Here is a 57,322-nt window from a genome sequence, read left to right as displayed (position 1 = left end):
AGACCGGGCCGGGGCGCCTATACGCCGCCGACGGACGACGACCTGCCGTTCCGCCGCAATTCCTACGACCCGCGCAGCGGCCGCAATGTCGGCTCGGGCGCTGGAAAGCCGCCGCCCGTCACCCTGATCGTCAGCGCGGTGGTGCTGCTCCTGCTGATCGTGGCGGTGATCTTCTTCTATCGTTCCGGCATGCGCGCCTCGACCGACGCGCCGCCCGCCGTGGGCCAGCCTGTGGGCGAGATGAAGTCCGCCCCGCCCATCGACGCCCAGCCGATCGACCCGGCCGAAGGCGTGCGCGTCTATCGCGACGAGGGCGAGACCACCGACGCGCCCGTAACGTTCACGCCGCCGCCTGAGGCGCCGCAGGCCCGCCCGGCCGCACCGGCGCCGATCGCTCCGACCGGACAGGGTCTGCCGCCCGCCCAGAGCGCACCTGCCGCGACGCCGGCTCCGGCTCCCGCCAGCCCGCGCCCGGCGCCGGCGGCCCCGACCGCCGCGCCTTCGACCAAGGCGACGACGCCCGCCGCCGCGACCGGATCGTCCGGCGTCCAGATCGGCGCCTTTTCCTCCACCGAGATCGCCGACCGCGAATACGCCGCCGTCGCCGGCCGCTTCGGCCAGTACGCCTCCGGCGCGCAGAAACGCGTGACCGAAGTGATCTCGGCCAACGGATCGACGCTGTATCGCACCACCTTCACGGGCCTGTCGCGGGAACGGGCCGTCGCCTTCTGCAACGCGCTGAAGGCCGCCGGCCGGGACTGCATCGTTCGGTGACATCGGCTGCGATCTACGGCTGCGCCGGCCATCGGCTGACGGAGGACGAACGGGCCTTCTTCGCCGAGGCGCGGCCGTGGGGTTTCATCCTGTTCCGGCGCAACATCGACACGCCCGAACAGGTGCGCGCCCTGACCGAAGAGATGCGCGCCGTCCTGGGCGACCCGGACGCGCCGATCCTGATCGACCAGGAGGGCGGGCGGGTCCAGCGCATGGGGCCGCCGCACTGGCCCAAATATCCGCCGGGCGCCGCCTATCTGAAGGCGACGAACGAGCTGGCGCAGGCGCGTGAGCTGACACGGCTGGGCGCACGTCTGATGGCGCACGATCTGCGCGAGGTCGGCGTGACCGTCGACCTGCTGCCGGTGCTGGACGTGCCGGTTCCCGGCGCCCACGACATCATCGGCGACCGCGCCTATGGCGTCGATCCCGAGACTGTCGCCGTGCTCGGCCGGGCGGCGGCGGAGGGGCTGCTGGCGGGCGGGGTTCTGCCCTGCATCAAACACATGCCGGGCCACGGCCGTGCCTTTGCGGATACGCACAAGGATCTGCCGACGGTTCATGCCGATCTGGACACGCTGGACGCCTGGGACTTTGCGCCGTTCAAGGCCCTGTCGGACATGCCGATCGGCATGACGGCGCACATCGTCTTTACCGCAATCGATCGCAAACATCCGGCGACGCAGTCGAAGAAGGCGATTCGCCTGATCCGCGAGCGGTTGGGATTCGGCGGCCTGCTGCTGTCCGACGATCTGGTGATGAACGCCCTTTCGGGCTCGTTGACCCAGCGCGCGCACAAGGCGCTGAAGGCGGGGTGCGATCTCGTCGTCCACTGGAACGGCGACATGGACGAAATGCGCCAGGTCGCCGAGGGCGTCGGGCCGCTGAAGGGCGGGGCGCGCCGCCGGGCGGAAGCCGCACTGGCCCGGATCGTGCGCACGCCCGAGCCGCTGGATTCCGTCGCGGGGCACGACCGCTTCTTCAAGGCCATGGGCGGTCGCATGGACGTCGCCAAGGGACCGGATGTGGGTGAGGCGCAGGCCTAAGGACCTATGACGGAGTCTTTCCAGCCCAATCTGGATTTCAACGCCGAGGAGGTGGAGGAGCGCGAGGCCTTCGTCGTCGATCTGGACGGCTATGAGGGACCGCTGCACGTCCTTTTGGCCCTGGCGCGAAACCAGAAGGTCGATCTCCTGAGGCTGTCGATCACCCAGCTGGCGGAACAGTATCTGGCCTTCGTGCATGAGGCGCGCAGGCGCAACTTCGCCCTGGCGGCGGACTATCTGGTGATGGCGTCGTGGCTGGCCTATCTGAAGTCGCGCCTGCTGCTGCCGCGCACCGAAAAGGGCAAGGCCGAAGAGCCGCCGGCCGAAGAGATGGCCGCCGCCCTGGCCTTCCGGCTGCAGAAGCTGGAGGCGATGAGAAAGGCCGTCGAACAGCTGATGGCCCGACCCCAGCTGAAACGCGACGTCTTCACGCGAGGTGATCCCGAAGCGACGGTGATCGTGCCGTCGGATCGTATCGACGCCAGCCTGTACGAACTGATGAGCGCCTATGTGGTGCAGCGTCGGCGCGAGGAGGCCCGTCGCTATGCCCCCGGCCAGCGGGTCGAGGCCTTTCCGTTGGAGGCCGCGCGCGACTGGCTGCGCGAGATCATGCCCAAGCTGGCCGACTGGACGCCGCTGGAACAGGTCGCGCCCCATCGTGAGGACAAAGAGGGGCCCAGCCAGGCCAGCTTTACGGCCTCGACCCTGTCGGCCAGTCTGGAACTGGTGAAGGAGGGGGCGATGGACATTCGGCAGAGCGAGGCGTTTGCGGACCTGTATCTGAAACGGCGCGGACCGGGCCTGCCGCTGGAGCTGACGCCGTGAGCGACCTGTCGTTCCAGCCCGACGAGGCCGAGATTGAGCGGCGAGTCGAGGCCCTGCTGTTCGCCGCCGCCGGGCCGCTGACCGCCGCCGAGATCGCCGCCCGCCTGCCCGAGAACTGCAATGTCGCGCGCGCCATCGCGGGGCTTCGCGCCCGCTACGAGGGGCGGGGGGTGGAGCTGGAATGCGTCGCCGACCGCTGGCGGTTCCGCACCGCGCCGGACCTGGCCTTCATGATGACGCAGGAGCGCGAGGAGCCGCGCCGTCTGTCCAAGGCCGCGCTGGAGACCCTGGCCATCATCGCCTATCACCAGCCCGTCACCCGCGCCGAGATCGAGAGCGTGCGGGGGGTGTCGATCTCCAAGGGCACGCTGGACCTGCTGCTGGAGATGGGGTTCGTGCGGCTGCGCGGGCGTCGGCGGACGCCGGGGCGGCCCGTCACCTATGCGACCACGGATCGGTTCCTGGAGCATTTCGGCCTGGCGACCCTGTACGACCTCCCCGGCGTTCAGGAGATGAAGGCGGCGGGTTTGCTGGACCTGTCGCTGCCGGTCGGCTTCGAGGTGCCGGACCCCACCAAGGCGTCCGAGGCCGACGACGAGGACGGCAGCCTGCCGCTGGAAGACGATGCGCCCGAGTTCGCCCAGGACTTCGTGGCCGAGGACCGCTGACGCCGTTCATTCCGTCTTAGCCGTCTTCGTCTATGCGAAACCCATGAGTAGCGTGGTGATTAAGTCGGATTGGCGGACGTGGAGCACTTTCAGGGTCGCCCTGATCCTGGCGCTGTCATCGATGATCGGCATGGCCGGCGTCCTGGCCATCGTCAGCCACGGCATCGACGCCCACCAGGCCCAAAAGGAACAGGCGCTGGTCGAGATGCATCTGAACCGGGCCCAGGAGGCGATGGGCGAGACCCTGATCGCGGGCTCTATCTGGGATGAAGCGGTCGGTCGCATGAACGCCCGTGATACGGGTTGGTACGACCGTTTCCTGGGCCAGATGTACGCCGCCCAGAACCGCCACGTCGCGACCCTGGGCTACGACGGACAGGGCAGCCTGTTCCGCCTCAGCCGCGACGGTCGCGCGACCTACGCCGGCGACGACGATCCATTCGCACGCGCCGCCCGGCCTGTGGTCGACCAGTTGCGCGCCGAGGCGGCCCAACGAGATCGGAGCGCCCACGCGGATGCGGCGGTCAGGCTGAAAGCCGCCTTCGCTCAGGTGGACGGCAATATCTATGTGATCGGCGCATCGACCGTCGTGCGCCACACGCCCCAAGGTCCGGTTCCGGCGTTCGACCCGGTCGTCGCCTCCTTCAAGCCGTTCCAGGCTGAACTGACGCCGCTGCGGACGCGGCTTGGACTCGGCAACGTGCGGTTCCAGCCCGGCGATGACGCACCGCCCCCCGGCATGGTCGGCGCGGATGTGCGCGATCTGGACGGACGGCTGCTGGGCCGCGTGGTATGGACCCCCGAACGGCCGGGCTATCAAATCCTGACACAGGCCGGGCCGCTTTTGCTTTTGTTGTTCGTCGTGCTGATCGTCGGCATGGCCGCCCTGTCCTGGAACACGGCGGCGGACGTGCGTCGGCTGCGTGCGTCGGAAGCGGCCTTGTCTGCGGCTCTGGAGCGCGCAGAGGCGGCCAATGTCGCCAAGACGCGGTTCCTGGCCAACGTCAGCCACGAGCTGCGCACTCCCCTGAACGGAGTCCTGGGCATGGCCGAGGTGATCGGCGCAGACCTGGTCACACCCCAACAGCGCGACCGGCTGGAGGTGTTGAAGGCGTCGGGCCGTCAGCAGCTGCGGTTGATCGAGGAGTTGCTGGACGTGGTGCGGCTGCGCGACGGCGCGGTGCAGCTGGAGACGCGGCCGTTCCGACCGGACAATCTGCTGCGCCGCATCGCCCTCGATTTCCGCGACGCCGCCAAGCCCAAGGCGTTGGGGCTTAAGGTCGAGGCGGCCAAGGGCGAATGGCTGGGCGATCCCGTCCACGTCGAGAAGGTGATGGCCGCCCTGACCGACAACGCCGTGCGCTTTACACGCAAGGGAGAGGTCGTGCTGCGGGCGCTGGGCGCCGAGCCCGGTCTGGTCCTGGAGGTGCAGGACACCGGTCCCGGCATGACACCCGCGGAGGCCGAGCGCCTGTTCGACGCCTTCGCCCAAGGCGACGATAGCAGCACCCGCGCGGCGGACGGGCTGGGTCTGGGCCTGACCTCGGCGCACGATCTGACCCGTCTGATGGGTGGCCGGATCGAGGTCGAGACTCGACCGGGCGTCGGCAGCCTGTTCCGCGTGATCCTGCCGCTGCAGCGCGTGACGTAGAGTCCGGATTGGGATGCGTCTGGCCCACGGCCGGACCGCTTGAATTCGCCTTGCATTTAGCAATGTTCCTAATTAGGAAAACTCCTATGAACACTCTGTTCAAAGCCCTGTCCCACCCCGTGCGCCGTCGCATCATCGCCATGCTGCGCTCCGGTCCCTTGGCCTCGGGCGATATCGCCGCCGCCTTCGACATGAGCTGGCCCACCATCACGGGGCACCTGAACGCCCTGAAGGACGCCGGCCTGGTCAGTCCCGAGCGCGAGGGTCAAACCATCCGCTACAGGCTGGAGATTTCGGCTGTGGAAGAGGCCATGGCCTTTCTGATGGACATCGCCGGAACCGGCCAGGGCGAAGCCGCCCTGCCCCACGCCGCCCAGCCCTGCGCTGCAAAGGCGCCGCGTAGATGAAGCCCCGCCTGTCGCTGCTTGATCATCTGACCATCGCCGCCTTCGTCGTGCAGGCGGGGTTCGCCGCCTATGTCGCGCTGATGGGGCCGACGACGCCGATCCCGCTGCACTGGAACGGCGACTGGCAGGTCGACCGCTGGGGAAGCCGCAATGAGTTCGCCGTCGCACTTGGCGGCATGACGGTCATCGGCTTCATCGCGAGCGCCGGCTTGGGATTGGCGGCTCTGCGCGCCGAAGCGACCGGCGACCACGCCCGTCGCCGTTCCATGCGGATCGGCCAAGGCATCGGTCTGTTCGTCTTCACCGCCATCGGCCTGTTGATGAGCTGGGCGGGGCTCGGGCGCGCCACGACCGAAACCGGCCCCCTCGTCATGATGGGCGCGGTGTCGCTGATCCTTCTGGTCACAGGCGCCTTCCTCGGTCGCGTCGCGCCCAATCCGCTGGTCGGTGTCCGCACGCCCTGGAGCTACAAGAGCCGCCTCGCCTGGGACCGCTCCAACCGTCTGGCCGGGCGTCTGTTCTGCTTGCTGGGCCTGGCCGGTCTGATGGCCGCGCCCTGGATCGGTCAGCCCCTCGGAATCAACGCCCTGGTCGGGGGCGTGCTGCTCAGCGCCGGTCTGTCGGTCGCCGAGAGCTGGCGCGTGTGGCGCGCCGATCCGAACCGCCAGCCCTTCTGATCCTCGCCAAGGAGTCTGCCCCATGCTCAGCCTCGCCGTCGCACTCGCCGCCCTGGCCGCCCCCGTCTCGACCGAGATCGTCCTGCCGTCCCAGCCGGCGCCGCTGCATGGAACCCTGCTGACGCCGCCGGGCGCCTCGGCCGTGGCGGTCATCCTACCCGGCTCGGGCCCCACGGATCGCGATGGGAACAGTCCGATGGGCGTCGCGGCGGGAACCTATCGGATGCTGGCCGAGGGGCTGGCGGATCAAGGGATCGCCACCCTGCGGATCGACAAGCGCGGCATCGCCGCCAGCGCCGCCGCCGGCCCGGCCGAGGCCGATCTGCGGTTCGACGCCTATGCCGCCGACGCCCGCGCCTGGGCCGCCGAGGCCGCCGCGCGCGCCGGCAAGCCCTGCGCCTGGCTGATCGGCCACAGCGAAGGCGCCCTGGTCGCCCTGGTCGCCCTCAAGGCGGTCGCGGGCGGTGACGACCCCGAATCCAGCAAGGTCTGCGGCCTGATCCTGCTGGCCGGCGCCGGCCGCCCGGCGGGGGTGATGCTGCGTGAACAGTTGACCGCCCTGCCCGATCCGCTGAAGACCCAGGCCTATGACGCCCTGACCGAACTGGAGGCCGGCCGCACGGTCGCCGAGCCGCCCGCCGCCCTGGCCGCGCTGTTTCGCCCGTCGGTCCAGCCCTATCTGATCTCGTGGCTGCCGCTGGACCCCGCCATGTTGCTCGCCGCCTATGACGGCCCGGTCTTCATCGGCCAGGGAACCACCGACATCCAGGTCGGGATTATCGACGCCCAGGCCCTGGCCGCCGCCGACCCGGACGCGACCCTGAAGCTGTGGGACGGCGTGAACCACGTTCTCAAGACCGCCCCCGCCGACCGCGCCGGCAATCTGGCGACCTACGCCGACCCTGACCTACCGCTGGCCCCGGGCGTGACGCAGGACGTGGCGGCCTTCATCAGGACGAACGCCGCCCGCTGATTTCGGGCGGGACACGAACGCGGAAACAATCCGCCTGATTCATTTCGATGATTAGCTAATCATCACATCATGAGTTCGGTATTCAAGGCCCTGTCCGATCCTACCCGTCGCCGGGTGCTTCAGCTCCTGCGTCGGGGACCGATGAGCGCGGGTGAGATCAGCGACCGGTTCGACGTCTCCAAGCCCGCCATGTCGGCGCACTTCGCGGTGCTGAAGGAGGCCGACCTGGTTCATGCGGAAAAGGCCGGAAAGTCCGTCCTCTATCACCTGAAGCTATCGGTGCTCGAAGAGGCGCTGCTGGGCTTCGTCCAATCATTTGAACCCGGCGCGGAAACGCCCCGGTCCGCGGAGGAGACCACACGATGAGAAAAGACCTGATCCCCAGCCTGATCTGGGCCGGCGGCCCGATCGCCGTGGCCCTGGCCGCCTCGACCGCGCGCAACATGGGCTATCTCGACGGCGACACGGTCAACCGCATCGTCCTGGGCGCGACCGGCCTGCTGATCGCCTGGTACGGCAACCGCCTGCCCAAGACCTTCGCCCCCAGCGCCCACGCCCGCCGCGTCAATCGCGTCGCCGGCTGGTCGATGGCGATCAGCGGCCTGACCTACGCCGCCCTGTGGGCCTTCGCCCCCTTCCCGGCCGCCCAGATCGGCGGCTGCGGCGCGGTGATCGCCGGCATGGCGGTGACGCTGGGCTACTGTCTGTCGCTGCGGGCCAGGCCACGGACGGTCTGAACCTACCCCTCGTCCAACTGCTCCCGCGCCATCTCGGCCAGGTCGAAGAAGCGCTCGCGCACTTCTGCGGCATAGGGGTTGTCGCGTTCGATGGCGTGGAAGACGGCGGGGCTGTCGTGGCGGACCATGTCGACGGCCTGCATCAACCGCTCGAAGCTGGCCGTTGTCATCCGCGTCGGCAGGGGCTCCATCTTCAGCAGCACCCGCGCGATCAGATGGGTCAGCCCCTGAACCGTCGCGGCCTCGCGGTCGTGCTCTTCCGGCGTGACCTCGAACACCCTGAGCTTCAGCGCGCGCCGGCAGAAGGCGGCGACGCGCCGAGCGTCATTCCCGCCCCGTACCTCGCACACGGCGATCCTCAGCCCCGCGATCCCGTCGCGCGCGCTCTGCGGACCGAACAGCGGGTGCGTGCCGACGATCCGCACCGTGTCCGGCAAGATGTCCGCCATCAGACGCGCCGGCTTCACCTTCACCGAGCCGACGTCGATCACCAGGGCGTCGGGCCGCAGGTGCGGCGTGATCGCGCGGAGTGTCTCCTCCAGCGTCCCGACCGGCACGGCCAGGATCACCACCGGACAGGCGGCCGCCGTCGCCAGGTCGGCCAGGGTCGCCACCCCCTCGCCATCCGTCGCCACCGGATCGTGGGCGATCACCTCGAACCAGGCCGACAGATGTCGCGCCGTCAGCCGGCCGAAGGCGCCGAAGCCGATCAGGCCGAGACGGGGTTTCGCCACACCCACCGCCGCCCTATCCACTACCGTCGTCATCCTCGGGCTTGACTCGAGGACCGGGCGCGGATCGAGCTGTGCGCCTGCCGCTGACGCAATGCGGCGGCCCCTCCGGTCCTCGGGTCAAGCCCGAGGATGACGGCGTGGGGGTGGAAGGCGGAGCGAAGCGAACTCACAGCGTCTCCATGAACCGCACCGGCCGGCCGTGCGCCGATCCGATCAGTTCGCCGTCCTGCATCACCACCCGGCCACGCACGATGGTCGCCATCGGCCAGCCGGTCGCCTCCACCCCGTCGAACGGGGTCCAGCCGCAGCGCGTGGCCTGCTGGTCATGGGTGATCGTGCGCTTCGCCTTCAGGTCCACGATGGTCAGGTCGGCGTCATAGCTGACGGCCATCCGCCCCTTGTTGGCGGTGCCGAACACCCGCTGCGCCCCCGCCGAGGTCAGGTCGATGAACCGCTCCAGCGACAGACGCCCATTGGCCACCTGCGTCAGCATCAGCGGCACCAAGGTCTGCACCCCCGGCATGCCGGACGGCGAGGCCGGATAGGGTTTGGCTTTCTCTTCCTTGGTGTGCGGCGCGTGGTCGGAGCCCAGCACATCGGCCACGCCCTGCTGCATCCCCCACAGCCACAGGGCGTCCACATGTTCCTGCGACCGGATCGGCGGGTTCATCTGGGCGTAGGAACCCAGCCGTTCATAGGCTTCCGGCCCGACCAGGGTCAGGTGCTGGGGCGTGATCTCGACGGTGGCGACATCCTTGTGGAAGCGCAGGAACTCCATCTCGTCCCGGGTCGTGACGTGCAGCACGTGGATGCGCGCGCCCGTCTCCTTGGCCAGACCGACCAGACGGCGGGTCGAGCGGATGGCGCTTTCGGCGTCGCGCACCTCGGGGTGGCTGGTCCAGTCGCCGGCGCGGGCCAGGCCCCGCCGCTCCACCAGCCGGTATTCGTCCTCGGAGTGGAAGGTGGCGCGGCGGCGCACGTTCGACAGAACCTTCCTCACCCCCTCGTCATCGGCGATCAGCAGGTCGCCGGTCGAGGCGCCCATGAAGATCTTGACCCCGCAACAGCCGGGCAGCCGCTCCAGTTCGTCCAGATAGTCCGCATTCTCATGCGTGCCGCCGATGTAGAAGGCGTGGTCCGTCCACATCCGGTCCTTAGCGCGAACCAGCTTGTCGGCCATGGTGTCGGGGTCGGTGGTGTTGGGATTGGTGTTCGGCATCTCGAACACGGCGACGACGCCGCCCAGGGCCGCCGCGCGGCTGCCCGTCTCCAGATCCTCCTTCCACTCCAGCCCCGGTTCGCGGAAATGGACCTGGGTGTCGATGACGCCGGGCAGGACCGTCAGCCCCGCAGCGTCGAACGTCTCGCCCGCCGAGGCCTGGCTCAGGTCGCCGATGAAGGCGATCTTGCCGTCGATCACGCCCACGTCGGCCATGCCGCGTCCGGCGTGGTTCGCCACCTCGCCGCCCCGGACGATCAGGTCATAGGTCTGGGTCATCGCCGCACGTCCTCAATCCATTCACCGCCATCCTCGGGCTTGACCCGAGGATCGGAACGTCCGCATCGCAGAAATCGACGCGTCAGCAAGCCGCTTGTACCGGAATCCAGTCTGCTTGCGGAACCCCCGATCCTCGGGTCAAGCCCGAGGATGACGCAGCAAAACAGTCAGTGAGCCCGCGCCGTCAGCACCTTCATCGCCGTCTTCAGCACCCGTTCCCACGGCAGGTCCATCATGTGCTGGATCGCCTGGTTCAGACGCGGGTCCAGGGTCTTGAACTCCTGATAGGTGCGCGGTCCGCGCACGGCATGGCCCTTCCACGGGCCGCGCGTCGTCTCGTCCGAGGGGCCGAAGACGGCGATGGTCGGAACCCCCGCCGCCACGGCCAAATGCGTCCAGATCGAATCCGCCCCGATGTAGAGCGCCGCCTGAGAGATCGCCGCCGCCGTCTGCAGCCGCGTCAACCTGCCCTGTAGCTCGATCACCCGCGCGCGCGGCACGGCGTAGCGGATGGTGTGGGCCGCCTCGCGGTCGACCTCCTCGCCCACGATCATCAGCCGACCGCCCGCCAGCGGCCCGTCGTCGGCCAGCAGCTTGGTCGCCACCTTGGCGTAGCGTTCGGCCGGCCAGCGCTTGCCCATCCATTCCACGCCCGGACCGACCGCCAGGATCGGCCCGTCGCCGCCCGAGGCGGGAAACAACCCCTTCGCCTCGTCCAGCGTCTCGTCGGAGAAGAACAGGCGCGGGGCCGGCGTCTCATCCGGCTCCAGCTTCAGCACCGCCGCCGCCGCCTCGACCGCGTGCAGGCCCTCCGGCGTCTTGCCGCGCACCGCCCGTCGTTCGCGCCGCAGCTTGCCCGACAGGTCCGAGCCGCGCATGTCCACGATCAGGCCCCATTTGGTCCCGCGCACCTGGTTCCACAGGGCGATCCATTCGAAATGGCCCTCGCGCTCCAGCACGATGGTCTTGGCCAGGCGCGGAGTGTCGGCGAACAGGGGCGCGGAGGCGGCCGATCCGACGATGGTGAAGACCGCCTGCGGCAGGCTGTCGACCAGATGCGCCAGCACGCCGGACGACAGGATCGCGTCCTCCGCGTCCGCCTCGGCGATGTACAGGATGGGAAACCGCCCGATCATGACGTGTGGAATACAGGGATTCTATCGCAGGTTCAGCGCCAAACGACTGTTTCCACAGGCGGACGTCCTGCGTTACAGCGACGCGGATGAGCCAGCCGCCCTCCACGCCCGATCCCGCCTCCCTCGCCGCCCTCGACCGCTTCAAGGCCCAGCGCGTCACGGCCATCTATCGGCTGGACCTGATCGCCAAGGGGGCCGTGATTTCCTACGAGGACGGCACGCCGGTCGACATGGCGTCCGAAAAGGCCCGGCTGGAACAGATGGTCGCCGACATGGATCGCCGCATCGCCCAGCTTGAACGAACCCTGGGGTGAGCCTTCCCCTCCTCCCCGACCGGACCTGCGGCGGCTGCGTCGAATGCTGCCGGGTCATTCCGCTGGCCTTGCCCGAACTGGCCAAGCCGACCGGCGAGCTTTGCGCCTATTGCGTCGACGGCGCCGGCTGTTCGGTTCACGAGATCCGGCCGAACACCTGCCGCATCTGGTTCTGCCTGTGGCGGGTGATCGAACTGGACGAGGCGTGGCGGCCGGATCGCAGCGGCGTCATCGTGCGCCCGGACGGCATCGAGGACGGGATCATCACCCTCTATGTCCTGCGCCGCTCGGACTTCCTGGCCTCGACCGACCTGTTCGTCACCGTCGCCGGCTGGATCGCCGAGGGGATCGAGGTCGCGCTCAGCATTCCCGGCCCGGTCGGCACCTATCCGGCCCGCGCCGTCGTCACCGACTGGCTGCGCCCCGCGATCGAGGACGGCGACACGCAGGATTTCGTGACCCGTGTGATCCGCTCGCTGGACACCCTGGCCGAACACGACTTCCAGCCCGACGGCGTCGTGGCGCGTTACGCGGTGGTTTGAGAAGCGCTCTCAACATCCTATCTAGCGCCCATGTCCATCGCCCGCCTTTCCAACCGCGCCCTGATCTCGATCACCGGCGATGACGCCAGACCCTTCCTGCACACTCTGCTGACCCAGGATGTGGAGACGCTGACCGACGGCGAAGTGCGTTTCGGCGCCCTTCTGTCCCCGCCCGGCCGGCTGCTGTTCGACCTGTTTCTTCTGGGACAGGCTGACGGCGTCTTGCTGGACGTCGCGACCGAGCGCCGCGACGCCCTGATCCAGCGCCTGTCGATGTACAAGCTGCGCGCCAGGGTCGAGGTCGCCGCCGACGACCGGCCCGTCTTCGCCGCCTGGCCGGATGCGCCCGCCGGCTTCATCCCCGACCCCCGCACGCCCCTGATGGGCGGCCGTCTCTATGGCGAGGCGATTCCGGACGCCTCCGAGGCCGACTACGACGCCCACCGCCTATCCGTCGGCGTGCCCGATCCCACGGCCGACGCCCCGCAGGACAAGACCTATCCGATCGAGGCCGATTTCGACCTGTTGAACGGCATCGATTTCCACAAGGGCTGTTTCGTCGGTCAGGAGACGACCTCGCGCATGAAGCGCCGGGGCGCGATCAAGAACCGGATGCTGCCGCTGGACTTCGACGGCCCGGCCCCCGCCTTCGGCGCCGAAGTGCTGAAGGGCGAACTGCGCGCGGGCGAGGTGCTGTCGGGCCGTGACGGTTCGGTCATGGCCCTGCTGCGGGTCGACCGGCTCGACGGCGACCTGACGGTCGACGGACGCCCCGTGCGCTTGCGCAAGCCCGCCTGGATGGGCGAGGACGTCATCCCTTCCCCCAATGCGTGAGACCAAACCCATGAAGCTCGCCGACCACATCGTCCTCGTCACCGGCGGGGCGCGCGGCGTCGGCGCCGCCAGCGTCCGCGCCTTCGCCCGTGAAGGCGCCCGCGTCGTCATCAACTGGAGGAACAGCGGAGAGGCGGCGAACGCTTTAGCCGCCGAGATCGGCGACCGCGCCCTCGCCTTTCAGGCCGACGTGACCGACCGCGCGGCCGTGGACGCCATGGTCGCCCAGGCTCAGGCCCATTTCGGCGCGCCGGTCTCCACAGTCGTCAACAACGCCCTGGACTACAGTTTCAACGGCGACGCCCGCTCCCGGATGACCGCCATCGACTGGGACGAGATGGACCGCCAGTTCTCGACCGTCATGCGCGGCGCCCTGAACCTGATTCAGGCGACGGCGCCCGGCATGGCCGCCGCCCGGTTCGGCCGCGTCGTCAACATCGGCACCAACCTGTTCCAGAATCCGGTCGTGCCCTACCACGACTACACCGCCGCCAAGGCCGCGCTTCTGTCCCTGACCCGCACCGCCGCCGGCGACCTGGGCCCCGACGGGATCACCGTCAACATGGTCTCGGGCGGCCTGCTTCGCACCACCGACGCCAGCGCCGCCACGCCCGAGGCCGTCTTCGACCTGATCGCCGGCATGACCCCGCTGCGCTCGGTGACGACGCCCGAAGAGTTCGCCGACGCCGTTCTGTTCTTCGCCTCGCCGTGGAGCCGCGCGGTGACGGGGCAGAACCTGGTGGTCGACGGCGGACTGGTCAGGGACTGATCGCGCCTTTCCTCGACCGGAACATACTGGCAACATCGGCGCATGATCGATTCGAACGCCCAGGGCCGCTGCGGCTGGTGCGGGACCACGGACCCGCTCTACATCGCCTATCACGACACCGAATGGGGCGTGCCCGAACGCGATCCGCGCGCCCTGTGGGAAAAGCTGACCCTGGACGGGTTTCAGGCGGGTCTGGCCTGGATCACCATTCTGAGGAAACGCGAGGGCATCCGCGACGCCTTCGACGGCTTCGATCCCGAGATCGTCGCCCGTTATGGCGAAGACGACATCCAGCGCCTGCTGAATGATCCCCGCATCATCCGCTCGCGCGCCAAGATCAAGGCCGCCATCCGGGGCGCCCAGATCTGGCTGGAGATGCGCGACAAGGGCGAAGACTTCTCCGAATGGCTGTGGTCCTTCGTCGGCGGCGAACCGATCCACGCGTCCTTCGCCGATTATCGCCAGGCGCCGACCCAGACGGCGGAATCGGTCGCCATGGCCAAGGCGCTGAAGAAGCGCGGCTTCAACTTCTGCGGCCCCGTCATCGTCTACGCCTTCATGCAGGCCGTCGGCATGGTCAACGATCACCAGACGACCTGCTTCCGTCACGCCCAGGTTCGTGCGATGGGCGGCCATGGCTAAGTCGCCCGCGCCTTCCCGCGCCTCCCCGACCCTGACGTTCGAGACCCTGCTGGCCCAGAGGGTCAACGGCCCTGTCTGCGGTGTGGACGAGGCGGGGCGCGGGCCGTGGGCGGGGCCGGTGTCGGCGGGGGCGGTGATCCTGAACCCGGACGACCTGCCGCCCGGCATCGACGATTCCAAGGCCCTGACCGAGAAACGCCGCGACGAACTGGCGATCCAGATCAAGGCGCGGGCCGTCGCCTGGGGCGTCGGTTTCGCGTCGGTCGAGGAAATCGACGAACTGAACATCCTGAAGGCCACGGGCCTGGCCATGTGTCGCGCCATCGAACAGCTGGCGGTCACGCCGGTCGCGGCGCTGGTGGACGGCAACTATCGCTTCGCCCTGCCGTGCGAGGTTCAGACGGTGGTCAAGGGCGACAGCCTGTCCCTATCCATCGCCGCCGCCTCCATCCTGGCCAAGACGGCGCGGGATCGGCTGATGATCGAACTGGACGACCGCCATCCCGGCTACGGCTTCGCCAGACACAAGGGCTATAATGCGCCCATCCATCAGGCGGCCTTGCACAGCCTTGGTCCCTGCCCGGCGCATCGCCGCACCTGGGCCCCGATCCGCGCCCTGCTGGCCCAGGACTGAAAGCCGACGTCAGACGTGCATGAAGGCGCCCAGCATCGCGCCCATAAGGGCCGCAATGGCGACGCCGGCCAGGATAATGAGCCAGCGCGGCGGTGGGCGCAGCTGGGGTTCGGCGTCGATCTCATCCACCGTTTCGCGCCGGCCGAAGGTCTGGACGCGGGCGGTATCGCGCGACCGCATCATGGCGGGGTTCGCCTCGCGGGCGGATGATCCGGTCGTGGGCGGCGGCGACATCATGCCCCGGAAACGGCGGGTTCGGCCCCCGGTTCCTAAGGCCAAGCCAGAAACCTGAAAAGAATCAGGCCGCGACAGCCAGGGTCACGGGCCGTTCCGTCGCCACGAACAGATACTCGACGTTCCTCAGCCGCCCCACCTGGCCGACCTTTTCGCCCTTAGGATTGTGGATGCCGATGCGCGCCCCGACGTAGCGGGGGTGGCCGATCGCCACCACCTGCACATGGCCGCGCGCCGCCAGCATGGCCTCCAGCTCGGCCCGGCTCAGATAGCCTTCGTCGTTGAAGCTGACGATCAGGTTCGGCGCCCGGACCCCTTCGATCACTGACTTCAGGGCCGGGCCGATGCCGGGGCGGCTGTTGAAGGGGCTCTTGCGCGTCTTCACGTCCACCCGCTTGTTCGCCACCCCATAGGTCTCGGGCTTGTCCCACAGCACCAGGCTTTCCCAGCAGTGGTAGTTGGCCAGATAGGAGTGCTGGTTGTAGGGCGGGTCCAGATAGACAAGGTCCGCCTCCACCTGATCGGCCATCTGAACGGCATCGGCGCAGGTGGCGCGGCATCCGCCCGGAACGCCAGGGACAAGGTCGGGCAGCCGCAGATCTAGGGATTTCAGGGCCCGCGGCGCCCACTGTTTCATATAGGCCATCTGCACCCCGGCGGTGGAATCCACCCGATCCGCCCCCTCCATCAGGCTGACCAGGACCACGGCCTTCAGTTCCGGCTCCAGCGCCAGGGTCTCGATCCGCTCGCGCATGGCGTCGATCCGCGCGCCGTTGTCGGGGTGGAAATAGCGCGCATCGTGGCAGAAGGTCTGGGTGAACCAGCCCGCTTCGGGTTTCACGCTCCGCAGTTCCGCCAGAACCGTTTCGGCCTTGTCGGCCCACCGCTCCCGATCCGCCTGGACATAGGCGGTGGCCAAGGCGTGAGCATAGGCGTTGTGGTCGTTCGACCAGACCGAGAAACCCTGTTTCTTCAACGCATGACCGACCCGCGCCGTGCCAGAGAACAGGTCGCATACCCGCCCGCCCTGCGGCAGCACGCCCGACACGGCGCCTGTCACCCGGCCCAGCAGGGCGCGCTTGGAGCCGATGTATTTGATCATGCCGCCCGCCGACTCATACCCCGAGACTAGGGCCTGACGTCCGCGATAGGAACCGTGTCCGCCTTCAGCGCCCCTTGCGGCCGCCCTTGACGCTGGGCGCATGGGCCAGACGCAGCAGGTTCGCCGCCCCAGGCGCGCCGAACGGCGTGCCCGCGAGGATCAGCACCCTCTGCCCCGGCTCGGTCAGACCATATTTGACCGCCCCGTTGACGGCGTCGTCCGTCACGGCCTCCAGCGAGTCCGGCTGGTCGCCCAGCCGCGTCTCCAACCCCCAAACCAGGGCCAGACGCCGCGCCGTGTTCGGATTGGGCGTCAAAACCAGGATCGGCTTCAGCGGCCGTTCGCGCGCCATGCGCCGCGCCGTGCCGCCCAGGGTGGTGAAGACCACCAGACAGCCGGTCGACGGGGCGCTGGCCGCCATCGCCGCCGCACCCACCAGGGCGTCCACGTCCTGTTCGTCCATGCCGGGCTGTTCGGCCCGCATCAGGCTGGGCCACATCGGATCGCGTTCGACCCGCTCGATGATCCGGCTCATGATGCCGACGGATTCCAGCGGATAGTCGCCCGAGGCCGTCTCGGCCGACAGCATCAGGGCGTCGGCGCCTTCGTACACGGCGTTGGCCACGTCCGTCGCCTCGGCGCGGGTCGGGGCCGGGGCGCTGGTCATGGATTCCAGCATCTGGGTGGCCACGATCACCGGCACGCCGCGATTGCGGGCGGCGCGGACGATCTGTTTCTGCGCCACGGGCACGTCCTCGGGGTCCAGTTCGACGCCCAGGTCGCCGCGCGCAACCATGACCCCGTCGCAATAGTCTAGAATGGCCTCCAGATCGGCCAGGGCCGCAGGCTTCTCGATCTTGGCCAGACAGGCGGCCTGGCCGTTCACGATCCGCTTCAGCTCGGCCATGTCCTCGGGCTTCTGAACGAAGCTGAGGGCCACCCAGTCGACGCCCAGACGCAGCGCAAAAGCCAGGTCTTCGCGGTCCTTGGGGGTCAGGGCGGACACGGGAATGACCGCCTCCGGCACCGCGACGCCCTTGCGGTCCGACAGTTTGGAGCCGCTTTCGACCGTCACATCGGCCCAGTCGTCGGTGCGCTCGCCCACGCGCAGGCGCACCCGCCCGTCGTCCAGCAGCAGCAGCATTCCGGTGCGCAGGGCCTTGAAGATTTCGGGGTGCGGCATCTGCACCCGCGTTTCGTCGCCCAGCTCGGGATTCAGGTCGAAACGCATCCGGTGGCCCGGCTTGACCGAAATCTCGACGTCCTTGAACCGACCCAGCCTCAGTTTCGGCCCCTGCAGGTCGGCCAGCACGCCCAGCGGCCGCTGCAAGGCCATCTCGGCGCCGCGCACCGCCTTCAGGGCGGCGGCGTGGTCTTCGTGCGAGCCGTGGCTGAAGTTCAGGCGGAACACGTCCACCCCGGCCTGAGCCAGGGCCTTGACCGTGCCGGGCGCACGGCTGGCGGGCCCCAGTGTCGCGACGATGCGGGCGCGGCGGGCTCTGTTCATGGACGTTTCCTGTCAGCTCTCAGATGTCACCCTTGCGGACGACACGGGCGATTTGCCCCCTTGTGCCTTTGAAACTTCCTTAGCGTAAGACCGCCGCGCCGCCGGGAAACACGAGTTTATGGCGCCGAAACAGGAGTTTATCGCGCAGGCGTCGATTCCGTCGCCGGACAGTCCGAAACCGCGAACCCGTTCAGGTCCATGCAGCGGCCCTCGACCTTCGGCGCGGGCACGCCCATCACGTGAGCCAGGGTCGGGGCGATGTCGACGGTGCGGATCGGCAGGAACCGCTCCTCGCCATGGGCGCCGGGCCACCAGAAGATGATGGGCACGCGGCGATCAAACTCCCACGGGGTGCCGTGTCCGGCCAGGGTTCCGCCGACGCGCCCGCCCAGATTGGCGGCCTGGGCGAAGGCGATCATGATGTCGGGCGAACGCTCCGGCACGGTCGACAGGCGCATCCGCTCGCGCACCGTCATCATCTCGGGCTGGCGCGTGTCGGGCAGCGGATCGGTCAGCAGTCGGTCGCGCGTCTCGACAAAGGCGACGTCGGGCACGGCGCGCAGCATCTCTACGGCGGCTTCCGCCACCTGGGTCCGCAACGGATCGGGCAGAGAGCGCAGTTCCTTGTCCGCCACCATCAGGCCGCTGCCGCCCATCTGCAAAGGATTGGCGTCCAGATTGAAGCGCTGGCGCAGCGTGGCGTTGATCGCCGCGATCGGCGCCAGGTCGACGCGGTGCGCGTTCGGATAGCCATGCTGATGCAGGCGTTCGACAAAGTCCGAACCGCCGTGGTCCGCCGTCAGAACCACCAGCGCGCCGCCCGGAACCTGAGCCAGCTTGTCCAGGAAGGCGCCCAGGGCCGCGTCCAGACGATACATCTGTTCGCACATCTCCGGCCCCTGGGTGCCGAAGGCGTGGCCGATGCGGTCGGTGGCGGACAGGCTGACGCCCAGCATGTCGGTCGTCGCGCCCTGCCCCAGCCGCTGGCTGTCCAGCAGATATTCGGCAGCCTTCAGCGTCTGTTCGTCCAGCAGGGGCGAGGTGTCGAACTTCAGCCCCGCAGGCGGCAGGACCGAATGGAAGGTCTGGCCGCGAATGGTCCAGTCGCCCGCCCGCGCTCGGCAATCGTCATGCTGATAGTCCCAGGTCACGGGATTGGCCGCCATCCAAGCCTTGAACCCGGTGTTGAAAGCCGTCACCGGCGCCAGCCTGGCCTCGGCCGTCTGGCCCGGCTCGACATAGGTGGTCAGGCCGAAGCCGTCGGTGAACCAGAAGGCTTGGCCCTGATGCCCCGCCAGATTGATGGCGCCGCGATCCTTGCCCGAGACGGCCATGACCCTGCTGTTTGGGCTGACAGCCTTCAGCCAGTCGCCGACGGTGGTGGCGCGCAGCTGGTCCGGGCCGACGGGGCCGTTGTCGGTGTCGTCACGGCCATGCGCCAGATGGTTCTGCGGCGCGGCCAGGCAATAGACTTCCTTGCCTGTCGCGGCATCGATCCAGTCGTTGGCGGGGATGCCGGTTTCTGCGGGATGCATTCCCGTGAGGACGGTGGAGTGACCGGGGCAGGTCTCGGTCAGGCCGTGGGTCTGATAGCCGTTGGTCGACACCAGCCCCTGATCGGCTATGCGGCGCAGGCCGCCCGTGTACCGGCTGCGGTACTGGTTGAACAGATTGGCGCTGAACTGATCGACCACGATGGTCACGATCAGCTTCGGCGGCGCGACGGCGGCGACGGTCTGAGGCGGCGCTTTCCGGGCGACGGCAGGCGCCGCCGTCAGGCCAAGCGTGACGGCGACGGCGGCGAGGACAGCGACACGCGACAGAGACATCTCTTCACTCCAGAACAATCCTGGGGACCTTAACCGAGCCGCGTTGCAGACGCATGACGACGGCTTGATTCAGTGTGCGGGCGCACCGCGCATCCGTCCGATCTGCTGCACGATCAGGACGATGATCCCGCCCACGACCAGGCCGATCAGGGCAGAGCCCAACGCCGTCACAAGCCAGGCGACCAAGCCGCCCAGCGGCCCGAACACATGGCCGACGCCGTGGGCCAGATGCTCGAGCGGCTGGGCCGGCCAGGCCAGGCCCAACCGGTGCGTTCCGTGCACCAGGATGCCGCCGCCGACCCACAGCATGGCGGCCGTGCCGATGGCGCCCAGGGCGTTCATAACCACCGGCATCCCCTTGACCAGGCCGCGCCCCACGGTTCGCACGCCGCTGTTCGGACGCTGCGCCAGATGCAGGCCGATGTCGTCCATCTTCACGATCAGCCCGACCACTCCATAGACGGCGACGGTCATCGCCACCCCGACCACCAGCAGAACGACGGCCTGGGTCAGGACCGGCTGCGCCGCCACGTCGGCCAGGGCGATGGCCATGATCTCCGCCGACAGGATCAGATCGGTGCGGATGGCGCCGGACACGGTGGCTTTCTCCAGCAGTTTGGGATCGGTCTCGCTCGGCGCCGCCTCTTCATGGCCGCCGTGACCGAAGGCCTCCAGCAACTTTTCGGCCCCTTCGAAACACAGATAGGTCCCGCCGCACATCAGGAGCGGCGTGATCGCCCAGGGCGCGAAGGCCGTCAGCACCAGGGCCACCGGCAGGATCAGCAGCAGCTTGTTGCGCAAGGATCCGACCGCGATCTTGCCGATGATGGGCAGTTCGCGGCTGGGCGACAGGCCGGTCACATAACGGGGCGTCACCGCAGCATCATCGACCACCACCCCCGCCGCCTTGGCCGAGGCCTTGCCTGCCGCCGCCCCGACATCGTCGATGGAGGCCGCGGCCAGACGCGCGATCCCGGCCACGTCGTCGAGCAGGGCGATCAATCCGGAGGGCATCGGGCGGCGTCTTTCTCAATCAACGAACCGCACCTGCCTATGCGGCCCGGCGGCGATTGTCGATCACCCATCGCCGCAGGTTCCGCCGCTCAGACCACCCGTGTGTGGCGCCCTTCCCCGACCGTGTGGGGATCGAAGGCGGCGCAGACGGCGCGAACGAAGGGCCGGCCGCGCGGCGATACGCTCACGCGTCCCGCTTCCACCGTGATCAACCCGTCGTCGTGGAACCGCGCCAGACGCGGCCAGGCCGGGGCCGTGTCGGCCGGTCCCCGTCCATGAGCTTGGGCCAGGGCGGGCACATCGACCTGAAAGTCGCACATAAGCCGTTCGATGATCGCGCCGATGAAGGCGTCACGCGGGTTCAGGGCCACGCCTCGCGCCACGGGCAGGTCGCCGGCGACGACCGCCGCGCGCCAGTCCCGCTCCTGCGCGTGGTTCTGGACGAATCCCCTCGGCGTGCGGCTGATGGACGAGGCGCCCAGCCCGATCAGCACCTGGGCCGTATCGGTCGTATAGCCCTGGAAGTTGCGATGCAGCCGGCCGCTCCGCGCAGCCGCCGCCATGGAATCGTGCGGCAGGGCGAAATGATCCAGACCGATCGCCTGCCAGCCCTTGGCGGCCAGGTAACGCGACGCCGCCTGGCTCTGGGCGAAGCGGGCCTCGGCGTCCGGCAGATCGGCCGCGTCGATCAGCTTCTGATGCGGCTTCATCCACGGCACATGGGCATAGCCGAACAGGGCGATCCGTTCGGGCGACAGGGTCGTCACCCGCCCCAGGGTGTTGATCAGGTTTTCCACGGTCTGCAGCGGCAGGCCGTACATCAGGTCCAGATTGACCGAGGTCACGCCCTGGGTCCGCAGCCCCTCGACCGCCGCCTGGATGCTGTCGAAGGTTTCGGGGCGATTGACCGCGGCCTGGACGCGCGGCGACAGGTCCTGCACCCCCAGGCTGGCGCGGCTCAGGCCGATGCGGCCGGCGGCCTCCATCCATTCGGGCGTCAGGACCTCGGGGTCCAGCTCGGCGGCGACCTCGAAACAGTCGCCCAGGTCGAACCGTGCGGCCAGGCCGGCGTACAGCCGCTCCAGCTCGGCAGGCGGCAGCATGTTCGGCGTACCCCCGCCCAGATGGATCGACCCGACCCGCACCGGCCCTTTCATGTGCGCCAGCACCAGGTCGGCCTCCTGCAGCAGCAGATCGACGTAGCTGACGATCACCCCCGTCCGGTTCACCGCCCGGGTGTTGCAGCCGCAGTACCAGCACAGCCGCTTGCAGAACGGGATGTGCAGATACAGCGACACGGCCTGGTCGAGCGGTGCGACGGCCAGCCAGTCGCCCCAGGTCTCGCCCCCGACGGCCGGCGTGAACTGCACGGCCGTCGGATAGGAGGTGTAGCGCGGCGCATGGGCGTCATAGCGGTCGATCAGGTCCCGCGTCGCCAGCCTTTCGGCGTCAAAGAGGGACATCTTCCTCTTTCGAAGCGTCTGGCCGCGACAGGCCGACATCGCCTTCGTCGAACAGACGGAACTCGTGCCACAGACCGTTCAGGACGCCGAAGGCGACCGCCAGGCCCAGACCCAGGATCCAGGAAAAATACCACATTGCAGGGGTTCCTTCGGGCTCAGTACAGGTCGGGGTTGGTCTTGAGGGCGGCGGTCGAGGTCCGGCCCCACAGGACCCGATAGACCCAGGCCGTGTAGATCAGGATCAACGGCAGGAAGACCGCCGTGCAGATCAGCATGATGAACAGGGTCAGATGGCTGGACGAAGCGTTCCAAACCGTCAGGCTGGACTGCGGATTGATCGAGCTGGGCAGGATGAAGGGGAACATCGACAGGCCGGCGGTGGAGATGATCCCGACCGCCGACAGGGACGATCCGCCGAACGCCAGAGGGGCCGAACGCCGCCACATGCCGACCAGGCCGGCCAGCGCCCCCAGGAAGCCCAGCGTCGGGGCGATCAGCATCCAGGGATAACGGCCGTAGTTGTCCAGCCAGGCGCCGGGCGCGGCCTGGACCGTCGTACGCAGCGGGTTGGAGAAGCCGTTGACGTCCAGCGCTCCGGTGATCCGATAGCCCAGGCCGCCATAGGCGACATACAGGCCGCCGACCGCGAACAGGATCAGGGCCAGAACGCCCGCGACCGTACCAAACAGGCGGGCGCGCTCCATCACCGGACCCGGCTCGGCCTTGACCGACAGCCAGGCTGCGCCGTGCAGCACCAGCATGGCCACCGACAGCAGGCCGGCGATCAGGCTGAAGGGCGTGAACAGGCCCAGCAGACTGCCGTCATAGTAGGCGCGCAGATCGCCATCCAGGTGGAAGGGGGCGCCCAGAAGGACGTTGCCGACCGCCACGCCGAACACCAGGGCGGGCACGAAGCCGCCGATGAACAGGCACCAGTCCCAGAACGACCGCCAGCCGGCCGATGCGCGCTTGGAGCGGTATTTGAACGACACGGGCCGCAGGATCAGGGCCGACAGCACCAGGAACATGGCCAGGTAGAAGCCCGAGAAACTGACCGCATAGACGAAGGGCCAGGCGGCGAAGATCGCGCCGCCGCCCAGGATGAACCACACCTGGTTGCCTTCCCAGGTGGCGCCGACGGTGTTGATAACCATGCGGCGCTCCTCGTCGGTCTTGGCGACGAAGGGCAAAAGGGCGCCGACGCCCAGGTCGAAGCCGTCGGTCAGGGCGAAGGCGATCAGAAGCACGCCCAGCAGCCCCCACCAGATCAGGCGAAGCGTGGCGAAGTCGAGGGGAAGATCCATTGTCGGATGTCCTGAAAGCTAGGGGGTCAGGCGACGGCGGGCGCGAGCGGGCGCGGGTCGGGCTGCTGCGGGTCGGTTTCGCCGAAGGTCTCCTGCTCGTGGAACGGACCCTTCTTGATGGCGAACAGCATCAGCCGCACCTCGACCACCGCCAGGGCGCCATACAGCAGGGTGAAGCCGACGATGGTGGCCCACAGCTGCGGCACGGTCAGGGACGAGGCGCCCAGGAAGGTCGGCAGCACCCCGTCCACCGCCCAGGGCTGACGTCCGAACTCGGCCAGGATCCAGCCGAACTCGATGGCGATCCACGGCAGCGGAATGGCCAGGACGGCGATCCGCAGGAACCATTTCGTCTCATGCATCCGCACCGAACACAGGACGAAGGCGGTGGCGAAGAAGGCGATCAGGAACATCCCGATCCCGGCCATGATGCGGAAGCTCCAGAACAGGGCCGGCACGTTCGGCACGGTCTCCCAGGCGGTCTTCTGGATCAATTCGGGCGAGGCTTGACGGGGGTCGGCGACGTGACGCTTCAGCAAGAGGGCGTAGCCCAGGTCGCGGCGGTGGGTTTCAAACACCGCGCGCGCCGCCATGTCCTGCGGGTTCGCCTTGACCGTCTGAAGCGCATCGTAGGCGACGACGCCGGATTCGATGCGGTCCTGCGCCGTTGCGACCAGTTCGAAGATGCCTTCGACCGGCTTGTCGATGGTGCGCGTGGCGATCAGGCCCATGACCCACGGAATGTGGACGCCATAGTGGGTCTCGCGGTCCTTCATCGACGGGATGCCGATCAGGGTCAGGCCGGCCGGCGCGGGCTCGGTGTGCCACATGGCTTCGAGCGCGGCGAGCTTCATCTTCTGGTTGTCGGTCAGGGCGTAGCCGGACTGGTCGCCCAGAACCACAACCGAAAGGGAGGCCGCCAGGCCGAAGGCCGAGGCCACCGTCATCGACCGCTTGGCGAAGCCGACGTGCTTGCCCCGCAGCAGATAGAAGGCCGAGACGCCCAGCACGAAGACAGAGGCGCAGACATAGCCGGCCGAGACGGTGTGCACGAACTTGGCCTGGGCCACCGGGTTGAACAGCACGGCCATGAAGTCCGTGACCTCCATCCGCATGGTGTCGGGATTGAAGGCGGCGCCGACCGGGTTCTGCATCCAGCCGTTGGCGATCAGGATCCACAGGGCAGACAGATTGGTGCCCAGCGCCACCATAAAGGTGACGAACAGGTGCGCCGACGGCTTCAACTTGTCCCAGCCGAAGAACATCAGCCCGACGAAGGTCGCCTCCAGGAAGAAGGCCATCAGACCCTCGATCGCCAGCGGCGCGCCGAAGATGTCGCCGACATAATGGCTGTAATAGCTCCAGTTCATGCCGAACTGGAACTCCATGGTGATGCCGGTCGCGACGCCCAGGGCGAAGTTGATGCCGAACAGCACGCCCCAGAAGCGGGTGATCGTCCGCCAGATCGGGCGGCGGGTCATCACATAGATCGACTCCATGATGACCAGCATGAAACTGAGCCCCAGCGTGAGAGGCACGAACAGAAAGTGATAGAGGGCCGTCAGCGCGAACTGCAGCCGGGACAGGTCGACGACCGCTAGGTCGATCATGGCGTTGCTCCGTCACGCCGGACCAGGCGCCGACGTTTCACACGCCCTAGAAGTCCGGCGGGACGGTCGCCTTGATCTCGATCAAAGCGAGCGCCTATCGTCCGTTCTACTGGACGTTTCGTCCTTGGACATTTCGTCCAACGGTGTTTTGTCCCATGGCGCACGGCGGTTGTCGAGCGCTGGAGTCCGACGATGACCGCCGTCTCGCCTGCCCCGTTCGCCCCCGCCGCCTGGTTGAAACAGACCGCCCGCGCGTGGCGCCGGCCGGCGATGCTGGCCGCCGCCCTGACCGTCGCCGACGTCCTCCCCGCCATCGGTTTCGCCGCTGGCCTGGCCTTGGGCATCGACCAGTTCGGCCGCTCTCCGATCGCCGCCGCGCCCTGGCTGGCCCTGGCGGCCGCCAGCCTGATTGCGCGCGGCCTGTTGAGCCAAGCCGGCGTCGCGGTCGGCGCCCGTCTGGGCCGTGCGGTGAAACGGGACGTGCGCGACCGGCTTCTGACCGACCTGTTCGGACGCGGCCGACGCTCCGGCGACCGATTGACCGCCGTGGTCGAGGGGGTGGAGGCGCTGGACGGCTACTACGCCCGGTTCACGCCCCTGCGTCTGGCCGCCGGCCTGTCGCCCCTGCTGATCATCGCCGCCGCCGCCGTGGCCAGCCCGGTTTCGGCGGCCATTCTGCTGTTCACCCTCCTGCCCTTCGTCCTGGGCATGATCCTGGCCGGCACGGCGGCCGCCGGCGAGAGCCGACGTCAGTTTCAGGCGCTGGAGCGGCTCTCGGGCCTGTTCGTCGACCGGGTCCGCGCCCTGCCCGCCGTCCTGGCCTTCGGCGCCACCGACCGCGTGACCGCAGAAATCACCACGGCTTCCAACGAACTGGAGCATCGCACGGCCCGCGTCATGCGGATCGCCTTCGCCTCATCGGCCGTGCTGGAGTTCTTCTCGGCCCTGTCGGTCGCCCTGATCGCGGTCTATTGCGGGTTCAACCTACTGAGGCTGCTGCCCTTCCCGGTTCCCGAGACGCTGAACCTGGGTCGCGCCTTCTTCGTCCTGGCCCTGGCCCCCGAGGTCTATCAACCGTTGCGCCGCCTCGCCGCCGCCTATCACGACCGCCAGGCCGCCGAGGCCGCCGTCCCCGCCCTGATCACGCCCGACGAGACCAAGCCGGTGCGCCTGACGCTGGGGGACACGGCGCCGTCGATCCGGTTCCTCGCCGTCTCCATCGCCTATGACGGCGCTGCGCCGGTGATCGACGGGCTCGATCTGGATGTCCGGCCCGGCCAGATCGTCGCCCTGGTCGGCGCCAGCGGGGCGGGCAAGTCCAGCCTGCTGCACCTGCTGCTGGGCCTGTCGCCCCTGACCGCCGGCGCGGTCGAGATCGGCGGGGTCCGACTGGGCGACGGAGTCGATCTTTCGGGCCAGATCGCCTGGGCCAGTCAGGCGCCGGTCGTGGTGCCCGGCTTCCTGGCCCGCAATGTGGCCCTGGCCGATCCGACCGCCTGCCCCGGCCGCGTCAAGGCCGCCGCCCAGACGGCTGGCCTGACGGGCGACCTCGAACGCCCGATCGACGAGCGCGGCGGCGGTCTGTCCGGCGGCGAGCGCCGCCGTCTGGGTCTGGCCCGCGCCATGCTGAAGCGCGCGCCCATCCTGTTGCTGGACGAACCGACCGCCAATCTGGACCCCGCCTCCGAACAGGCCATGCTGGAGACGATCCGGGAGGCGGCGCGCGGACGCACGACCTTGATCGCCACCCATTCCGCCGCCGTCGCCGCCCTGGCCGATCGCGTGGTGCGGCTGTGAGCGGCCGTTCCACAGGCCGCGTCGCCGCCCTGATCGCGACCCAGCGCCAGGCCCAGCGTCGACGCCTGCGCCTGGCCGCCGCCGCCGGCGCCGTCGTTTCGGTCGCCGCCGTGGGCCTTCTGGGTCTGTCAGGCTGGTTCATCACCGGCGCGGCCTTCGCCGGGGCGGCGGGCGGCCTGGCGGTCCAAAGCTTCAACTATCTGACGCCCAGCGCGATCATCCGCCTTCTGGCCATCCTGCGCACCGGCGCTCGCTATATCGAGCGAGTCGCTGGCCATGAGGCGGCGCTGAAGGCTCTGGCCCGCCTGCGGCCCCAGTTGTTCCAAGCCCTGGCCTCGGCCCCGCCCGAACGCGCCCTGGCCCTGTCCTCGGGCGACGCCTCGGCCCGGCTGGTGCAGGACGTGGATGCCGTCCAGACCCTGTTCGTCAGGCTGTCGGCGCCCTGGGCGTTGGGCGCCGGCGTGGCGGCCTCCGTCCTCCTGGCCGCCATGGCGACGCCCCTGGCCGCCCTTGTGTTGCTGGGCGCCATGGGCCTGACCTGGGGCGGAGCGGCCGTGATCGCCCGTCATCGGGCCGAACCCGCCGGTCGCGCGGCCCAGGCGGCTGTCGCCCTGCTGAAGGATCGCCTGTCGGCGCTCGAGGCCGTCGCGCCCGAACTCAAGGCCTACGCACTGGATGGCTGGGCGGCGCAACAGGTGGCGGAAGCCGCCGCCGTCCGCGACCGCGCCCTGATCGACCAGGCCCAGGCCGGCGGCTGGATGGCGGCTTGGCAGGCGGGCGTCACGGGCCTCGCGGTCGCCGCCGTCGTGCCGGCGACCCACGGCGCGCCCCTGCCCCTGACGGCGCTGGCGGCCCTCGCGGCCGTGATGGGCCTGGAGTCCCTCGCCGGCCTGATCGGCGCCCTGCATCAGAACGGAGCGGCGGCCGAGGCCCAGGACCGGTTGGACGACCTTCTGCCCGATGAAGCGCCGCGTGTCCGCGCCGCGCCGCGCGACAAAACGATGCGCCTGGACGCGCTGGCGACGGACCTGTCGCCCCCTGTGCGACTGGGGCTGTTCGGCGCATCGGGCGCGGGCAAGACAACCCTGGTCGAACGGTTGATCGGCCTGCGCACCGCCCCCGAAGGCGAGGCGCGACTGGGCTGCATCGACATTGCGGATCTGGCGCCGGATGCGCGCCGCGCCCTGTTCGCCTACGCCGCCCAGGACGTGCGGCTGATAGAGGGCACGATCCGTCAGAACCTGATCCTGGCCGGTCCCGCGGACGAGGCCGCGATGTGGCGTGCTCTGGACGACGCCGCCCTGGCCCAACGGGTGCGCGCCGATCCCCTGGGGTTGGACGCTCCTGTCGGCGTCAACGGCGAGCGGCTGTCGGGGGGCGAGCGGCGGCGACTGGGTCTGGCGCGCGCCTATCTGCGGGACGCGCCCTGGCTGGTGCTGGACGAACCGACCGAGGGACTGGACGCCGCGACCGAGGCGCAGGTTCTGGCCGCCCTGACCCGTCGTCTGTCCGAGCGCGGTCAGGGCCTGATCCTGGTCAGCCACCGCCTGCCGCCCATGGCCGCCTGCGACATCCGCCTGCGGATCGAGGGCGTCGACGCCGACGGGCGGGTCCGCATGACGCGACAGGCCGAACCGGCGCCGGCCGAGGCCTGAGCGCTCAGGCCTCGCCTTCGGCGATGGCGCGCAGGCGCTCGGGCTGTTCCACCCGCAGTTCGTGCAGGGACAGCAGCCGGATGATCCCCGCCGTCTTCAGCTTGGTCAGGCCGCGACTGACCGTCTCTATGGTCAGGCCCAGATAGTCGGCCATTTCGGCCCGGGTCATCGGCAGATGGACGTGGCCGTCCTCCAGGGGACGCGCAGGGTCCAGGCCGGGCAGGTCCAGCAGGAAGGAGGCGATCCGTTCCTGCGCCGACTTGCGCCCCAAGAGCAGCATCTGGTTCTGCGCCGCCGCCAGTTCGTGCCGCGCGCGCTCCAGCAAGGCCGATCCCAGGGCCGGCGTCTCTTGCAACAGCGCCAGATAGTCGGCCTTGCGGAAGCGGCAGACGGTCGTGTCCTCTATGGCCTCGGCCGAGAAGGCGTAGGTCGGTCCCGTGGCCAGACCCACAAAGTCCCCGGCGAATAGAAAGCCCGTGATCTGGCGCCGACCGTCCGGCATCAGCTTGTAGATTCGCAAGGCTCCCGAGGTGACGTTGAACAGATGATCGGCGCGCTCTCCCTCGCGCACCAGCACCTCGCCCGTGGCGAAACGGGTCTGTTCGGCGATGGAGTCAAGCTGGTCCAGGTCTTCGGGCGGCAGGCTGTCGCACACGCTGAAGGCCCGCGCCCCACAGGTGGCGCAGGCGGAATCGCGTCGCCGCTGCGCGCATTCGACCGGAAGAGAGCGGAGTTCCAACATCGGCGCCACGATAGCCTGCATCGCCCCCGGCGCAAATCGGACGATCCGACCCGGCCTTCAGACCGCGTGAATCGCAGCCCTTAGATCGCGCACGAACAACGCCCGTTCCCGCGTCCTCGCCTCCGCATCCGGCAACCGCAGCAGATAGGACGGATGGACGGTCAGCAGCACGCGCGTCCCGTCGGCCTGGGTCATGACCGCGCCGCGCTCGGTCTGGACAGCAACCTTTCGTCCCAGCACCGCCAGGCCCGCCGTCGCGCCCAGAGCCAGGATCAGTCGCGGCTTCACCAGCCGCCGTTCATGGTCCAACCACCAGCGGCAGGCCTGAACCTCGCCCGCGTTCGGCGTTTTGTGCAGGCGGCGCTTGCCGCGCGGCTCATGCTTGAAGTGTTTGACCGCATTGGTCAGGTACAGCGCGTCGCGATCCAGGCCCGCCTCCACCATCGCCTGGTCCAGAAGCTGGCCCGCCGGGCCGACGAAGGGCTGGCCGGCCAGATCCTCCCGATCGCCCGGCTGTTCGCCCACGACCATCAGTTCCGCCGCCTGGCCCCCCGCGCCGCAGACGCCCTGGGTCGCATCGCGCCACAGTGGACAGCGCCGGCACCCCTGCACCCCGCGCGCCAGGTCGGCCAGGGTTTCCGGGACCAGGTCGTCGGTGGCGGCACGATCCACCAGAGGCGCACGCGCGCGCTGAAACCGCGCATTGGGCTGGGGCGTGGGCTGGGACACCATGGCATCAGTGCGAACCGCCGCCGCCGCCGTCAGTTCCGGGATCAGCGCCGCCTCGGGAAGGTTCTTCCAATATCGCTTCGGCATCTCCGACCGCATCGCCTTCAGCTTCAGCCGCGCCGGATTGAAGGTGGAGGCGTAATAGGTGCGCCAGAACGCCTCCATCTCGTCCTCGGCCGGCGCCTGGCTGCGGTCGGCGGCGGGCCCGAAGCGCATCAGGCCGCCATCCCAAGTCGCCGTCCCGTCCGGCGTCAGGATCGTCCAGCGCATGGTGCTGAAGCGCCGTGCGAAAAAGGGCGCCGTGGTCCGAAGCACCCGGTGCGCCGGCTCGAACCAGGCGACCCAATGCTCTCCTTGCGAATCCTCGGTCTGACGAAAGCGGACGAAGGCCTTCATCTTGTGCGCCGCCCGACGCACCGCCTTCATCCGGTCGGCGGCTTCGGCCACGTCGGGATCGGACAGAACCGCCATAAGATCCGGCTGGTCCCTCAGTCGCCACAGCAGACGATACATCAGGTCGAACCGATCCTCGGACCGATGCTGGATCAGGTCTTTCGCCGTCTCGAGAAAGGCGCGCGGCGCGGTGAAGGCGCCGTCCTTTTCAAATGAAGGCCCGCCATTTTCGAACAAGGCGGCCTGCCCTGACCCGACCACAAACCGCGCCTGGGCCGGCTCTACCCCAGCCAGACGAAAGGCCCGCGCCGCCGTCCGCCAACCGTCGAAATCCAGAGGATCGGTCAAGATCGCCGTGCGCATCAGAACAGGCTCAACTGTTCGACCTTGGCGCGCGGGGTCAGCCGCGCCCGCAGATCGGCGGCGTCCGTCAGCCCGCCCGGCGTCCAGTCCAGCGCCGTGATCCAGGGCCGCACCGCCTCGATCGACCGCGTCAGACGTCCCACGTCCTGCAGCCTCAGCGTCCGATATCGCCTGACCGACAGGATGCGGTCCACCGCCTTCACGCCCAGGCCCGGCACCCGCAGCAGGCTCTCGCGCGCAGCCTTGTTGACGTCCACCGGAAAGGCGTCTCGCCGCCGCAGCGCCCAGGCCAGCTTGGGATCGACCGCCAGATCCAGCATGCCGCCGTCGGTTCCCTCCCCGATCTCGGGCGCGCTGAACCCATAGAAGCGCATCAGCCAATCGGCCTGATACAGTCGATGTTCGCGCATCAGCGGCGGCTTGGTCGGCGGCAACAGGCTGGAGCCGTCGGGAATGGGGCTGAAGGCGGAATAATAAACCCGGCGCAGACCGTAGCCGCCGTAAAGCGACGCGCTGCGCGCCATGATCTCGGTGTCGGGCGCGCCATCCGCCCCGACGATCAGCTGGGTCGATTGTCCGGCCGGGGCGAAGGCTGGCGGGCGCTTGCGGTCGCGCCGTTCGGGCCTGGCCTCCTGCATCTTCAATCGGACCTGGCCCATCGTTTTGCGGATCGTCCGCACGTCCTTCTCGGGCGCCAGCCGCCCCAGAGCCTCGTCACGGGGCAGTTCTATATTGGCTGACAGCCGGTCGGCGTACAGCCCCGCCAGTTCCACCAGGCGCGCGTCTGCCTCCGGGATCAGCTTCAGATGGATATAGCCGCGAAAGTCGTGATCCTCGCGCAACCGTCGCGCAACCTCGACCAGTTGCTCCATCGTGTAGTCGCCGTTGCGGATGACCCCCGACGACAGGAACAGGCCCTCGATATAGTTCCGCCGATAGAAGGCCAGCGTCAGATCCACCACCTCGTCGACGGTGAATCGCGCCCGTTCGACGTTCGACGACACCCGGTTGATGCAATAGGCGCAGTCGTAGATGCAGAAGTTGGTCAGCAATATCTTCAGCAGACTGACGCACCGCCCGTCCGGAGTATAGGCGTGACAGATGCCCATCCCCTCCGTCGACCCCACGCCGCGCCCGCCCATCGAGTCGCGTTTGGCCGTCCCGGACGAGGCGCAGGATGCGTCGTACTTCGCCGCATCCGCCAGAACCGCCAGCTTTCGTCGAAGATCGATCTGCGCCATATGTTCATGATACGTTCCAACGAAAGCGAAATCCAGCGGCGCCGTGCGCAGGCCTTTTCCGGGACAAGACAGCCGTCATCGGGCGTGTTATGGGCGCGGTCATGCTCAGGGCTGCGCGCCGAATGATCAGAGAGTTGGGACTCGTCGGCGGCGTGCTGCTGGCGCTTGTCTTCGCCCTGCCTGCGTTCGAGAGCCACGCCTGCGCGGCTGAGCCGTCGTATGCCGCCGCCGTGTTCGACCAGGGCGGCGCCGGCGACGATCAGAAGCAATGTCCCGATTGCGGACCGGCCTGCGCCGGGGGGTGTTGCCATGCGCCTCACGCCGCCACCGCGCCGGATGTCGCGTCCACCGTCTCGACGCCGATTTTCTCGGTCCCCGCTGTCTGGACCCATCGCGTCGGCCGCGCCCTGGATGCGCCCGGCGGACCGGAACGCCCTCCACGCTTCTGACCTCCGGCCGGAGTTCGCACCGGCCGTTCTAGAGCCTCGCGCGGCGGCGACGTCGCGCGTCCCGAACTCTGGGCCCGATCTTGTACCGGGCGAGGAACCTGAGATGCCGTTGCAAAGACACTGGCTGACGACCGGCGCCGCCGTCGTCGCCGCCCTGGGCGTGGGCTTCGGCGCCGCCCGCTGGATCGACCATTCCCCCCCGCAGCCAAGCCCGCCGAGAACGATCACGCCGAAGACGAAGGGAACGGCGCGGTCGTCGCCCTGACACTGGAACAAGCCGCCCAGGCCGGCGTCGCCGTTGTCGCCCCGCAAAGAGGCGGCGGAGCGGAACTGAAGCTGCCGGGCCGCGTCAGCTTCGTCCCCGGGGCCGAAGCCGCCGTCGATGCGCCGCTGGCTGGCGCCGTCGCGCGGGTCCATGTGGGGATCGGCGACCATGTGTCAGCCGGATCGCCGCTGATCACAATGAGAAGTCCCGACGGCGCCGCCTCGCGCGCGTCGGCCGATGCGGCTCAGGCCGCCGTCGACGCCGCCCGTGCCGCCGAACGCCGCGACCGGACCCTGTTCGAGCGTGGCTGGGTGTCTCAGGCCCGGCTGGACGTCACCGCCGCAGAGGCCAGGCGCGCCGAGGCCGAACTGCGCGCCGCGCGCGCCCGCGTCGGCGCCTTTGGCGCGCCGGGCCCCGACGGCCTGACCATAATCCGCAGCCCCATCGCCGGCGTCGTCACGCGTATCAGCGTCGCCCCCGGACAGGTGCTGCACGAGGAGGCGTTGCAGGTCGCGGCCGTCGCCGACCCCCGCCGCGTCGAACTGGTGTTCGAGGCCCCGCCGTCCGCCGCCGCCCTGCTGCGACCGGGTGATCGACTGGAGAGCACCTTGGCCGGGGCCGAGGCCGTGTCCGGCGTCGTGGTCGCCGTGGCCCCGGCCAATGCGAACGGCGTGGTGGTCGTCCGCGCCCGCCCCGACACCGCGGCGCCGCCCGCCGGATCGGTCCTGTCGGCCCGTCTTTCGGCCGGCGGCGGGACCGGCGCCCTGGTCGTTCCGCTTGACGCCGTCCAGACGGTCGATGGCGTTCCCTCGGTCTTCGTCGTCGAGGCAAAGGGCTTTCGCGCCCGTCCGGTCGTCACCGGCCGCACCGCCGACGGCCGCATCGAAATCCTGTCCGGCCTGACCGGCGCCGAGCGGATCGCCGGGGCCGGCGCCTTCCTGCTCAAGGCCGAACTGGCCAAGGGCGAAGCGGAGCACGGGCACTGATCATGCTGGACCGTATCATCGACGCCTCCGTGCGTTTCCGCTGGCTGGTCGTCGGACTGGCCGTCGTCCTGGCCGTCGTCGGCGGACGCGAGCTTCTGCGCCTGCCCATCGACGCCGTGCCGGACATCACCAACCGTCAGGTGCAGATCACCACCGTCGCCCCCGCCTTGGGGCCCGAGGAGGTCGAGCGCCAAGTCACCTTCCCGCTGGAGACGGCGCTGGCGGGTCTGCCGGGACTGACCGAGACCCGCTCCCTGTCGCGCCACGGCTTCAGCCAGATCACCGCCGTCTTCACCGACAGCACCGACATCTATTTCGCCCGGAACCTGGTCAATGAGCGGCTCCAGTCCGCGCGCGCGGACCTGCCCGGAGGCCTTTCCCCGTCCATGGGGCCTGTCGTGACCGGTCTTGGCGAGGTCTACATCTGGACGCTGGATTTCTCCGGCCCGGCCGCGCGTTCCGGCGTTCCCTATGTCACCCCCGAGGGCGAACGCCTGACCACCGACGTCGAAAAGGCCACCTATCTCCGCACCGTCCAGGACTGGATCGTCGCGCCGCAGTTGAAGACCGTTCCCGGCGTCGCCGGCGTCGATGCGCTGGGCGGCTATGTGAAGGAATACGCCGTCCATCCCGATCCCGGCCGTCTCGCCGCCTATGGCGTCGGTCTGGTCCAGTTGGTCGAAGCGCTGGAGCACGCCAACCGCATCGCCGGCGCCGGCTATGTCGACCGCGCGGGCGAGGCCTATATCGTCCGCGCCGACGCCCGCCTGAAAAGCCTGGAAGACCTGGCCCAGACGCCGATCCTGAACCGGGGCGGCCAGGTCATTCGGGTCTCCGACGTCGCGACCGTGGAGATCGGCCGTGCGCCCCGCCTCGGTTCAGCCAGCGCCGACGGCCGAGAAACCGTCGTCGGCACCGCCCTCATGCTTCAGGGCGAGAACTCGCGCGAGGTCGCTCGTCGCGTCGGCCAGAAGCTGGAGACCATGAGGGCCAGCCTTCCGGCCGGCGTCGTCCTGCGCCCGGAATTGGACCGAACCGATCTGGTCGAGGCGACCATCCGGACTGTCGAACACAATCTGGCCCTGGGCGCCCTGCTCGTCATCGCCGTTCTCTTCTTCGCCCTGGGCGACGTGCGGGCGGCGGTGATCACGGCCCTGGTCATCCCGCTCAGCTTCCTGTTTGCGGCCTCGGCCATGAACCGGTTCGGCATCAGCGCCAATCTGCTCAGCCTGGGCGCATTGGACTTCGGCCTGATCGTCGATGGCGCAGTGGTGGTGATCGAAAACACCCTGCGCCGTCTCGGCCTCGCCCGTGCCGAGACAGGACGCCCCCTGACACTGGCCGAACGCCTGTCGGTCGTCGCCGCCTCGGCGCGCGAGATGGCGCGCCCCGCCGCCTTCGGCCAGGCCATCATCCTTCTGGTCTATGCCCCGCTGCTGATGTTCGAGGGTGTCGAGGGCAAGATGTTCGGCCCGATGGCCGCCACCGTCATGCTGGCCCTGTTGGCGGCCTTCATCCTCAGCTTCACCTTCGTGCCCGCCATGGCCGCCCTTATCGTCAGGGAGCCGAAGGCCGAGCACGCGGACCCCCGGCTGACCCGCGCCGCAAGGGCCCGCTACGCCCCCCTGCTGCGCGCCGCCATCGCTCGCCCTCGCGCGGTCCTGATCGGCGCAGCAGTCGCCCTGCTGGCCGGCGCCGTCGCCTTCGCCACTCTGGGTCGCGAGTTCGTGCCCCGACTGGACGAGGGAGACGTCCTGGTCCAGGCCCTGCGCGTCCCGTCCACGTCGCTGGAGCAGAGCCAGGCCATGCAGTTCCAGGTCGAAAAGACCCTGAAGGCCATGCCCGAGGTCGCCCGCGTCTTCACCCGGACCGGCACGGCCGAGGTCGCTTCCGACCCCATGCCGCCCTCCATCTCCGATACCTTCGTCATGCTGAAGGATCGCAAGGACTGGCCCGATCCACGCCTGTCCAAGGCAGACCTGGTCGGTCGCATGGAGCAGCGGCTCTCGACCCTTCTGGGCAGCACCTACGAATTCACCCAGCCCATCGAGATGCGGTTCAACGAACTGATCGCCGGGGTCCGCTCCGACGTGGCGGTGATGATCTATGGCGACGATTTCGCGGCGATGGATCGCACCGCCCGCCAGGTCGCCACGATCCTGAACGGCGTCGACGGCGCCGCCGACGTGCGCGTCGAACAGGTGTCGGGCCAGCCGACCATCACCGCCAGCGTCGACCGCACGGTCGCGGCGGCGCAAGGGGTGCACGCCTCCGACGCCGCCGATGCTCTGTCCATCGCGCTTGCGGGCCGCAGCGCGGGGCAGATCAACGAGGGCGACCGCCGCTTCGACGTGGTGGTCCGTCTGGGCGACCCGTTCCGCAACGACCCCACGATCATGGAACAGCTGCCCGTCATGCCTGAAAACGCCGAAGCCGGCGCGCCCACCGTGCCCCTGTCGTCGGTCGCCCGCTTCGACGTTTCCGAAGGGCCGAACCAGATCAGCCGCTCGAACGGCAAGCGGCGCATGATCGTCCAGGCCAATGTCCGCGGCCGCGACCTGGGGGGCTTCGTCGCCGAGGCCCAGGCCAAGGTCGCCGATCAGGTCCAGCCCCCGCCCTCGGGCTGGATCGATTGGGGCGGTCAGTTCGAGAATCTGCAACGCGCCTCCGCCCGGCTGGGGCTGATCGTGCCCATCGTCTTTCTGACGATCGGCGGTCTGCTGGTCCTGGCGCTGCGATCATGGAAGGACGCAGCCCTGGTGTTCGCGGGCGTGCCCCTGGCCTTGGTCGGCGGCGCCCTCGCGTTGGCGGCGCGGGGCATGCCTCTGTCGATCAGCGCGGCGGTCGGCTTCATCGCCGTTTCCGGCGTGGCGACATTGAACGGACTGGTGCTGATGCAGGCGATCCGAGGGCGACTGAGCGAGGGCGCGCTCGCCTCGCAGGCGGCGCTGGAGGGCGCGGTCGATCGTCTGCGCCCGGTCCTGACCACCGCCCTGGTCGCGGTTCTGGGCTTCGTCCCGATGGCCTTCGCCCGCGGTCCCGGCGCCGAGGTTCAGAAGCCTTTGGCGACGGTGGTTATCGGCGGGTTGATCACCGCGACCCTGCTGACCCTGATCGTCCTACCCGTCCTCGCCGCCCTGTGGAACCGCCAGCCGGCCCCTGGAAAGAGATGACGCGCCCCATGACGCGCCGAGTTCTTTTCCAGGCTCGGCGCGTCATGGATATCCCGTATCGTTCTGGGTTAGGGGCGAGGAGCCGCATCGGATGAGCCGCCGACCGACTGTGACGCCGGGATCGCCGCGCCCTGTATCCGCTCGGGATCATAACTCACATCGAACAGGCAGGCCTCCCCGTATCGCGGTCTTGCGGCTTCGCACAAGGTCGATACCGCATGCGCGTCCGGCCTGACCCCTGAGTCCAGCCAGGCCATCATGGCCGCGAACACGGCGACGTACTCAGGCGGGCTTCAAGCGCTGTGTTCCGCTTCGTCGGTGAAGGTCTGGACGAGGAGATCCGAACGGCCGGCCGAGGCCACCCGATCTCGATAGACGGCCTCGTTGCTGACGAAGGCGGTGGGATCGGCCTTGCCGTGGATGGTGATGGTCGGCGCCACGATCAAGCCCGACAGGTCGGCGTCATAGGCCAGGCGCGCCACACCCATGGAATCGGCCGCGAACCGCTGCACGCCGGCGTTCAGGGCCGCATCGTCGTGCGATCCGGCATAGACGCGGTCGATGTTCGAGAAGGGATTCAACCCGTCCAGACGACGCTGAACCATATCGCGGAACAGGAAGGTGCCCCAGGCCAGATGGGCGACCAGTTCGTCCTCCTGTACGCCCGTCACGGCCAGAATGTCGGCCAGGTTCCGCTTCTGCACGGCCGTGCGTCGTGCCTCGGGCAGGCCGACGCCGGTGCAGGTCTTGACCCGTTCGGCCAGATCGGCCCGCGTCATGCGCGATCCCTCCGGCAAGCCCTGCCACAGAGGATACTGCGGCTCGTCCGGGGCGGGGTGGTTGCGGCAGACATACTGATAGACGGCCCGCAGATCGGCGCGGAAACCATAGGCCCTGGTCCCTCCCGCCAGCACGCCGCTGGTCAGAACCACCCCGTCCCAAACCACCTTGCCCTCCGCGTCGCGGGCGTAGAGTTCGGCCGCCTTGGCCGCGACGTTTCCGCCCCACGATTGACCGTGCAGAAGGGTTCGGCGCGGCCGGCCGAAGGCGTCCCAGAACAGCTGGCGCAGAGTGTCGGTGTCTTCGGCCGCCATCCGTACGCCATAACCTCCACGCCGATAGGTGGAGCCCGCCCAGGCGAAGCCCTCCTTCACCGTCATGGAGAAGCGATTCAGGTCCTCCAACGGGTCATCGGGTCGTGGGGCGCTGGTGCGCGGGCCGCCATGGGCGTGCACCACCAGGGTCCCGTTCCACTGATCCGGCACGGCGATCCAATAATAGTCACCGCGCACGCCGCGTCCCGACCAGCACCGTGTCTTCTGCGGCAGAAAGTCGGGGCAGGCGGCGGGTGTCGGAGACGACGAAGGCGATGCGGCCGCCGCAGCGGGCCGCGACACGACAGGCTGCGTCGCGGCGTCCTGGGCCAGGGCCGTAGCGGGCGCGAATACGCACGCCGCGCCCGATATCAGCCAGACCTTCAAACGGTGTTGCATCGTCATCGCCGTCTCCTCCCCGTCAGAACGTCTTGGAGACGTTGACGTACCAGTACCGGCCCCAGGGGCTGTAAACCGAGCCGCGATAACCGCCGTCGGCCAGGGGCGGCCCCTGGTCGGTCAGGTCGCGGCCGCCGACACGCACCCGGGTGTCGTCCGGGAATTCATAGTCGACGTAGGCGTTGATGGTGTTGCGGCCCTTCACCTCCCACGGGGTGTTGGCGCTGCTCAGCAGGCCGGGTTGGTCGAAGGCGCTGACGTACTGACTGGACGCCCCGGCGCGCCAGGCGCCCTTTCGCCAGGTCAGGCTGGCGTTGACCCGCCATTCCGGCCGCCCGTTCTGCCCGATCAGTTGCGAGGAGTCCGGCAGGGTGGTCCCGGCGTTGATCGTCCCGGCTGCGCGCGCGGCGTACAGCTGATTGACGATATCGCCCGGGTCGCGCGTGAATTTCTCCAGTTTGGAGCCGTTCACATTGACGATGAAGGTGCCGTAGCGCGTGCGGCGCAGCGACCAGTTCATCGACACGTCCAGGCCCGCGACCGTCTGAGGCTGCAGGTTGATGAAGCGATCGTTGATCGACACCACCTCGCCAACCGGCGTCAGGCCCGTGCCCTGGAACAGCAGAATGTCCTCGGGCGTCGGCGCGCGACGGTTGACCAACGGATTGGAGCCGCCTCCGACCCGCTCCAGATAGTCCAGGGCAAGAGCCGTCTGGGCGCCCAGCAGGCCCACGATCTTCTCCTGTTCGATCCGCCAGCGGTCGACGGTGAAGGTGAAGTCGCCGAACCGTTCCGGAATGAACGACGGCTGCAGCACCAGACCATACGAACTGTTGGTGCTTTCCTCGGGTTTCAGGTCAGGGTTGCCGGCCACCAGCAACTGGGCGCCTGAAAGGTTCTGTGCGCAAGCGGCGAAGGTCGTGATCCGGTTGGCCCTCAGATCCGCCTCGCAGCGGATGTAGTCTACGCCGCTGGCCAGACGACCGTATTGAGTGGCGTTGGTCTGCTCCAGGTTCGGCGCGCGGAACCCTTCCGAATAGGAACCGCGCACGCGCACGCCGGGCACGACGTCCCAGGCCACGGCGATCTTGGGCTTGGCGACGGAACCGAAGTCCGAATAGTGCTCGTATCGACCCGCCAGTTGCACGTCCACGCTGTGAACCAGCGGAATGTTCATCTCCGGCGACACCAGGGGCACGGCGAACTCGACATAGGTCGAAAAGACCTCCCGGCTGCCGGAGGTGTCCGGGTTCGGGCTGACGGCGGAGACATTGGAGAGGTTGGTTTCGCCCGTCACCATGTCGGTGAAGGTGAATGTGCCGTCCACATTGGCGTCGCGGTCGTCCTTCTGGGTCTCGCGGCGGGCCTCCAGGCCGAAGGCCATGCCGACCGAGCCGCCGGGCAGGTGGAACAGGTCTCTCCGAGACAGTTTGAAATCGGCCAGGGTCAGGGTGGTCTTGGACACCCGGTGCAAGTCGAAGCGAACGGCGTCGGCGGCGACCTGAGAGCTGGGCAGGCAGTCGCCGTACGACGGCGTGGCCGAACACCCGCCGCCGAACGGGTTGTAGGCGTCAGGCGTGGACAAGGCCAGCTGACGCTGGAGCGCCGTCATATTGACGTTGGGCGAGATGTCCTTGGCCCCAGCCTCGGAATACAGCAGGGCCGTCTCCCAATTGAAACCATGCCATTCGCCGCGCAGCCCGCCCAGTGCTCGGGCCTGGTAGTTGTCGACCTTGACCACCTGGAAGCCGACATCGACAAAGCGATAGTTGGTCATCAGGACCGGCAATCCCCCTGTGGGCACATTCGTCAGACCGGGCAGTCGGTTGGGGTTCAGCGATCCGTCGGCGAAGCGCACCGGACCGAAGGGATTGTAATAGTTGCTGGCCGGGATCCAGACCTGGTTCAGGTTCACCACCGGCGGCTGAACCGCTCGGCTGTGCGCGGTGTAATAGCCCAGCTCCCCGAACGCCTCGATGTCCGGCGTCAGATTGTAGCGTCCGGTCAGGAACAGATTTCCGCGCTGCACCGACGGACGCACGGTGGTCTCATAGCGCGTGTCGTACCGCATCTCTCGGTTCGCGACGTTGAAGTTCAAATTGCCGCTGGCCAGGCAGACGTCGTTGCCGACGCTCACCGGACACCCATAGCTGGACGGCTGATAGTGGAAGGCGCCGGCGGTGTTGGTCACGTTGACGCCGTTCGAACGTATCACCGCCCGTGATCCGACCGACAGGCGCGCCCACGGCGTGTGCGAGGACCGGCCGTCCAGAGACTGGACGTTCGCGAAATCGGGATAGTCGGCGAAAAGGGGGCGCAAGTCGTCGGACCGGGTATAGTCCTGGTCCGAAGCCCACAGGGCCGTGCGCTCGGCATAGTTCGCGAACAGCGAGACATTGCCCCGATCGAACGTCTTGCCGGCGAACAGATTCAGCTCGGTGTCGCGCATCTGGGTCCCCTCCGCGCCGCCGTAACGGGCGCTGAAGGAAAGGCCGTCGATGTCGGTGCGCAGAACGGTGTTGACCACGCCCGCCACGGCGTCCGCGCCATAGATGGCGGCCGCGCCGTCGAGCAGGACTTCCAGCCGCTCCAGCCCCGCCACCGGAATGGCGTTGGAGTTGTAGCTCAGCACCGGCACGGTGCCCGTGTCCGAGGTGCCCTGGCTGGTCGGGTGCTGGACCAGACGTCGGCCGTTCAGCAGCACAAGCGTGTTGCCCACGCCCAGAGAGCGCAGGTTCACCGAATTGACGTCTCCGCGCGCCGAGTTCGATGTCTGCGGATTATTGGCGGAATCGAACAGCACGTCGCCCATCTGCGGAATGGTGCGCAACAGTTCGTCGCCGGTCGTGGCCCCCGTCGCTTCGATCTGTTCGCGGTCGGCGACGACCACCGGCAGGGCGGCGGTGGTGCGCGCGCCCTTGATGTTGGTCCCGACGACGACGATCTCGTCCACTTGCGCGGGTTCAGCCGGCAAGGCTTCCTGCGCCATGGCGGCGCCGGCGAACAGAACAGCCGTAGCCGTGGTCGCCATCAGGGCGATCTTCGAAGAGTAGGTCATGGTTTCCTCCCGTCGCCGCCGTTTTTGGCGGTCGTTTCGTTGATGGTTTGACGGCCCGTTCAGTCGTCTGCGATGACGAGGTCGTCGCCGGGTCCAGCGGCCGGATCGGGTGCGGCGGCCAGGGGTTCGGGCGCGCCGTCCAGGGCGGCCTTCAGGGCGTCGCGATCCAGTTCGCCCTCCCAGCGGGCCACCACGATGGTGGCCACGGCGTTGCCGATGAAGTTGGTCAGGGCGCGGCACTCGCTCATGAAGCGGTCGATGCCCAGGATCAGGGCCATGCCCGCCACCGGCACGCTGGGCACCACCGACAGCGTCGCCGCCAGGGTGATGAAGCCCGCGCCCGTGATGCCCGCCGCCCCCTTGGACGACAGCATGGCCACCAGCAGCAGCAGGATCTGGTCCTGCAGGCTCAGATCGATGTTCAGCGCCTGGGCGATGAACAGGGCCGCCATCGTCATATAGATGTTGGTGCCGTCCAGATTGAACGAATAGCCGGTCGGCACGACCAGGCCGACGACCGACTTGGCCGCCCCCGCCCGCTCCATCTTGGAGATCAGGCTGGGCAGGGCCGCCTCGGAGCTGGAGGTGCCCAGCACCAGCAGCAGTTCTTCCTTCAGATAGCGGATCAGCTTCAGGATGTTGAAGCCGTTGGCGAGGGCGACCAGGCCCAGCACCCCGACCACGAAGATGATCGCGGTCAGATAGAAGGTGGCGATCAGGGCGAACAGATTGGCCACCGAGGCGATGCCATAGGCGCCGATGGTGAAGGCGAAGGCCCCGAAGGCGCCGATGGGGGCGGCCTTCATCAGGATGGCGACCAGCTTGAAGAAGGCTGCGCTGGCGGAGTCCAGGAAGGTCAGAACCGGCTTGCCCAGGTCGCCGACCAGGGCCAGGGCGATGCCGAACAGGATCGAGACGAACAGCACCTGCAGGATGTTGCCGGTCGAAAAGGCGCTGACGACCGTGTCCGGGATGATGCCGGTCAGGAAGCCGACGATGGTGCTCTCATGCGCCGCCTGGGCGTACTGGGCGACCGCGCCCGTATCCAGGCTGGCCGGGTCGATGTTCAGCCCGTGACCGGGCCGGACCAGATTGGCGATGATCAGGCCGACGATCAGCGCCAGGGTCGAGAAGACCAGAAAATAGGCGAAGGCCTTGGCCGCCACCCGCCCGACCCGGCCGATGTCGCGCATGCCCGCTATGCCCGTCACTATGGTCAGGAAGATCACCGGGGCGATGACCATCTTCACCAGCTTGATGAAGGCGTCGCCCAGCGGTTTCAGGCTCTCGCCGAACGTGGGCCAGAAATGACCGATGAAGGCCCCCAGGGCGATGGCGATCAGCACCTGGAAATACAGATGCCGATAGAAGGGACGACGCACGGTCGTCGCCGGCGCTGCGGACGCGGCAGGGATCATTTCGATACTCCAGACAGCAAGCCACGCTCGCCACTTCCTCCGCGCAATCTGCGTCGCGCTTGGTAGTCAGTGTCACGCCCTCGCCATCGACCGCCAAGCCCAGCGGGAAAAACTCATATCTTTTTGATTAAGCTAAATATTTCACGTTTTTTGAGGTAGTGGGTCGAAGCGACGTGCGTCAATCCGCGCAAATCTGTGGCCGTTTCGTGCGGATTGTCGCACAGTGCGTCGCATGGCCGTCCCCTCGCTTTCAGTTCGAATCCGCGCTTTCGGACGCAGCCGGTCGGGCCGGATGTGGGCCGCCCTGGTCCTGTGCTGGATCCTTGCCGTTCTGATCGCCGCCTTCGTCGTTGGCGAGGCCGCCCGCCGCGATGCGACAGCGACCTTGGCGCGGCAGGCGGAAACGGCGGCCGCCCTCCATGCCGCAGTCCTGCGCAGCGAACTGGAGAAGCACCGTTCCCTGCCCCTGGCCCTGGCGACCGATCCCGACATCGCCGACCTGCTGAAGGGCGCGCCCGACGCCTCGGCTCGAGCCATCGACCTCAAGCTGGAGGCCCTCGCCGTCCAGACCCGCGCGGCGGCCATCTATGTCATCGACGCCGGCGGGGTGACACGGGCGGCCAGCAACTGGCGGCTGCCGACCAGTTTCGTGGGCGCCGACTACGGCTTTCGTCCCTATTTCATCGGCGCGATGCGGAACGGCGCGGCCGAGTTCTTCGCCCTCGGCACCGTCAGCGGTCGTCCCGGCCTCTATCTGGCGCGGCGGATCGAAGACCCAGCCGGCCGAGCCGTAGGCGTGGTGGTGGTGAAGGTGGAGTTTGACGCCCTTGAGGCCGAGTGGCGCGCTTCTGGAGAACCCGCCTACGTCGCCGATCCGGCCGGGGTCGTGCTGATCACCAGCGTGCCGGAATGGCGGTTTCGGACCTTGCGGCCGCTGGACGCCGCCAGCCGCCGCCTGACCCTGACGGACCAGACCCTGGGTCAGGGCGCGCTGACGCCCCTGCCCTTCGCCACGCCCGATGGCGAGCGGCCCCGATTGATCAAGGCCCCGCTGGACGGGGTTCGGCGCGACTGGATGTACAGTCAGGCGGACACGGCGACGCCCGGCTGGGTGCTGCATCTGTTGACGCCGACGCGCGGCGCCATCGGCGCGGCGGTCGCCGCCGCGCGGGCCCTGACGGCCCTGATCCTGACGCTGATCTTCGGCGTCGCGGGCGTGCTGTTGCGCCGCCGCCAACAGGCCGTTGCGCGCGAACGCGCCGCCCAGGCCGCGCGCATCGAGCTGGAACGCCGGATCGCCGAACGCACCCAGGACCTCAGCGCCGCCAACGCCGCCCTGAACCGCCAGATCGAGGAGCGTCAGGCGGCGGAAGCCGCGCGCGAGGTTCTGCGCGACGAGCTGGTCCAGGCCGGCAAGCTGGCGGCGTTGGGCCAGATCGCAGCCGGCGTCGCCCATGAGATCAACCAGCCTGTCGCCGCCATCCGCACCCAGGCCGAGACGGCTGCGGCGTATCTGGAGCGGGACCAGCCGGCCAAGGCCGCCCGCCCCCTGCATCAGATTGGTGAAATGACCGCCCGCATCGGCGCCATCACCCAGGAACTGCGCGCCTTTTCGCGCAAGGCCGAAGCCACGCTGCAGCCGGTCAATCTGCCCGAGGCGGTCGACGGCGCCCTTCTGCTGCTGGGCGGCCGTCTGAAACAGGCGGGCGTCCGCCTGGTGCGCGACAAGACCGTGATCGAGGCGGACGTTCTGGGCCAGCGGTTCCGGCTGGAACAGGTCATCGTCAACCTGATGCAGAACGCCGTCGAGTCGCTGGAAGGGACGCCCGAGCCCGTCGTGACCTTGACCATCGTGCCGCGCGGGACGCAGGTCGATTTGGTGATCGCCGACAACGGACCTGGCGTGCCGGATGAGATTCAGAGCCAGTTGTTCACGCCTTTCGTCACCAGCAAGGCGACGGGCCTGGGCCTGGGCCTGGTCATCTGTCGCGACATCGTCGCCGGCTTCGGGGGCGAACTGACCCTGCGCCCTTCGCCCAGCGGCGCCGTCTTTGTCGTCACTCTGAAAGCCGCCTGATGGAGTTCTCCCGCCTCAACACCGTCGCCCTGGTCGAGGACGACGCCGATTTCCGCGCCGCCCTGCAAGAACGGCTGGCCCTGGAAGGGTTCGAGGTTCGCCCCTTCGCCACCGCAGAGGCGGCGCTGAAAGGCCTGAACGCCGACTTCCCCGGCGTCGTCGTCACCGACCTGCGGATGCCTGGGCTGGACGGACGTCAACTGCTGACCCGGCTGCTGGCGCTGGATCCCAGCCTGCCCGTCCTGTTGATGACCGGCCATGGCGACATCGCCGAGGCGGTCGCGGCCATGCGCGACGGGGCCTATGACTTCGTGGCCAAGCCCTTCGCCTTCGACCGTCTGCACGACAGCCTGAAACGGGCGATGGAAAAACGCGCCCTGGTGCTGGACAATCGTCGGTTGGCGGCCCTGTCTTCAGAGGCGAATGTGGAACTGCCGCTGCTGGGCGACAGCCGCGCCATTCGGACGCTGCGCGCCACCATCGCCCAGATCGCCGACGCCCGCATGGATGTTCTGATCGAGGGTGACACGGGCGTGGGCAAGGAGGCGGTCGCCCGCGCCCTGCACAACGGCGGTCGTCGTCGGCTGCACCCCTTCGTCGCCGTCAACTGCGGCGCCCTGCCCGAAGGGCTGGTCGAGAGCGAACTGTTCGGCCACGAACTGGGCGCCTTCGCCGGCGCCCTGCGTCGTCGCGTCGGCCATGTGGAACGCGCCCACAACGGCTCGCTGTTCCTCGACGAGGTCGAAAGCATGCCGCTGGATGCCCAGGTCAAGATGCTGCGGGTGCTGGAAGAGCGGGAAATCCACCCCATCGGGGCCAACGAACCCCGCATTCTGGACCTGCGCGTCCTGGCCTCCATCAAGAGCGATCCGGACCGCGCTGTCGCGGACGGCCGGCTGCGCGAGGATCTCTTCTATCGGCTGAACGTGGTCCGTCTGCGCGTGCCGCCGTTGAAGGAAAGGCGAGAGGACATACCCCTGCTGTTCGCCCATCTGCTGGCCCGCGCGCCGGTCGGCCCTTCAGGCGTCCATCCGCCCCTGACCGACGCCGTCCGCGCCCGCCTCTTGGAAGCCGACTGGCCGGGCAACGTCCGCGAACTGGCCCATTTCGCCCAGCGTTTCGCCCTGGGGCTCGAGCCGGACGCAGGCGCGACCGACGCCCTGTCCGACCTCAGCCTGACCGAGCGCGTCGCCCGCTTCGAGGCTCAGGTCCTGCAGGACACCTTGACCGACAGCGACGGAGACGTGACCGAGGTCCAGCGTCGCCTGAAAATTCCGCGCAAGACCCTCTACGACAAGCTGGCCCGCCACAGCCTGCGCCCCGCCGACTTCCGCCGACCGGCTGAGCGACGGCGTTGAGAAAGACGGACAGGTATCTGCATCTTGGCGCGCCTCGACGTGAGGAGTAGTCACGGAACGGCCCCACACGCATGGCGTTGAGCGGCCGACTTCCCTTCCTCCAGGACATCTCATGAAACTGCGCGTGCGCGCCGAACTGGCGTACCGCTTCGATCCCCCGACCGATGCGATCTACAAGATTCACGCGGCGCACTGGCCGGGCCAGCATATTCTTGCGGAGACGCTGGCCTTCGACCCGCCCGTATCCTTTCAGGAGGACGAGGACGCCGAGTTCGGGGCGCGAACCCTGCGCGCCCACATGGCGGGCGAAGTGAGCCTGACCTATGAGGCGACCGTCGAAAACGGTCGCTTGCAGGGTCTGCCCGCCAACGTATCCCAACACGACTGGGGAGATCTGCCGGCCGAGGCCCTGATCTATCTGTCCCCCAGCCGGTATTGTCCATCGGACCAGTTCGGCCGCTTCGTGACGCGCCAGTTCGGCGAAACGACGGGCGGAGAGCGCGTGCTGGCGATTCTGGACTGGATCAGCGCCAACATCGACTATGAGCACGGAGTTTCCGACACAGAAACGACGGCGGCGCGGACCTTCATCGATCGGGCGGGGGTGTGTCGCGACTTCACCCATCTGGGCATCACCCTGTGTCGCGCATCGGGCATCCCGGCGCGAGCGATCAGCGCCTACGCCCATCAACTGACGCCTCCGGATTTCCACGCCGTGTTCGAGGTCTGGCTGGACGGCGGCTGGTGGTTGATCGATCCCACGGGGTTGGCGCCGGTGGAGGGACTGGTGCGCATCGCCTGCGGCCGCGACGCCGCCGATATCGCGTTTTTGACGACCCAGGACCGATGCGAAATGGTGCGTCAGAAGGTGACAGTGGACCTTGCCGAGGATTGACTGCGGTCGGACCCTGGCTTCTTGGGCGCCGCCCCGCATCTCAGAGACGCGAGGCCGAACTCACCGCATACAGGCGACGAGCCTTCCCAGGACCCGGAGGTCAGGCGGACAGCACCGCCCGAACCCGGCGGTTCTCTTCCGGCAAGCCCAGGCTGATGCGGGTCCAGTCGGTCAGGGGCGGATGGGCGCGGCCGATATCGACGCCTTGGTCGCGAAGGACGCTGGCGATCTCGACCTGGGGACGCGGGGCGCGGAAGAAGACGAAGTTCGCCTTCGACGCCGTGCGGGGCCAGCCCAGTCGGTCCAGCCACGCGTGATACAGGTCGCGTTCCACCGCCGTTCGCCGCACCACCGATCGAACGTGATCCTGATCCGCCAGCGCCGCGCCGCCGGCCGCCAGGGCCAGGCGATCGAGAGAATGCGGCGCACCCACCCCCTTGGCCTTCAGACGACCGGCCAGATCCGCCGGCGCCAGCGCGTAGCCCAACTGCAGGCCCGCCAAACCATAGACCTTGGCGAAGGTGCGGAAGACCACCAGGTTCAGCCCCTGCGCCACCAGGGGCGCCGCGGTGCGGGCGGCGTAGTCTCCGGCGTACTCCAGATAGGCCTCGTCCACGATCACCAGCGTCTTGCGGGCGGCCTGACGCAGGAAGTCGTGGAAGGCGGCCGGGTCGCTGACGGTCCCGGACGGATTGTGAGGATTCACCACGAACAGGGCCGTCGCGCCGTCCGCCCGCGCCAAAAGGGCGGGCAGATCGTTCTCGTATCGCGCATTCAGCGGCACGGGATCCAGCCGACCGCCGACGGCGGCGGCGGGGTCTGTGAAACCGGCGTAGCCGGGGGCGCTGTGCACGAAGCGGCTGGCGCTTCCGGCCGCCAGGGCCAGATGAAGGCCCAGCGGCGCCAGCACTTCGCCCACCACGACCTGATCGGGCGTTACCCCTTCGAAGGCCGCGACCTGCCGTTCGAAGGCCGCAGCCTCGTCCTCGACGTAGCGATTGACCTTACCCAGCGCGGCCCGCACGGCCGGCGCCACGCCCGGCGACGGACCCCAGGGGTTTTCATTGAGGCCCAACTGAAGCCGGCCGGGTGACTGGCCAGGCGATTGGGCGGCGGCCGGCAAGGCTGCAAGCGCGCCGGCCGTCAGCCCCCCGCCCAGGACAAGTCGTCGGGTCGCGCGCATCAGAAGCTCGCCTTCAGGCGGACGTAACCAAAGGCGCCGCTCCAGCCGAACGGGGAGTATTCGCTGTAAGGAAAGGCGCCGAAGGTATCCCCGCCTTGGACCGAGGGCGTGCTGGCGATGTTCTCGGTTCCATACTGGTTGAAGATGTTGTCGGCGCCGACCTCCAGCTTCAACGCCTTGTTGATGCGGTACTCCACGGAGACATCGGTCAGGACAACCGGCTTCAGGGTCTGGACGACGTCGAAGTTTCCGCTCGCCCCGGCCTGGGTGGCCAGGGTGTGGAAGGGGGTCGAGCCGTTGGCGAAGACCGCGACATTGGCGGCGCTCTGATTGGTCAGGATCAGTTGCTCGACCCTTCCATAGCGTTGCGCCCGCACCGTCACCGACCAGGGGCCGGAATCCCAGGTTCCGCCCAGCTGCAGAGTATCGCGCGGCTGCCCCCGCTCCGTCCGCGTGACCTCCGTCACGTCGAACAGCGGCGTCAGCACGCCCAGGCGCGTCAGTTCGACCGGCGTCGGCGCCAGGCGCGTCACCTTGGTGTCGTTTCGGTTGTAGCCGCCGGTCAGGGTGACCGCTCCCCAGCCGGCGCCGACATAGCGCCAACGCGCGCTGACATCGAAGCCTTCGGTGCGGGTGTCGCCGACATTGGCGAAGTAGCGCACGCTGGACACCCCCGGCAGGCCGTTGGCGGCCAGGAAGCTGCGGATCGCGGTGGACGAGCCGGTGTCCACGAAGTTGGAGGACAGGGCGATGCGGTCGTCGATGGATATCCGATAGGCGTCGATGGAGGCCGACAGCCGCCCCCCCGCCAGCGCACCCTGCCAGGTGGCGCCCAGCGAGACGCTGCGGGATTCCTCCGGCTCCAGCGGCTTGGCCCCGAGCAGCCGCGCCTCGGTGGCTGTGACCGGCGCGGTGCGCACCAGGACGTATTCCGGCACGCCCCCGACGACCAGGGTGCGGCTGGAGGTCGAGGAATAATACTGCTGGGCCAGGGCCGGCGCATGGAAGCCGGTGCCGGCCGACGCCCGCAGCGCCAGTCCGGCGCCCAGGTCATAGCGGCCGGCCGCCTGGACATTGGTGGTGGATCCGAAGTCCGAGAAATCCTCGTAGCGCACGGCGCCCGTCACCAGGAGCGCCTCGGACAACTGGGTGGAAGCCTCGGCATAGGCCGACAGACTGTGGCGGTGCACATCGACGACGTCGCGTGGCTGAATGCCGGCGAAGCCCTGGGCGCCGATGGTGGGCACGGCGCCGGCCGATGGGCCGTCCAGAACCAGGACGCCGCCGTTGCGGTAGGAATCGGGCTCTCCGGCCCCGATGGCGTAGCCGTCACGGCGATACTCCAGCCCGCCGGCCACCTCGACCGGCGCGGCCAAACCGAGATCGAAGGCGCGCGTCAGATCCAGGTTGGTGGTCCATTGCGAGGCTTCCAGCCGACCATTGTAGAAGCTTGTCGGGCTGGCTGCGCCCAAGGTCGCATTCAGCGTATTGCGGGTGCGATACTCCAACGTGTTCCGCCCCCACGTCGAGGACAGGTCCCAGGCCCAGCCCGCCGCCTCGCCCCGCACGCCCGCCGAGGCGGACAGGTTCTCCGAGGCCGTGTCGACATAGGGCAGGAAGCCGTCCGGATAGATGGCCCGGACGTTCTCGGGCTGGGCCGGACGCCGGAAGGAGGCGTTGGACGTAGCGTCCGATTGATCCCAGCCGCCGAAGGCGTAGACCTCGACCTGACCCAGCGGCTTGCGCGCGTTCAGGAACAGGACGGTCTGTTCGATGTCGGCCGAGTCGGCGAACCGCCAGACGTTGCGGTCCACGGTCGCCTCGCGCGGGTCAAGCGTCGTCCCCGCCGGACCGCCGGGCGGCGCCAGGCCTACGCCCGCCCCCACGTTCGACGACGGATTGACCAGGCCGCCCGAGCCGGACCGTCCGAAGTAGAACTGGCGCGTGTCGGGTCGGGCGCGATTGGCCGCCGTGACGTCCCGATAATAGAGGGTGGCGTGCAACACGCCGTCGTCGCCAAGAGCGAAGCCGTGATCGAGCGACGCCTCATAAGTGTCGCCGCCGCCGTCCTTGGTCGCGCCATAGCTGACCGCCGCCTCCGTGCCCAGGTCCTCGCGCAGGCGCAGATTGATCACCCCGGCGATGGCGTCCGACCCATACTGGGCCGAGGCGCCGTCCCGCAGGACCTCGGTGCGGGCGACGGCGCTGGGCGGAATGGCGTTTAGATCGGTCGGCACCGAACCCTTGCCGATCGTGCCCCCGACATTGACCCAGGCGGCGGTATGGCGGCGGCGGCCGTTGACCAGCACCAGCGTCTGGTCCGGCGACAGGCCGCGCAGGCTGGCCGAGCGGATATGGGTGTTGCCGTCCGGCGTCGTCGGCGTCGGATAGTTGAACGACGGAATCAGCGTCTGTAGCACCCGCGCCGTGCCCGAATGACCGCGGGTCAGTTCCTCATGCGTGAGCACGTCGATCGGCACAGGTGAATTGGTCACGGTGCGATTGGCCAGTCGGGTGCCGGTAACGACCACCTCGTCGATCTCTGCAGATGGTGACGGCGTCGCCTGCGCGAGAACCGGCCCGGCCAATGCCATTAGAGAAACTCCCGCCAGGAAAACCCCTGATCGGTATTGAGCGCGCGTTGTAGTCATCGTGATACAGCCCCGAAATTTCTTGGGACTTGCTACGTCGTTCGGCCACGAGACCGCTAACGATAGCTTCTATCCGCATCATTAGAAAAACTATTCGGTTAGCCCGCATTCCGCTTGGCCCTCCGGGCTGATTTCGCATGGGTTTGGATGCAGATACGACAACACCCCCGAAGCCGGTGCTTCGGGGGTGTTGGTGTTTTTGGGTGCGGGAGTAGGATTTGAACCTACGACCTTCAGGTTATGAGCCTGACGAGCTACCGGGCTGCTCCATCCCGCGGCAAGTGGGTTGGATCGGAAGGAAGAGAGTGTTCGAGAAGTCCGGATTTGGCTTTTGTCTTCATTTCGTTGTCCGCCTGGTAGACCCGGCGGCGACCTACTCTCCCGCGCCTTAAGACGAAGTACCATTGGCTCTGGAGGGCTTAACGACCGAGTTCGGAATGGGATCGGGTGGGGAACCTCCGACATAGCCACCAGGTCAACGAGGCGGACAGCGGAATGAAGAGAAGACATTGTCTGTGATCGTTCGGTTCAAGGAACGATCATCGAATGAGTTTTGCTGAGAAACGATCAAACCGATCGGATTATTAGTACCAGTAAGCTTCATGGGTCGCCCCACTTCCACACCTGGCCTATCAACGTGGTAGTCTTCCACGATCCTCAGCGAAGCCTTGTTTTGAGGTTAGTTTCCCGCTTAGATGCTTTCAGCGGTTATCTATTCCATACTTAGCTACCCTGCTGCACAGCTGGCGCCATGACAGGTACACCAGAGGTATGTCCATCCCGGTCCTCTCGTACTAGGGACAGATCCTCTCAAGCTTCGAACACCCACGGCAGATAGGGACCAAACTGTCTCACGACGTTCTGAACCCAGCTCACGTACCACTTTAAATGGCGAACAGCCATACCCTTGGGACCTGCTCCAGCCCCAGGATGTGATGAGCCGACATCGAGGTGCCAAACTTTGCCGTCGATATGGACTCTTGGGCAAAATCAGCCTGTTATCCCTAGAGTACCTTTTATCCGTTGAGCGATGGCCCTTCCACTCGGGACCACCGGATCACTATGGCCGACTTTCGTCTCTGCTCGACTTGTCAGTCTCGCAGTCAGGCGAGCTTATGCCATTGCACTCGACGAGCGATTTCCGACCGCTCTGAGCTCACCATCGCGCGCCTCCGTTACACTTTGGGAGGCGACCGCCCCAGTCAAACTACCCACCACGCCATGTCCCGGGACCGGATAACGGCCCTCGGTTAGACGTCAACGACAGTAAGGGTGGTATTTCAAGGACGACTCCACCAGAGCTGGCGCCCCGGTTTCATAGTCTCCCACCTATCCTACACATACGGTCGCTAACGCCAAGGCGAAGCTATAGTAAAGGTTCATAGGGTCTTTCCGTCTGACCGCGGGAACCCCGCATCTTCACGGGGAATTCAATTTCACTGAGCCTATGCTGGAGACAGTGGGGAAGTCGTTACGCCATTCGTGCAGGTCGGAACTTACCCGACAAGGAATTTCGCTACCTTAGGACCGTTATAGTTACGGCCGCCGTTTACCTGGGCTTCAGTTCGGAGCTTTCACTCCTCCCTTTAACCTTCAGGCACCGGGCAGGCGTCAGACCCTATACGTCGCATTGCTGCTTCGCAGAGCCCTGTGTTTTTGCTAAACAGTCGCTACCCCCTGGCTTGTGCCACTCAGTCCTGCTTGCGCAGGGTGAGTCACGCTTATTCCGAAGTTACGCGTGCAATTTGCCGAGTTCCTTCAGCATAGTTCTCTCAAACGCCTTGGTATGCTCTACCTGACCACCTGTGTCGGTTTCGGGTACGGTCTCTGCTGGAGTTATTTCCTGGGACAACGCCCCCGCACACACAATCCAATAAGTGGGTACGAGTTATGCCATCCGTCACTTCCAGCTGGTGCAGGAATATTTACCTGCTTCCCATCGACTACGCTTTTCAGCCTCGCCTTAGGGGCCGACTAACCCTGCGCAGATTAGCTTTACGCAGGAACCCTTGGTCTTTCGGCGAGAGTGTCTCTCACACTCTTATCGTTACTCATGTCAGCATTCTCACTTCCGATACCTCCAGCCAGGCTCACGCCTGACCTTCACCGGCCTACGGAACGCTCCGCTACCGCTTGCAGTAAACTGCAAACCCATATCTTCGGCGAACGGCTTGAGCCCCGTTACATTTTCCGCGCAGGATCGCTTGATCAGTGAGCTGTTACGCTTTCTTTAAAGGATGGCTGCTTCTAAGCCAACCTCCTGATTGTCAAAGCAATCCCACATCGTTTCCCACTTAGCCGTTACTTGGGGGCCTTAGATGATGGTTAGGGTTGTTTCCCTTTTCACGACGGACGTTAGCACCCGCCGTGTGTCTGCCCGATAGTTCTCTTGGGTATTCGGAGTTTGGTTAGTATTGGTACCGCTCGCGCAGCCCGCAACCATCCAGTGCTCTACCCCCCAAGGAATTCGTCGGACGCTCTACCTAAATAGATTTCGCGGAGAACCAGCTATGTCCAGGTTTGATTGGCCTTTCACCCCTATCCACAAGTCATCCCAGAATTTTTCAACATTCACGGGTTCGGTCCTCCAGTTAGTGTTACCTAACCTTCAACCTGCTCATGGATAGATCACCTGGTTTCGGGTCGTCATACGTCGAACTTAGCGCCCTATTCAGACTCGCTTTCGCTGCGCCTACACCTAACGGCTTAAGCTTGCTCGACACATGAAGTCGCTGACCCATTATACAAAAGGTACGCCGTCACCTCGCGTGGAGGCTCCGACTGCTTGTAGGCTTCCGATTTCAGGATCTGTTTCACTCCCCTTGTCGGGGTGCTTTTCACCTTTCCCTCACGGTACTTGTTCACTATCGGTCGTAGAGGAGTACTTAGGCTTGGAGGGTGGTCCCCCCATGTTCAGACAGGATTTCACGTGTCCCGCCCTACTCGAGTCTCTTGCTATTTGATGACTACGGGGCTTTCACCCACTATGGCCGACCTTTCCAGATCGTTCGTCTTTATTTCACAAGAGCACTGGCCTGGTCCCGGTTCGCTCGCCACTACTACGGGAGTCTCGGTTGATGTCCTTTCCTCCGGGTACTGAGATGTTTCAGTTCCCCGGGTTCGCTTAATGAAGCCTATGTATTCAGCTCATTATACCTTTCAACAATCCGCCAATCGCTGCTCTGAAGAGCAGAGTTGGAAGACTGTAAAGGTGGGTTCCCCCATTCGGAAATAACCGGATCAAAGGGTGCTAGCGCCTCCCCGGTTCTTATCGCAGCTTGCCACGTCCTTCATCGCCTCTCTACGCCAAGGCATCCGTCAGAAGCCCTTCAACGTTTGATCGTTTCTCAGCAAAACTCATGCTTGGATGGCTCTACCGACTGGAAAGATGCCGGCAGATCCAAGCCTGATTTTTGTCAGACAATGTCTTCTTCTCGAACATGACCTAAAAGCTCAGGGGAGCCGGTCCTATTCTTCCTTCACGATGTCAATGCCAGTCGGCGAGCGCCGACGGGCAATTCCTGATGCGATCTGCGAGCTTTGGCGGGGTGCGCCACCGCATTCAAAGCGGCCTGGTGGAGCCAGACGGAGTCGAACCGACGACATCCTGCTTGCAAAGCAGGCGCTCTACCAACTGAGCTATGGCCCCTTCTCAGGGTCAAGCCAGGAGAGCTGTCGACGAACCGTCCAGATGGATCCTAGAGGGCTGGTAGGCCCGGGCAGACTCGAACTGCCGACCTTACGCTTATCAGGCGTACGCTCTAACCACCTGAGCTACGGGCCTAGGGCAGCGCGACAGCCAGGAGTTCCAGGCTCGCGATCGCGTCACCAATGCAACGACCCGTATGGTCGAGGCGTCGATGACGAAAGTGGAAAGAGAAACGGAGACGGCGGCGTCCCGCCGTTTGTTTGGAGCCTCAATAGCCTCGTGAGAGACTGGAGAAGCATCCTTAGAAAGGAGGTGATCCAGCCGCAGGTTCCCCTACGGCTACCTTGTTACGACTTCACCCCAGTCGCTGACCCTACCGTGGTCGCCTGCCTCCTTGCGGTCAGCGCAGCGCCTTCGGGTAGAACCAACTCCCATGGTGTGACGGGCGGTGTGTACAAGGCCCGGGAACGTATTCACCGCGGCATGCTGATCCGCGATTACTAGCGATTCCAACTTCATGCCCTCGAGTTGCAGAGGACAATCCGAACTGAGACGACTTTTAAGGATTAACCCTCTGTAGTCGCCATTGTAGCACGTGTGTAGCCCACCCTGTAAGGGCCATGAGGACTTGACGTCATCCCCACCTTCCTCCGGCTTAGCACCGGCAGTCCCATTAGAGTTCCCAACTAAATGATGGCAACTAATGGCGAGGGTTGCGCTCGTTGCGGGACTTAACCCAACATCTCACGACACGAGCTGACGACAGCCATGCAGCACCTGTGTCCCAGTCTCCGAAGAGAAAGCCACATCTCTGTGGCGGTCCGGGCATGTCAAAAGGTGGTAAGGTTCTGCGCGTTGCTTCGAATTAAACCACATGCTCCACCGCTTGTGCGGGCCCCCGTCAATTCCTTTGAGTTTTAATCTTGCGACCGTACTCCCCAGGCGGATTGCTTAATGCGTTAGCTGCGTCACCGAAATGCATGCATCCCGACAACTAGCAATCATCGTTTACGGCGTGGACTACCAGGGTATCTAATCCTGTTTGCTCCCCACGCTTTCGAGCCTCAGCGTCAGTAATGAGCCAGTGTGTCGCCTTCGCCACTGGTGTTCTTCCGAATATCTACGAATTTCACCTCTACACTCGGAGTTCCACACACCTCTCTCATACTCAAGACACCCAGTATCAAAGGCAATTCCGAGGTTGAGCCCCGGGATTTCACCCCTGACTTAAATGTCCGCCTACGCTCCCTTTACGCCCAGTAATTCCGAGCAACGCTAGCCCCCTTCGTATTACCGCGGCTGCTGGCACGAAGTTAGCCGGGGCTTCTTCTCCGGGTACCGTCATTATCGTCCCCGGTGAAAGAATTTTACAATCCTAAGACCTTCATCATTCACGCGGCATGGCTGCGTCAGGCTTTCGCCCATTGCGCAAGATTCCCCACTGCTGCCTCCCGTAGGAGTTTGGGCCGTGTCTCAGTCCCAATGTGGCTGATCATCCTCTCAGACCAGCTACTGATCGTCGCCTTGGTGGTCCATTACACCACCAACTAGCTAATCAGACGCGGGCCGCTCTAAAGGCGATAAATCTTTCCCCCGAAGGGCACATTCGGTATTAGCACAAGTTTCCCTGAGTTATTCCGAACCTAAAGGCACGTTCCCACGTGTTACTCACCCGTCCGCCACTAACTCCGAAGAGTTCGTTCGACTTGCATGTGTTAGGCCTGCCGCCAGCGTTCGCTCTGAGCCAGGATCAAACTCTCAGGTTGAGTTGACTTCTGACCTAAGCTTGAAGCCTACCGTAGTAGGCTTGGCATTAGTTCTACGTATTTTATTGACGAGTTCCCACGTCATCGATCCAAAGACCGACGCATGGTATCTTTTCAAAAAGACCGCAGATAGTCAGTGTCGTATGATAGCCTCGATGGACTATCGCAAGGACACCGCCGCCTGCGTTTCTCTTTCCAAATCAACAATGTCAAAGACCAGAACCGCTCCAGCGGCCCGACTTGTTTAGCGCCTCGTCGTCGGCGGAGGCGGCGATTTAGGGACCGCCGAACCTCTTGTCAACCGCTCTTTTCAGAGATTTCGCAAACCCGAAGAGCGAACCCTTCAAACCGCAAAAAACCGCCGGAGAAAACCAAGAGGCTTGCCCCTTCACCAAACCGGCGATTCGATTGAAGCGCGGAAACTAAGGAAACCAACCCGGAAAAGCAAGAGGTTTTTCTCCCTCCCCCTCTCCCCAAAACCCCGGAAACCGCAGTCCCCAAAGCCCAAAAGGCCAGCCCGTCTCCGAGCGAGGCAGCCCTATACGGGCGCACCCACTATCCAGCAAGCCGTTTCTGACGGACATGGAAACTTTTTCGAAGGACACCGGTTCGCGAGCGATGAAACGGCGCGTCGCGCCTTCAACGCGCCATGCTCGATTCCGTAGTATGGCGCTGGGCGGCGGAATATGCCCCCTTCCCGGTCTTGGGGCGCGGCGGAGAATGTGAACTTATGAAGATCAGACTGCCTATCGTTGCGGCGCTGGCCCTTACCGCCTGTTCGATCATGACCTCACCGGCAGCGGCCCAGGGCGTCCCCTACGCCTGCCCGGTCTCGCCGACGTATTTTACGGCGAACAATGGCCTGGCCCACACGCGGGCCGCGCTGAAGAGCGGTCGGATCGTGATTCTGGCGACAGGCTCTTCGTCCATCGAAGGCGCCGGCGCCAGCGCGCGAAACCTAGGCTATGTGCCTATGCTTCAGGGCGCGCTGCAACGCCGTTTCCCAGGCGTCGCCATCACGCTGATCAATCGCGGGATCGGCGGCGAGACGATGCGG

At 67.1% G+C, this 57,322-nt stretch carries 46 protein-coding genes, 3 tRNA genes and 3 rRNA genes (2 of these 52 running past the window's edge); 26 read left to right on the top strand and 26 right to left on the bottom strand.

Annotated features, from left to right (window positions below; translation table 11 throughout):
• The 10 genes from ACWPV3_RS07860 to ACWPV3_RS07815 all read left to right on the top strand — a co-directional run.
• On the top strand, positions 1–774 hold the 3' portion of the coding sequence (locus ACWPV3_RS07860; RefSeq protein WP_453977510.1) for an SPOR domain-containing protein. It extends 21 nt beyond the left edge of the window; only the last 774 of its 795 coding nucleotides appear in the window; its start codon lies beyond the left edge, outside the window; it ends in the stop codon at positions 772–774.
• A complete protein-coding gene (gene nagZ, locus ACWPV3_RS07855; RefSeq protein ID WP_453977509.1) occupies positions 771–1,820 on the top strand; it encodes a beta-N-acetylhexosaminidase in 1,050 nt (349 codons plus the stop codon). The genes ACWPV3_RS07860 and nagZ overlap by 4 nt, the downstream gene beginning before the upstream one ends.
• Before the next feature lie 6 nt (positions 1,821–1,826).
• Positions 1,827–2,645, top strand: coding sequence for a segregation and condensation protein A (locus ACWPV3_RS07850; RefSeq protein WP_453977508.1), 819 nt, complete (start codon positions 1,827–1,829; stop codon positions 2,643–2,645).
• Complete coding sequence (scpB, locus tag ACWPV3_RS07845; RefSeq protein ID WP_292087341.1) at positions 2,642–3,313, top strand: SMC-Scp complex subunit ScpB; 672 nt, start codon at positions 2,642–2,644, stop codon at positions 3,311–3,313. Before ACWPV3_RS07850 ends, scpB begins: the two co-directional genes overlap by 4 nt.
• 55 nt (positions 3,314–3,368) lie before the next feature.
• Positions 3,369–4,964: a sensor histidine kinase gene (locus tag ACWPV3_RS07840; protein ID WP_453977507.1), complete on the top strand. Its 1,596-nt coding sequence runs from the start codon at positions 3,369–3,371 to the stop codon at positions 4,962–4,964.
• A gap of 86 nt (positions 4,965–5,050) precedes the next feature.
• The gene (locus ACWPV3_RS07835) at positions 5,051–5,371 is read left to right on the top strand and encodes a metalloregulator ArsR/SmtB family transcription factor (protein ID WP_292087345.1); all 321 of its coding nucleotides are present in this window, start codon (positions 5,051–5,053) and stop codon (positions 5,369–5,371) included.
• Complete coding sequence (locus ACWPV3_RS07830; RefSeq protein WP_292087347.1) at positions 5,368–6,048, top strand: SdpI family protein; 681 nt, start codon at positions 5,368–5,370, stop codon at positions 6,046–6,048. The genes ACWPV3_RS07835 and ACWPV3_RS07830 overlap by 4 nt, the downstream gene beginning before the upstream one ends.
• 22 nt (positions 6,049–6,070) lie before the next feature.
• Complete coding sequence (locus tag ACWPV3_RS07825; RefSeq protein ID WP_453977506.1) at positions 6,071–7,021, top strand: alpha/beta hydrolase; 951 nt, start codon at positions 6,071–6,073, stop codon at positions 7,019–7,021.
• Positions 7,022–7,090: 69 nt separating this feature from the next.
• Positions 7,091–7,387 carry an autorepressor SdpR family transcription factor gene (locus ACWPV3_RS07820; RefSeq protein WP_453977505.1) on the top strand — a complete coding sequence of 99 codons (297 nt, stop codon included), beginning with the start codon at positions 7,091–7,093 and terminating at the stop codon, positions 7,385–7,387.
• Positions 7,384–7,758: an ammonium transporter gene (locus ACWPV3_RS07815; protein WP_453977504.1), complete on the top strand. Its 375-nt coding sequence runs from the start codon at positions 7,384–7,386 to the stop codon at positions 7,756–7,758. Before ACWPV3_RS07820 ends, ACWPV3_RS07815 begins: the two co-directional genes overlap by 4 nt.
• Before the next feature lie 2 nt (positions 7,759–7,760).
• Here the strand turns inward: ACWPV3_RS07815 and ACWPV3_RS07810 are convergent, their stop codons facing one another.
• The 3 genes from ACWPV3_RS07810 to ACWPV3_RS07800 all read right to left on the bottom strand — a co-directional run bounded on the left by ACWPV3_RS07810 (position 7,761) and on the right by ACWPV3_RS07800 (position 11,126).
• Positions 7,761–8,492: a prephenate dehydrogenase/arogenate dehydrogenase family protein gene (locus ACWPV3_RS07810; RefSeq protein WP_453977503.1), complete on the bottom strand. Its 732-nt coding sequence runs from the start codon at positions 8,490–8,492 to the stop codon at positions 7,761–7,763.
• Between the two features lie 166 nt (positions 8,493–8,658).
• Entirely contained in the window at positions 8,659–9,990 is a 1,332-nt protein-coding gene (locus tag ACWPV3_RS07805) for a dihydroorotase (RefSeq protein WP_453977502.1), read from the bottom strand.
• A 167-nt stretch (positions 9,991–10,157) separates the two neighbouring features.
• Positions 10,158–11,126: a glycosyltransferase family 9 protein gene (locus ACWPV3_RS07800; protein ID WP_453977501.1), complete on the bottom strand. Its 969-nt coding sequence runs from the start codon at positions 11,124–11,126 to the stop codon at positions 10,158–10,160.
• Positions 11,127–11,212: 86 nt separating this feature from the next.
• On the opposite strand from ACWPV3_RS07800, the gene ACWPV3_RS07795 reads away from it, so the two are divergent.
• The 6 genes from ACWPV3_RS07795 to ACWPV3_RS07770 are packed head-to-tail and all read left to right on the top strand — an operon-like array spanning position 11,213 to position 14,861.
• The gene (locus ACWPV3_RS07795; RefSeq protein ID WP_453977500.1) at positions 11,213–11,440 is read left to right on the top strand and encodes a hypothetical protein; all 228 of its coding nucleotides are present in this window, start codon (positions 11,213–11,215) and stop codon (positions 11,438–11,440) included.
• Positions 11,437–11,982: a hypothetical protein gene (locus ACWPV3_RS07790; RefSeq protein WP_453977499.1), complete on the top strand. Its 546-nt coding sequence runs from the start codon at positions 11,437–11,439 to the stop codon at positions 11,980–11,982. The genes ACWPV3_RS07795 and ACWPV3_RS07790 overlap by 4 nt, the downstream gene beginning before the upstream one ends.
• A 30-nt stretch (positions 11,983–12,012) precedes the next feature.
• A complete protein-coding gene (gene ygfZ / locus ACWPV3_RS07785) occupies positions 12,013–12,816 on the top strand; it encodes a CAF17-like 4Fe-4S cluster assembly/insertion protein YgfZ (protein WP_453977498.1) in 804 nt (267 codons plus the stop codon).
• A 10-nt stretch (positions 12,817–12,826) separates the two neighbouring features.
• Entirely contained in the window at positions 12,827–13,585 is a 759-nt protein-coding gene (locus ACWPV3_RS07780; protein WP_453977497.1) for a 3-oxoacyl-ACP reductase, read from the top strand.
• A gap of 42 nt (positions 13,586–13,627) precedes the next feature.
• Positions 13,628–14,227 (top strand): DNA-3-methyladenine glycosylase I, encoded by a 600-nt coding sequence (locus ACWPV3_RS07775; protein WP_453977496.1) that lies wholly within the window; start codon positions 13,628–13,630, stop codon positions 14,225–14,227.
• Complete coding sequence (locus ACWPV3_RS07770; RefSeq protein ID WP_292178565.1) at positions 14,220–14,861, top strand: ribonuclease HII; 642 nt, start codon at positions 14,220–14,222, stop codon at positions 14,859–14,861. Before ACWPV3_RS07775 ends, ACWPV3_RS07770 begins: the two co-directional genes overlap by 8 nt.
• A gap of 9 nt (positions 14,862–14,870) precedes the next feature.
• Here ACWPV3_RS07770 and ACWPV3_RS07765 read toward each other — a convergent pair whose 3' ends face one another.
• The 9 genes from ACWPV3_RS07765 to ACWPV3_RS07725 all read right to left on the bottom strand — a co-directional run bounded on the left by ACWPV3_RS07765 (position 14,871) and on the right by ACWPV3_RS07725 (position 24,921).
• Entirely contained in the window at positions 14,871–15,140 is a 270-nt protein-coding gene (locus ACWPV3_RS07765) for a hypothetical protein (protein ID WP_453977495.1), read from the bottom strand.
• A gap of 19 nt (positions 15,141–15,159) precedes the next feature.
• Complete coding sequence (locus tag ACWPV3_RS07760; protein WP_453977494.1) at positions 15,160–16,197, bottom strand: DNA adenine methylase; 1,038 nt, start codon at positions 16,195–16,197, stop codon at positions 15,160–15,162.
• A 64-nt stretch (positions 16,198–16,261) separates the two neighbouring features.
• Positions 16,262–17,704, bottom strand: coding sequence for a pyruvate kinase (gene pyk / locus ACWPV3_RS07755; RefSeq protein WP_292087363.1), 1,443 nt, complete (start codon positions 17,702–17,704; stop codon positions 16,262–16,264).
• A gap of 137 nt (positions 17,705–17,841) precedes the next feature.
• A complete protein-coding gene (locus tag ACWPV3_RS07750; RefSeq protein ID WP_453977493.1) occupies positions 17,842–19,533 on the bottom strand; it encodes an alkaline phosphatase family protein in 1,692 nt (563 codons plus the stop codon).
• 69 nt (positions 19,534–19,602) lie between these two features.
• Positions 19,603–20,547 (bottom strand): DUF808 domain-containing protein, encoded by a 945-nt coding sequence (locus ACWPV3_RS07745; RefSeq protein ID WP_453977492.1) that lies wholly within the window; start codon positions 20,545–20,547, stop codon positions 19,603–19,605.
• Between the two features lie 89 nt (positions 20,548–20,636).
• Complete coding sequence (hemN, locus tag ACWPV3_RS07740) at positions 20,637–22,010, bottom strand: oxygen-independent coproporphyrinogen III oxidase (RefSeq protein WP_453977491.1); 1,374 nt, start codon at positions 22,008–22,010, stop codon at positions 20,637–20,639.
• Positions 21,997–22,146 (bottom strand): cytochrome bd-I oxidase subunit CydX, encoded by a 150-nt coding sequence (cydX, locus tag ACWPV3_RS07735; protein ID WP_292087369.1) that lies wholly within the window; start codon positions 22,144–22,146, stop codon positions 21,997–21,999. The genes hemN and cydX overlap by 14 nt, the downstream gene beginning before the upstream one ends.
• 19 nt (positions 22,147–22,165) lie before the next feature.
• Positions 22,166–23,314, bottom strand: a complete 1,149-nt coding sequence (cydB, locus tag ACWPV3_RS07730; RefSeq protein WP_453977490.1) for a cytochrome d ubiquinol oxidase subunit II — start codon at positions 23,312–23,314, stop codon at positions 22,166–22,168.
• Positions 23,315–23,340: 26 nt separating this feature from the next.
• Positions 23,341–24,921: a cytochrome ubiquinol oxidase subunit I gene (locus tag ACWPV3_RS07725; protein WP_453978511.1), complete on the bottom strand. Its 1,581-nt coding sequence runs from the start codon at positions 24,919–24,921 to the stop codon at positions 23,341–23,343.
• A gap of 195 nt (positions 24,922–25,116) precedes the next feature.
• Between ACWPV3_RS07725 and cydD the strand changes: the two genes are divergently transcribed.
• Positions 25,117–26,721 carry a thiol reductant ABC exporter subunit CydD gene (cydD, locus tag ACWPV3_RS07720; RefSeq protein ID WP_453977489.1) on the top strand — a complete coding sequence of 535 codons (1,605 nt, stop codon included), beginning with the start codon at positions 25,117–25,119 and terminating at the stop codon, positions 26,719–26,721.
• Positions 26,718–28,376 (top strand): amino acid ABC transporter ATP-binding/permease protein, encoded by a 1,659-nt coding sequence (locus tag ACWPV3_RS07715; protein WP_453977488.1) that lies wholly within the window; start codon positions 26,718–26,720, stop codon positions 28,374–28,376. Before cydD ends, ACWPV3_RS07715 begins: the two co-directional genes overlap by 4 nt.
• 4 nt (positions 28,377–28,380) lie before the next feature.
• Here ACWPV3_RS07715 and ACWPV3_RS07710 read toward each other — a convergent pair whose 3' ends face one another.
• The 3 genes from ACWPV3_RS07710 to ACWPV3_RS07700 form a co-directional block, all read right to left on the bottom strand.
• Complete coding sequence (locus ACWPV3_RS07710; RefSeq protein ID WP_453977487.1) at positions 28,381–29,031, bottom strand: Crp/Fnr family transcriptional regulator; 651 nt, start codon at positions 29,029–29,031, stop codon at positions 28,381–28,383.
• 144 nt (positions 29,032–29,175) lie between these two features.
• Positions 29,176–30,603: a UdgX family uracil-DNA binding protein gene (locus ACWPV3_RS07705; RefSeq protein WP_453977486.1), complete on the bottom strand. Its 1,428-nt coding sequence runs from the start codon at positions 30,601–30,603 to the stop codon at positions 29,176–29,178.
• Entirely contained in the window at positions 30,603–31,844 is a 1,242-nt protein-coding gene (locus ACWPV3_RS07700) for a putative DNA modification/repair radical SAM protein (protein WP_453977485.1), read from the bottom strand. The genes ACWPV3_RS07705 and ACWPV3_RS07700 overlap by 1 nt, the downstream gene beginning before the upstream one ends.
• 134 nt (positions 31,845–31,978) lie before the next feature.
• On the opposite strand from ACWPV3_RS07700, the gene ACWPV3_RS07695 reads away from it, so the two are divergent.
• From ACWPV3_RS07695 to ACWPV3_RS07680, 4 genes are all read left to right on the top strand, one after another.
• Positions 31,979–32,293 carry a hypothetical protein gene (locus ACWPV3_RS07695; RefSeq protein WP_453977484.1) on the top strand — a complete coding sequence of 105 codons (315 nt, stop codon included), beginning with the start codon at positions 31,979–31,981 and terminating at the stop codon, positions 32,291–32,293.
• Positions 32,294–32,396: 103 nt separating this feature from the next.
• The gene (locus ACWPV3_RS07690; protein WP_453977483.1) at positions 32,397–32,558 is read left to right on the top strand and encodes a hypothetical protein; all 162 of its coding nucleotides are present in this window, start codon (positions 32,397–32,399) and stop codon (positions 32,556–32,558) included.
• Positions 32,555–33,544 carry an efflux RND transporter periplasmic adaptor subunit gene (locus ACWPV3_RS07685; protein ID WP_453978510.1) on the top strand — a complete coding sequence of 330 codons (990 nt, stop codon included), beginning with the start codon at positions 32,555–32,557 and terminating at the stop codon, positions 33,542–33,544. The genes ACWPV3_RS07690 and ACWPV3_RS07685 overlap by 4 nt, the downstream gene beginning before the upstream one ends.
• Positions 33,545–33,546: 2 nt before the next feature.
• Positions 33,547–36,717 (top strand): efflux RND transporter permease subunit, encoded by a 3,171-nt coding sequence (locus ACWPV3_RS07680; protein WP_453977482.1) that lies wholly within the window; start codon positions 33,547–33,549, stop codon positions 36,715–36,717.
• A 293-nt stretch (positions 36,718–37,010) separates the two neighbouring features.
• Here the strand turns inward: ACWPV3_RS07680 and ACWPV3_RS07675 are convergent, their stop codons facing one another.
• Genes ACWPV3_RS07675 through ACWPV3_RS07665 form a run of 3 tightly spaced genes read right to left on the bottom strand, consistent with a single transcriptional unit; the run spans position 37,011 to position 42,686 of the window.
• Complete coding sequence (locus ACWPV3_RS07675) at positions 37,011–38,216, bottom strand: hypothetical protein (protein ID WP_453977481.1); 1,206 nt, start codon at positions 38,214–38,216, stop codon at positions 37,011–37,013.
• Positions 38,217–38,232: 16 nt separating this feature from the next.
• The gene (locus ACWPV3_RS07670) at positions 38,233–41,268 is read right to left on the bottom strand and encodes a TonB-dependent receptor plug domain-containing protein (protein ID WP_453977480.1); all 3,036 of its coding nucleotides are present in this window, start codon (positions 41,266–41,268) and stop codon (positions 38,233–38,235) included.
• Positions 41,269–41,327: 59 nt separating this feature from the next.
• Positions 41,328–42,686 carry a dicarboxylate/amino acid:cation symporter gene (locus ACWPV3_RS07665; protein WP_453977479.1) on the bottom strand — a complete coding sequence of 453 codons (1,359 nt, stop codon included), beginning with the start codon at positions 42,684–42,686 and terminating at the stop codon, positions 41,328–41,330.
• Positions 42,687–42,918: 232 nt separating this feature from the next.
• On the opposite strand from ACWPV3_RS07665, the gene ACWPV3_RS07660 reads away from it, so the two are divergent.
• The 3 genes from ACWPV3_RS07660 (at position 42,919) to ACWPV3_RS07650 (ending at position 47,016) form a co-directional block, all read left to right on the top strand.
• On the top strand, positions 42,919–44,763 hold the full coding sequence (locus ACWPV3_RS07660) for a sensor histidine kinase (RefSeq protein ID WP_453977478.1): 1,845 nt from the start codon (positions 42,919–42,921) through the stop codon (positions 44,761–44,763).
• Entirely contained in the window at positions 44,763–46,121 is a 1,359-nt protein-coding gene (locus ACWPV3_RS07655; RefSeq protein ID WP_453977477.1) for a sigma-54-dependent transcriptional regulator, read from the top strand. The genes ACWPV3_RS07660 and ACWPV3_RS07655 overlap by 1 nt, the downstream gene beginning before the upstream one ends.
• A gap of 112 nt (positions 46,122–46,233) precedes the next feature.
• Positions 46,234–47,016 (top strand): transglutaminase-like domain-containing protein, encoded by a 783-nt coding sequence (locus ACWPV3_RS07650; RefSeq protein ID WP_312736776.1) that lies wholly within the window; start codon positions 46,234–46,236, stop codon positions 47,014–47,016.
• A 100-nt stretch (positions 47,017–47,116) separates the two neighbouring features.
• On the opposite strand, the gene ACWPV3_RS07645 is transcribed toward ACWPV3_RS07650, so the two are convergent.
• The 8 genes from ACWPV3_RS07645 to ACWPV3_RS07610 all read right to left on the bottom strand — a co-directional run bounded on the left by ACWPV3_RS07645 (position 47,117) and on the right by ACWPV3_RS07610 (position 56,265).
• On the bottom strand, positions 47,117–48,199 hold the full coding sequence (locus tag ACWPV3_RS07645; protein ID WP_453977476.1) for a pyridoxal phosphate-dependent aminotransferase: 1,083 nt from the start codon (positions 48,197–48,199) through the stop codon (positions 47,117–47,119).
• The gene (locus ACWPV3_RS07640; protein WP_453977475.1) at positions 48,199–50,793 is read right to left on the bottom strand and encodes a TonB-dependent receptor plug domain-containing protein; all 2,595 of its coding nucleotides are present in this window, start codon (positions 50,791–50,793) and stop codon (positions 48,199–48,201) included. Before ACWPV3_RS07640 ends, ACWPV3_RS07645 begins: the two co-directional genes overlap by 1 nt.
• A 257-nt stretch (positions 50,794–51,050) precedes the next feature.
• A tRNA-Met gene (locus tag ACWPV3_RS07635) sits at positions 51,051–51,127 on the bottom strand.
• Between the two features lie 83 nt (positions 51,128–51,210).
• Positions 51,211–51,325: ribosomal RNA gene (rrf, locus tag ACWPV3_RS07630) — 5S ribosomal RNA — on the bottom strand.
• A gap of 88 nt (positions 51,326–51,413) precedes the next feature.
• Positions 51,414–54,192: ribosomal RNA gene (locus ACWPV3_RS07625) — 23S ribosomal RNA — on the bottom strand.
• Between the two features lie 231 nt (positions 54,193–54,423).
• Positions 54,424–54,499, bottom strand: a tRNA-Ala gene (locus tag ACWPV3_RS07620).
• A 58-nt stretch (positions 54,500–54,557) separates the two neighbouring features.
• Positions 54,558–54,634: transfer RNA gene (locus tag ACWPV3_RS07615), tRNA-Ile, on the bottom strand.
• 170 nt (positions 54,635–54,804) lie between these two features.
• Positions 54,805–56,265: ribosomal RNA gene (locus tag ACWPV3_RS07610) — 16S ribosomal RNA — on the bottom strand.
• The 16S, 23S and 5S rRNA genes sit together here with 3 tRNA genes alongside, the layout of an rRNA operon.
• Before the next feature lie 730 nt (positions 56,266–56,995).
• Between ACWPV3_RS07610 and ACWPV3_RS07605 the strand changes: the two genes are divergently transcribed.
• Positions 56,996–57,322 carry the 5' portion of an SGNH/GDSL hydrolase family protein gene (locus ACWPV3_RS07605; protein ID WP_453977474.1) on the top strand. 429 nt of this gene lie beyond the right edge of the window, so the window shows 327 of its 756 coding nt (coding positions 1–327); its start codon is at positions 56,996–56,998; the stop codon falls past the right edge of the window.

Source organism: Brevundimonas sp. Marseille-Q4549, assembly GCF_976940555.1.
The sequence above is the reverse complement of the archived record's forward strand: the minus strand, read 5'-3'. Positions and strand labels throughout refer to the sequence as shown.

Bases quoted from the DNA above. Each gene is read 5' to 3' on its own strand.
- ACWPV3_RS07770 (WP_292178565.1), top strand. From the start codon at position 14,220: ATGGCTAAGTCGCCCGCGCCTTCCCGCGCCTCCCCGACCCTGACGTTC.
- ACWPV3_RS07825 (WP_453977506.1), top strand. From the start codon at position 6,071: ATGCTCAGCCTCGCCGTCGCACTCGCCGCCCTGGCCGCCCCCGTCTCG.
- ACWPV3_RS07830 (WP_292087347.1), top strand. From the start codon at position 5,368: ATGAAGCCCCGCCTGTCGCTGCTTGATCATCTGACCATCGCCGCCTTC.
- hemN (WP_453977491.1), bottom strand. From the start codon at position 22,010: ATGTCCCTCTTTGACGCCGAAAGGCTGGCGACGCGGGACCTGATCGAC.
- cydB (WP_453977490.1), bottom strand. From the start codon at position 23,314: ATGGATCTTCCCCTCGACTTCGCCACGCTTCGCCTGATCTGGTGGGGG.
- ACWPV3_RS07665 (WP_453977479.1), bottom strand. From the start codon at position 42,686: ATGATCCCTGCCGCGTCCGCAGCGCCGGCGACGACCGTGCGTCGTCCC.
- ygfZ (WP_453977498.1), top strand. From the start codon at position 12,013: ATGTCCATCGCCCGCCTTTCCAACCGCGCCCTGATCTCGATCACCGGC.
- cydX (WP_292087369.1), bottom strand. From the start codon at position 22,146: ATGTGGTATTTTTCCTGGATCCTGGGTCTGGGCCTGGCGGTCGCCTTC.
- ACWPV3_RS07660 (WP_453977478.1), top strand. From the start codon at position 42,919: ATGGCCGTCCCCTCGCTTTCAGTTCGAATCCGCGCTTTCGGACGCAGC.
- ACWPV3_RS07670 (WP_453977480.1), bottom strand. From the start codon at position 41,268: ATGACCTACTCTTCGAAGATCGCCCTGATGGCGACCACGGCTACGGCT.
- ACWPV3_RS07690 (WP_453977483.1), top strand. From the start codon at position 32,397: ATGCCGTTGCAAAGACACTGGCTGACGACCGGCGCCGCCGTCGTCGCC.
- ACWPV3_RS07775 (WP_453977496.1), top strand. From the start codon at position 13,628: ATGATCGATTCGAACGCCCAGGGCCGCTGCGGCTGGTGCGGGACCACG.
- ACWPV3_RS07815 (WP_453977504.1), top strand. From the start codon at position 7,384: ATGAGAAAAGACCTGATCCCCAGCCTGATCTGGGCCGGCGGCCCGATC.
- ACWPV3_RS07760 (WP_453977494.1), bottom strand. From the start codon at position 16,197: ATGATCAAATACATCGGCTCCAAGCGCGCCCTGCTGGGCCGGGTGACA.
- ACWPV3_RS07800 (WP_453977501.1), bottom strand. From the start codon at position 11,126: ATGATCGGGCGGTTTCCCATCCTGTACATCGCCGAGGCGGACGCGGAG.
- ACWPV3_RS07655 (WP_453977477.1), top strand. From the start codon at position 44,763: ATGGAGTTCTCCCGCCTCAACACCGTCGCCCTGGTCGAGGACGACGCC.
- ACWPV3_RS07780 (WP_453977497.1), top strand. From the start codon at position 12,827: ATGAAGCTCGCCGACCACATCGTCCTCGTCACCGGCGGGGCGCGCGGC.
- ACWPV3_RS07805 (WP_453977502.1), bottom strand. From the start codon at position 9,990: ATGACCCAGACCTATGACCTGATCGTCCGGGGCGGCGAGGTGGCGAAC.
- ACWPV3_RS07705 (WP_453977486.1), bottom strand. From the start codon at position 30,603: ATGCGCACGGCGATCTTGACCGATCCTCTGGATTTCGACGGTTGGCGG.
- ACWPV3_RS07700 (WP_453977485.1), bottom strand. From the start codon at position 31,844: ATGGCGCAGATCGATCTTCGACGAAAGCTGGCGGTTCTGGCGGATGCG.
- ACWPV3_RS07680 (WP_453977482.1), top strand. From the start codon at position 33,547: ATGCTGGACCGTATCATCGACGCCTCCGTGCGTTTCCGCTGGCTGGTC.
- ACWPV3_RS07820 (WP_453977505.1), top strand. From the start codon at position 7,091: ATGAGTTCGGTATTCAAGGCCCTGTCCGATCCTACCCGTCGCCGGGTG.
- ACWPV3_RS07650 (WP_312736776.1), top strand. From the start codon at position 46,234: ATGAAACTGCGCGTGCGCGCCGAACTGGCGTACCGCTTCGATCCCCCG.
- ACWPV3_RS07745 (WP_453977492.1), bottom strand. From the start codon at position 20,547: ATGCCCTCCGGATTGATCGCCCTGCTCGACGACGTGGCCGGGATCGCG.
- ACWPV3_RS07640 (WP_453977475.1), bottom strand. From the start codon at position 50,793: ATGGCATTGGCCGGGCCGGTTCTCGCGCAGGCGACGCCGTCACCATCT.
- ACWPV3_RS07645 (WP_453977476.1), bottom strand. From the start codon at position 48,199: ATGCGCGCGACCCGACGACTTGTCCTGGGCGGGGGGCTGACGGCCGGC.
- ACWPV3_RS07750 (WP_453977493.1), bottom strand. From the start codon at position 19,533: ATGTCTCTGTCGCGTGTCGCTGTCCTCGCCGCCGTCGCCGTCACGCTT.
- ACWPV3_RS07675 (WP_453977481.1), bottom strand. From the start codon at position 38,216: ATGACGATGCAACACCGTTTGAAGGTCTGGCTGATATCGGGCGCGGCG.
- ACWPV3_RS07850 (WP_453977508.1), top strand. From the start codon at position 1,827: ATGACGGAGTCTTTCCAGCCCAATCTGGATTTCAACGCCGAGGAGGTG.
- ACWPV3_RS07835 (WP_292087345.1), top strand. From the start codon at position 5,051: ATGAACACTCTGTTCAAAGCCCTGTCCCACCCCGTGCGCCGTCGCATC.
- cydD (WP_453977489.1), top strand. From the start codon at position 25,117: ATGACCGCCGTCTCGCCTGCCCCGTTCGCCCCCGCCGCCTGGTTGAAA.
- ACWPV3_RS07795 (WP_453977500.1), top strand. From the start codon at position 11,213: ATGAGCCAGCCGCCCTCCACGCCCGATCCCGCCTCCCTCGCCGCCCTC.
- pyk (WP_292087363.1), bottom strand. From the start codon at position 17,704: ATGAACAGAGCCCGCCGCGCCCGCATCGTCGCGACACTGGGGCCCGCC.